General features: G+C 34.7%; 49 protein-coding genes and 2 tRNA genes (1 of these 51 running past the window's edge). 26 read left to right on the forward strand and 25 right to left on the reverse strand.

The features are described from left to right. Positions 1 to 580 precede the first annotated feature (580 nt). The 5 genes from thrS to E5D58_RS00025 all read left to right on the forward strand — a co-directional run bounded on the left by thrS (position 581) and on the right by E5D58_RS00025 (position 5,281). Positions 581 to 2,515, forward strand: coding sequence for a threonine--tRNA ligase (thrS, locus tag E5D58_RS00005; RefSeq protein WP_136479787.1), 1,935 nt, complete (start codon positions 581 to 583; stop codon positions 2,513 to 2,515). 32 nt (positions 2,516 to 2,547) lie between these two features. Then, complete coding sequence (gene infC / locus E5D58_RS00010; protein ID WP_205660293.1) at positions 2,548 to 3,102, forward strand: translation initiation factor IF-3; 555 nt, start codon at positions 2,548 to 2,550, stop codon at positions 3,100 to 3,102. A gap of 95 nt (positions 3,103 to 3,197) precedes the next feature. Continuing rightward, positions 3,198 to 3,395 (forward strand): 50S ribosomal protein L35, encoded by a 198-nt coding sequence (gene rpmI / locus E5D58_RS00015; protein WP_019388182.1) that lies wholly within the window; start codon positions 3,198 to 3,200, stop codon positions 3,393 to 3,395. 102 nt (positions 3,396 to 3,497) lie between these two features. Then, the gene (gene rplT, locus E5D58_RS00020) at positions 3,498 to 3,842 is read left to right on the forward strand and encodes a 50S ribosomal protein L20 (RefSeq protein WP_136479789.1); all 345 of its coding nucleotides are present in this window, start codon (positions 3,498 to 3,500) and stop codon (positions 3,840 to 3,842) included. Positions 3,843 to 3,964: 122 nt separating this feature from the next. Next, positions 3,965 to 5,281 (forward strand): phenylacetate--CoA ligase family protein, encoded by a 1,317-nt coding sequence (locus tag E5D58_RS00025; protein WP_136479790.1) that lies wholly within the window; start codon positions 3,965 to 3,967, stop codon positions 5,279 to 5,281. 19 nt (positions 5,282 to 5,300) lie between these two features. Here E5D58_RS00025 and E5D58_RS00030 read toward each other — a convergent pair whose 3' ends face one another. The 7 genes from E5D58_RS00030 to tgt all read right to left on the reverse strand — a co-directional run bounded on the left by E5D58_RS00030 (position 5,301) and on the right by tgt (position 12,871). Beyond that, on the reverse strand, positions 5,301 to 5,723 hold the full coding sequence (locus tag E5D58_RS00030; RefSeq protein WP_136479791.1) for a secondary thiamine-phosphate synthase enzyme YjbQ: 423 nt from the start codon (positions 5,721 to 5,723) through the stop codon (positions 5,301 to 5,303). Beyond that, on the reverse strand, positions 5,723 to 6,979 hold the full coding sequence (locus E5D58_RS00035) for an asparagine synthetase B (RefSeq protein ID WP_235835799.1): 1,257 nt from the start codon (positions 6,977 to 6,979) through the stop codon (positions 5,723 to 5,725). The genes E5D58_RS00030 and E5D58_RS00035 overlap by 1 nt, the downstream gene beginning before the upstream one ends. Before the next feature lie 67 nt (positions 6,980 to 7,046). Next, positions 7,047 to 8,585, reverse strand: coding sequence for a replicative DNA helicase (dnaB, locus tag E5D58_RS00040; protein WP_136479792.1), 1,539 nt, complete (start codon positions 8,583 to 8,585; stop codon positions 7,047 to 7,049). A 168-nt stretch (positions 8,586 to 8,753) separates the two neighbouring features. Next, entirely contained in the window at positions 8,754 to 9,707 is a 954-nt protein-coding gene (locus E5D58_RS00045) for an acetyl-CoA carboxylase carboxyltransferase subunit alpha (protein ID WP_136479793.1), read from the reverse strand. 69 nt (positions 9,708 to 9,776) lie between these two features. After that, positions 9,777 to 10,673, reverse strand: coding sequence for a DMT family transporter (locus E5D58_RS00050; protein ID WP_136479794.1), 897 nt, complete (start codon positions 10,671 to 10,673; stop codon positions 9,777 to 9,779). After that, positions 10,660 to 11,736 (reverse strand): LptF/LptG family permease, encoded by a 1,077-nt coding sequence (locus tag E5D58_RS00055; RefSeq protein WP_136479795.1) that lies wholly within the window; start codon positions 11,734 to 11,736, stop codon positions 10,660 to 10,662. Before E5D58_RS00055 ends, E5D58_RS00050 begins: the two co-directional genes overlap by 14 nt. A gap of 4 nt (positions 11,737 to 11,740) precedes the next feature. Further along, a complete protein-coding gene (gene tgt / locus E5D58_RS00060; protein WP_136479796.1) occupies positions 11,741 to 12,871 on the reverse strand; it encodes a tRNA guanosine(34) transglycosylase Tgt in 1,131 nt (376 codons plus the stop codon). A gap of 118 nt (positions 12,872 to 12,989) precedes the next feature. Between tgt and E5D58_RS00065 the strand changes: the two genes are divergently transcribed. Beyond that, complete coding sequence (locus tag E5D58_RS00065) at positions 12,990 to 13,628, forward strand: porin family protein (RefSeq protein ID WP_136479797.1); 639 nt, start codon at positions 12,990 to 12,992, stop codon at positions 13,626 to 13,628. Positions 13,629 to 13,662: 34 nt separating this feature from the next. Here the strand turns inward: E5D58_RS00065 and E5D58_RS00070 are convergent, their stop codons facing one another. Further along, complete coding sequence (locus tag E5D58_RS00070) at positions 13,663 to 14,622, reverse strand: FKBP-type peptidyl-prolyl cis-trans isomerase (RefSeq protein WP_136479798.1); 960 nt, start codon at positions 14,620 to 14,622, stop codon at positions 13,663 to 13,665. A gap of 153 nt (positions 14,623 to 14,775) precedes the next feature. On the opposite strand from E5D58_RS00070, the gene E5D58_RS00075 reads away from it, so the two are divergent. Together E5D58_RS00075 and E5D58_RS00080 are read left to right on the forward strand one after the other, a co-directional pair. Then, positions 14,776 to 15,147, forward strand: a complete 372-nt coding sequence (locus tag E5D58_RS00075) for an RNA-binding S4 domain-containing protein (RefSeq protein ID WP_136479799.1) — start codon at positions 14,776 to 14,778, stop codon at positions 15,145 to 15,147. Between the two features lie 29 nt (positions 15,148 to 15,176). After that, entirely contained in the window at positions 15,177 to 15,680 is a 504-nt protein-coding gene (locus E5D58_RS00080; protein ID WP_136479800.1) for a phosphoribosyltransferase family protein, read from the forward strand. On the opposite strand, the gene E5D58_RS00085 is transcribed toward E5D58_RS00080, so the two are convergent. After that, positions 15,672 to 16,196: a shikimate kinase gene (locus tag E5D58_RS00085; protein ID WP_136479801.1), complete on the reverse strand. Its 525-nt coding sequence runs from the start codon at positions 16,194 to 16,196 to the stop codon at positions 15,672 to 15,674. The two genes, E5D58_RS00080 and E5D58_RS00085, sit on opposite strands and share 9 nt — an antisense overlap. Positions 16,197 to 16,337: 141 nt before the next feature. Between E5D58_RS00085 and E5D58_RS00090 the strand changes: the two genes are divergently transcribed. Further along, positions 16,338 to 16,410, forward strand: a tRNA-Lys gene (locus E5D58_RS00090). A 62-nt stretch (positions 16,411 to 16,472) separates the two neighbouring features. Here E5D58_RS00090 and E5D58_RS00095 read toward each other — a convergent pair. From E5D58_RS00095 to E5D58_RS00130, 8 genes are all read right to left on the reverse strand, one after another. Next, positions 16,473 to 17,411, reverse strand: coding sequence for a cation transporter (locus E5D58_RS00095; protein WP_136479802.1), 939 nt, complete (start codon positions 17,409 to 17,411; stop codon positions 16,473 to 16,475). Between the two features lie 16 nt (positions 17,412 to 17,427). Beyond that, the gene (locus E5D58_RS00100; protein WP_168796599.1) at positions 17,428 to 18,474 is read right to left on the reverse strand and encodes a BamA/TamA family outer membrane protein; all 1,047 of its coding nucleotides are present in this window, start codon (positions 18,472 to 18,474) and stop codon (positions 17,428 to 17,430) included. A 162-nt stretch (positions 18,475 to 18,636) separates the two neighbouring features. Beyond that, on the reverse strand, positions 18,637 to 19,527 hold the full coding sequence (locus E5D58_RS00105; RefSeq protein WP_136479804.1) for a SphA family protein: 891 nt from the start codon (positions 19,525 to 19,527) through the stop codon (positions 18,637 to 18,639). An 85-nt stretch (positions 19,528 to 19,612) separates the two neighbouring features. Further along, positions 19,613 to 20,371: a transporter gene (locus E5D58_RS00110; protein WP_136479805.1), complete on the reverse strand. Its 759-nt coding sequence runs from the start codon at positions 20,369 to 20,371 to the stop codon at positions 19,613 to 19,615. A gap of 212 nt (positions 20,372 to 20,583) precedes the next feature. Beyond that, a complete protein-coding gene (locus tag E5D58_RS00115) occupies positions 20,584 to 22,434 on the reverse strand; it encodes an amidohydrolase (protein ID WP_168796600.1) in 1,851 nt (616 codons plus the stop codon). A gap of 133 nt (positions 22,435 to 22,567) precedes the next feature. Beyond that, entirely contained in the window at positions 22,568 to 24,283 is a 1,716-nt protein-coding gene (locus E5D58_RS00120) for an amidohydrolase (protein WP_136479807.1), read from the reverse strand. A gap of 44 nt (positions 24,284 to 24,327) precedes the next feature. After that, the gene (locus E5D58_RS00125; protein ID WP_136479808.1) at positions 24,328 to 25,518 is read right to left on the reverse strand and encodes a carbohydrate porin; all 1,191 of its coding nucleotides are present in this window, start codon (positions 25,516 to 25,518) and stop codon (positions 24,328 to 24,330) included. 139 nt (positions 25,519 to 25,657) lie between these two features. Continuing rightward, the gene (locus E5D58_RS00130) at positions 25,658 to 26,491 is read right to left on the reverse strand and encodes a hypothetical protein (RefSeq protein ID WP_136479809.1); all 834 of its coding nucleotides are present in this window, start codon (positions 26,489 to 26,491) and stop codon (positions 25,658 to 25,660) included. 207 nt (positions 26,492 to 26,698) lie between these two features. On the opposite strand from E5D58_RS00130, the gene E5D58_RS00135 reads away from it, so the two are divergent. The 6 genes from E5D58_RS00135 to E5D58_RS00160 all read left to right on the forward strand — a co-directional run bounded on the left by E5D58_RS00135 (position 26,699) and on the right by E5D58_RS00160 (position 31,962). Then, positions 26,699 to 26,784, forward strand: a tRNA-Leu gene (locus E5D58_RS00135). A 258-nt stretch (positions 26,785 to 27,042) separates the two neighbouring features. Next, positions 27,043 to 27,942: a MerR family transcriptional regulator gene (locus tag E5D58_RS00140; protein WP_136479810.1), complete on the forward strand. Its 900-nt coding sequence runs from the start codon at positions 27,043 to 27,045 to the stop codon at positions 27,940 to 27,942. Positions 27,943 to 27,985: 43 nt separating this feature from the next. Continuing rightward, complete coding sequence (locus tag E5D58_RS00145) at positions 27,986 to 29,458, forward strand: phytoene desaturase family protein (protein WP_136479811.1); 1,473 nt, start codon at positions 27,986 to 27,988, stop codon at positions 29,456 to 29,458. Positions 29,459 to 29,496: 38 nt separating this feature from the next. Next, entirely contained in the window at positions 29,497 to 30,336 is an 840-nt protein-coding gene (locus tag E5D58_RS00150; RefSeq protein WP_136479812.1) for a phytoene/squalene synthase family protein, read from the forward strand. A 12-nt stretch (positions 30,337 to 30,348) separates the two neighbouring features. Next, positions 30,349 to 30,798: a sterol desaturase family protein gene (locus tag E5D58_RS00155; RefSeq protein ID WP_136479813.1), complete on the forward strand. Its 450-nt coding sequence runs from the start codon at positions 30,349 to 30,351 to the stop codon at positions 30,796 to 30,798. Between the two features lie 15 nt (positions 30,799 to 30,813). Beyond that, the gene (locus E5D58_RS00160) at positions 30,814 to 31,962 is read left to right on the forward strand and encodes a lycopene cyclase family protein (RefSeq protein WP_136479814.1); all 1,149 of its coding nucleotides are present in this window, start codon (positions 30,814 to 30,816) and stop codon (positions 31,960 to 31,962) included. 104 nt (positions 31,963 to 32,066) lie between these two features. Here the strand turns inward: E5D58_RS00160 and E5D58_RS00165 are convergent, their stop codons facing one another. The 6 genes from E5D58_RS00165 to E5D58_RS00190 form a co-directional block, all read right to left on the reverse strand. Next, a complete protein-coding gene (locus tag E5D58_RS00165; RefSeq protein WP_235835800.1) occupies positions 32,067 to 33,464 on the reverse strand; it encodes a hypothetical protein in 1,398 nt (465 codons plus the stop codon). A 74-nt stretch (positions 33,465 to 33,538) separates the two neighbouring features. Beyond that, positions 33,539 to 34,210, reverse strand: a complete 672-nt coding sequence (locus tag E5D58_RS00170) for a Crp/Fnr family transcriptional regulator (RefSeq protein WP_136479815.1) — start codon at positions 34,208 to 34,210, stop codon at positions 33,539 to 33,541. A gap of 117 nt (positions 34,211 to 34,327) precedes the next feature. Further along, a complete protein-coding gene (locus E5D58_RS00175; RefSeq protein ID WP_136479816.1) occupies positions 34,328 to 34,753 on the reverse strand; it encodes a DUF5606 family protein in 426 nt (141 codons plus the stop codon). 55 nt (positions 34,754 to 34,808) lie between these two features. Beyond that, entirely contained in the window at positions 34,809 to 35,399 is a 591-nt protein-coding gene (gene def / locus E5D58_RS00180; protein WP_136479817.1) for a peptide deformylase, read from the reverse strand. Positions 35,400 to 35,481: 82 nt separating this feature from the next. Next, positions 35,482 to 35,892: a Holliday junction resolvase RuvX gene (gene ruvX, locus E5D58_RS00185; RefSeq protein WP_136479818.1), complete on the reverse strand. Its 411-nt coding sequence runs from the start codon at positions 35,890 to 35,892 to the stop codon at positions 35,482 to 35,484. Between the two features lie 101 nt (positions 35,893 to 35,993). Further along, positions 35,994 to 36,278, reverse strand: coding sequence for a hypothetical protein (locus tag E5D58_RS00190; protein ID WP_136479819.1), 285 nt, complete (start codon positions 36,276 to 36,278; stop codon positions 35,994 to 35,996). 329 nt (positions 36,279 to 36,607) lie between these two features. On the opposite strand from E5D58_RS00190, the gene E5D58_RS00195 reads away from it, so the two are divergent. Together E5D58_RS00195 and E5D58_RS14895 are read left to right on the forward strand one after the other, a co-directional pair. Continuing rightward, entirely contained in the window at positions 36,608 to 37,423 is an 816-nt protein-coding gene (locus E5D58_RS00195) for a 2,3,4,5-tetrahydropyridine-2,6-dicarboxylate N-succinyltransferase (protein WP_136479820.1), read from the forward strand. Next, on the forward strand, positions 37,424 to 39,286 hold the full coding sequence (locus E5D58_RS14895; protein ID WP_168796601.1) for a glycosyltransferase: 1,863 nt from the start codon (positions 37,424 to 37,426) through the stop codon (positions 39,284 to 39,286). It abuts the gene before it with no gap. Positions 39,287 to 39,296: 10 nt separating this feature from the next. Here E5D58_RS14895 and E5D58_RS00205 read toward each other — a convergent pair whose 3' ends face one another. Continuing rightward, a complete protein-coding gene (locus E5D58_RS00205) occupies positions 39,297 to 40,061 on the reverse strand; it encodes a lipopolysaccharide kinase InaA family protein (RefSeq protein WP_235835801.1) in 765 nt (254 codons plus the stop codon). 367 nt (positions 40,062 to 40,428) lie between these two features. On the opposite strand from E5D58_RS00205, the gene E5D58_RS00210 reads away from it, so the two are divergent. From E5D58_RS00210 to E5D58_RS00225, 4 genes are read left to right on the forward strand one after another with little or no spacing between them, the layout of a single operon-like run. Further along, the gene (locus tag E5D58_RS00210) at positions 40,429 to 41,853 is read left to right on the forward strand and encodes a CCA tRNA nucleotidyltransferase (protein WP_136479821.1); all 1,425 of its coding nucleotides are present in this window, start codon (positions 40,429 to 40,431) and stop codon (positions 41,851 to 41,853) included. Beyond that, complete coding sequence (locus E5D58_RS00215) at positions 41,850 to 42,299, forward strand: GNAT family N-acetyltransferase (RefSeq protein ID WP_136479822.1); 450 nt, start codon at positions 41,850 to 41,852, stop codon at positions 42,297 to 42,299. Before E5D58_RS00210 ends, E5D58_RS00215 begins: the two co-directional genes overlap by 4 nt. 4 nt (positions 42,300 to 42,303) lie before the next feature. Continuing rightward, a complete protein-coding gene (locus E5D58_RS00220; protein WP_136479823.1) occupies positions 42,304 to 43,320 on the forward strand; it encodes a COX15/CtaA family protein in 1,017 nt (338 codons plus the stop codon). Positions 43,321 to 43,359: 39 nt separating this feature from the next. Then, positions 43,360 to 43,875 (forward strand): plasmid pRiA4b ORF-3 family protein, encoded by a 516-nt coding sequence (locus E5D58_RS00225; RefSeq protein ID WP_136479824.1) that lies wholly within the window; start codon positions 43,360 to 43,362, stop codon positions 43,873 to 43,875. A 5-nt stretch (positions 43,876 to 43,880) separates the two neighbouring features. On the opposite strand, the gene E5D58_RS00230 is transcribed toward E5D58_RS00225, so the two are convergent. Beyond that, positions 43,881 to 44,945: a hypothetical protein gene (locus tag E5D58_RS00230; protein ID WP_136480491.1), complete on the reverse strand. Its 1,065-nt coding sequence runs from the start codon at positions 44,943 to 44,945 to the stop codon at positions 43,881 to 43,883. A gap of 118 nt (positions 44,946 to 45,063) precedes the next feature. Between E5D58_RS00230 and E5D58_RS00235 the strand changes: the two genes are divergently transcribed. The 5 genes from E5D58_RS00235 to E5D58_RS00255 all read left to right on the forward strand — a co-directional run. After that, on the forward strand, positions 45,064 to 45,957 hold the full coding sequence (locus tag E5D58_RS00235) for an ABC transporter ATP-binding protein (RefSeq protein ID WP_136479825.1): 894 nt from the start codon (positions 45,064 to 45,066) through the stop codon (positions 45,955 to 45,957). A gap of 22 nt (positions 45,958 to 45,979) precedes the next feature. Further along, positions 45,980 to 46,804, forward strand: a complete 825-nt coding sequence (locus tag E5D58_RS00240; protein WP_136479826.1) for an ABC transporter permease — start codon at positions 45,980 to 45,982, stop codon at positions 46,802 to 46,804. A gap of 27 nt (positions 46,805 to 46,831) precedes the next feature. After that, on the forward strand, positions 46,832 to 49,537 hold the full coding sequence (locus E5D58_RS00245; protein WP_136479827.1) for a T9SS type B sorting domain-containing protein: 2,706 nt from the start codon (positions 46,832 to 46,834) through the stop codon (positions 49,535 to 49,537). A 125-nt stretch (positions 49,538 to 49,662) separates the two neighbouring features. Continuing rightward, positions 49,663 to 54,600 carry a T9SS type B sorting domain-containing protein gene (locus E5D58_RS00250; RefSeq protein ID WP_136479828.1) on the forward strand — a complete coding sequence of 1,646 codons (4,938 nt, stop codon included), beginning with the start codon at positions 49,663 to 49,665 and terminating at the stop codon, positions 54,598 to 54,600. A gap of 92 nt (positions 54,601 to 54,692) precedes the next feature. After that, positions 54,693 to 57,671, forward strand: partial view of a T9SS type B sorting domain-containing protein gene (locus tag E5D58_RS00255; RefSeq protein ID WP_136479829.1) — the 5' portion only. 2,175 nt of this gene lie beyond the right edge of the window; the window shows 2,979 of its 5,154 coding nt (coding positions 1–2,979); it begins with the start codon at positions 54,693 to 54,695; its stop codon lies off the right edge, out of view.

Below are 57,671 nucleotides of genomic sequence, written 5' to 3' on the forward strand. Positions count from 1 at the left end.
GCGGCTGCAAATATACCACCTTTTATTCCTTAGCAACAAACTTTTTTATGCCTTTTTTTTATGTTTTTTTAGTTCAAACCTTAACTCTTTTGTTTCAAGATAGTTACAATACAACTTTTTTTAATCTGAACGAACAAATCGCAATAATTCCTTTTTATTCAATCCTATACTCTATCTTTTTGTACCCATGATGCCAAATCAACCCTTAATAACTATATTCTATACACCATTTCGTTACAAACGAATAGCTTTTTATTTCTCTCCAATACGTAATCTACTTGCCTTAATTACTTTTAACTTATTAAAACTCATGATCCGATCCTTTTTTACCAACAAACAGCATCTCTATCAATAACATCCCGACCCTATCCTTTATATGTACACAATTGGCAAAACTAACTAAACTGCGTTAGGGATAGTAATGGAAAGCCCACAGCGAGGCACGAGCGCGGACTTATAATGAATAGCCCGACCCAGAGGGAACGCAATGAAAAAATTAGTAATACATATATATGTATATATATATATTGCATGGATTTGTTTATACTGTTATCTTTGCAGCCGAATTTCAATTAATTTTATGATACATATTACTTTACCTGATGGTAGTGTGAAAACGTTTGATGAAGGCGTTACACCAATGGATGTTGCTAAAAACATTAGTGAAGGGTTTGCTAGAAACGTTATTTCTGCAAATTTTAATGGTACAACTATTGAAACTGTCACTCCATTAACCACCGATGGTTCTTTAGTTTTATATACTTGGCGAGATGATGCTGGCAAGACCGCTTTCTGGCATAGTAGTGCCCATGTTTTAGCCCAAGCTATTGAGGAATTGTATCCAGGCTCTAAACTAACCATTGGCCCTGCTATTGAAAACGGGTTTTACTATGATGTTGATTTTGGCGACCAAACGGTTTCTGAGAAAGACTTTAAAGCTATTGAAAATAAAATGTTAGAAATAGCTCGTGGTAAGCATGATTTTAAAATGCGTTCTGCCACTAAAGCAGAAGCTTTAGAACTCTATAAAGACAATGTGTTTAAAACTGAATTGATTGAAAACCTTGAGGATGGCACTATTACGTTTTGTGATCACTCTACTTTTACCGATTTATGTAGAGGTGGCCATATCCCTAATACAGGTTTAATAAAAGCTGTTAAGGTTTTAAGTGTAGCCGGAGCCTACTGGCGAGGTGATGAAAACAAGCCACAATTAACACGTGTTTATGGTATTTCGTTCCCCAAACAAAAAGAGCTTAAGGAGTACTTACAAATGCTTGAGGAAGCTAAAAAGCGTGACCATAGAAAATTAGGTAAAGAGTTAGAGTTATTTACCTTCTCTCAAAAAGTTGGTCAGGGGCTACCTTTATGGCTACCTAAAGGTGCTGCTTTACGTGAACGATTAGAAAATTTCCTGAAAGCCGCACAAAAGAAAGCAGGTTATGAAATGGTAGTTACACCACATATTGGTCAAAAAGACTTATATGTTACTTCAGGGCACTATGCTAAGTACGGAGAAGATAGTTTTCAACCCATACATACACCCAAAGAAGATGAAGAGTTTTTATTAAAGCCCATGAACTGTCCGCATCACTGTGAAATTTACAAAAGCGCACAGTGGAGCTATAAAGACTTACCTAAACGTTATGCTGAATTTGGAACGGTTTACAGGTATGAACAAAGCGGTGAATTACACGGTTTAACGCGCGTTCGAGGTTTTACTCAAGATGATGCGCACCTGTTTTGTATGCCAGAGCAACTTGATGAAGAGTTTAAAAACGTTATTGACCTAGTGCTTTACGTTTTTGGGTCTTTAGGTTTTGAAAACTTTACAGCACAAGTATCTGTTAGAGATCCAGAAAATCCGGATAAATATATAGGAGATATTGGCAATTGGGAAAAAGCAGAACAAGCTATTATTAATGCTGCAAGCGACAAAGGTTTAGATTATGTTATTGAAACCGGAGAAGCTGCTTTTTATGGACCGAAGTTAGATTTTATGGTAAAAGATGCTTTAGGAAGACGTTGGCAATTAGGTACCATTCAAGTAGATTATAATTTACCTGAGCGCTTTGATTTGACCTACAAAGGAAGTGATAACGAATCGCATCGACCCATAATGATACACAGAGCGCCATTTGGAAGCATGGAACGTTTTGTTGCATTGTTACTTGAACATACAGGAGGAAATTTCCCCTTATGGCTAATACCTATTCAGGCTATCATATTGTCAATTAGTGAGAAATATGAAAAATACTCCGAAAAAGTTTTAAATTTGCTAGAAAATGACGAAATTCGCGCCCTTGTAGACCATAGAAATGAGACTATTGGGAAGAAAATTCGCGAAGCCGAAATGCAAAAGCACCCTTACATGATCATTATTGGTGAGCAAGAGGAAAAAGAAAATAAAATCACCGTGCGACAACATGGTGGAGAAGATTTGGGAATGATTTCTATAGAAACGTTCTCTAATATTATAAAAGAAAACATCAAGAAAACGTTAAAAACGTTTTAGATAAATAACGTATAACTTAAAACCTTAAAGCCATAGCAATTAGAAGAAGACAACAACCTAGAAGGGTTACACAAGAGGATAAGCACAAGATAAACTCTAAAATTACAGCTCAAAAACTACGTCTTGTTGGAGACAATGTAGAAATTGGTATATACACCAAAGGGGATGCTATGAGAATAGCCAATGAGCAAGAATTAGACCTTGTGGAAATATCTCCGAACGCTGATCCGCCTGTTTGTAAAGTTATGGATTATAAAAAGTTTCTTTACGAGCAAAAGAAACGAGATAAAGCTTTAAAGGCAAAAGCCACAAAGGTTATTATAAAGGAGATACGATTTGGTCCGCAAACAGACGATCATGATTATGAGTTTAAAAAGAAACATGCGGAAAAATTCTTGAAAGAAGGTGCCAAATTAAAAGCCTTTGTGTTTTTCAAGGGAAGATCAATTATTTTTAAGGAGCAGGGTCAGATTTTATTATTAAGACTTGCCCAAGATCTTGAGGAATATGGAAAGGTTGAACAAATGCCTAAATTAGAAGGTAAACGTATGACCATGTTTATTGCTCCAAAAAAGGAAAAAAAATAAATTATTACAGAAACAATTCTGTTTGAAATAATAAGATGCTGAACTAAATTCAGCACACGGTAATTAAGCGAGATAATTAAAACTAGGAGAAGAAAATGCCTAAAATGAAAACAAAATCTAGTGCCAAAAAACGTTTTAAGTTAACAGGTACTGGTAAGATTAAAAGAAAGCACGCTTTTAAGAGTCATATCTTAACAAAGAAATCTAAAAAGCGTAAGCTAGCGTTAACCCATGACACATTAGTGCATAAGGCTGACGAAGATAATATTAAAACTATGTTACGTTTAAAGTAACCTTGTTTTAATTGGTTAAAACAATTTATAAACCCTGGAGTGTGGCCAATATAAAGATTTTGAACCAAGTTCAGAACGCCCGCTACAAAAACAATTAAAATTATGCCAAGATCAGTAAATTCTGTAGCAAAAAGAGCCAGAAGAAAAAAGGTTCTTAAACAAGCAAAAGGTTACTTTGGAAGACGTAAAAACGTTTGGACAGTAGCAAAAAACGCGGTTGATAAAGCGATGCAATATTCGTACAGAGACCGTAGAAATAAAAAAAGAACATTTCGTGCACTTTGGATAACGCGTATTAATGCGGGTGCTAGAGAACACGGTTTGTCTTATTCTCAATTTATGGGTAAACTAAAAGCTAATGACATTGAGTTAAACCGTAAGGTATTAGCAGATTTAGCTATGAATAACCCTGAAGCTTTTAAAGCTGTAATTGATAAAGTAAAATAAGGCGCTTAGCCTATTGTAAAACATATTACTCGCTTAGTTTAAAGTCCGGTACTATATAGAACCGGACTTTTTTTATCCATAAATAAAATTTTCATTAAATTTATTGCCCCTAAGACTATTTAATGAGCACTTTAAACAAATTAAGAAATTACTCTTTTTGGTTTTTAGATTTCTTGAAAGGAGGTGGTGCTATAAAAGAGCATTACAAAGAAATTGAATCTATTTTATTAAAACCCAACTCGCCTGATTCTTTAAGAAAACGTGAGCAAAACTTGAATGCTTTGCTCAAGCATGCTACTACTACTACTAAATTTTATTATGATTTTTCTGGATATAACAGTATACAGGACTTTCCAATAATTAAAAAAACAGTAATACAAGATAATTTTGATACGTTTAAATCAAAGACCTATTTGAGCACAAAATCCTACAAAGTTTCCACAAGTGGTTCAACTGGCGTTCCTTTTTTTCTTTATCAAAACATCAATAAAAGAAATCGAAATACTGCTGATGTCATTTACTTTTCTAAATCTGCAGATTATATTATAGGCAATCAACTTTTTGAATTAGAAGTTTGGAGAAAACACAATAAAAAAGGCAAACTAAAATCCCTTCTTCAAAACGTTAGTCAGTTTGATGTTACCAGGCTTTCAAACTTTAGGGTAAAACAATTTTTACATTTATTAAAACAATCCAATCAAGAGAAATCTATCTTAGGATTTTCATCAGCGCTTGAAAGTATTTGTTTGTATTTAGATAAACATAAAGCATCAGTATCCAATTTCAATATTAAATCTATAATTGCTAATTCTGAATATTTAAATTCTTATACTAAAAACAGCTTAAAGAAACACTTTAAAGCTCCTGTATTTTCAAGATATTCGAGTGAAGAAATTGGAATTATAGCACAACAAACTTTAGATTCTCCAGACCATTTTAAAGTCAATCATGCCAGCTATTACGTTGAACTCTTAAAAATAGATAGAGACGAACCTGCTACACCTGGAGAGTACGGTAGACTGGTAGTAACAGATTTATTCAACTATAACATGCCTGTAATTAGATATGACACTGGAGATGTTGCCAAATCTTTAGTTACAACCGATAATGTTTTAGTCTTTGAGAGCATTGAAGGTCGAAAAATGGATTTAATTTATGATACTGAAGGACAATTAGTTTCTTCATTTTTAGTCTATACCAAGTTTTATCCATTCTACACGTTACTAAAACAATATCAATTTATTCAAAAGGGTAAAAAGGATTACCTAATTAAACTGAATATTCATGATGAATTCCCCTTTGAACCAGAACTCATAAAGTCCATTAAAATAGATTTTGGAGATGATGCCAATGTTGAAATTGAATATGTTGATGAAATACCACCACTCGCTTCTGGAAAACGAAAGAAAGTTATTAATCTACATCAACAAGCTAAATAGTTTTGCCACACAAATTAATCTAAACGCCGTTTACTGTAATCACCACATGCCTAGATCCTGCATGGTTTCTATGTTCACAAAGATAAACTCCCTGCCAAACTCCAAGGTTTAACTTACCGTTTGTAATTGGTATTAATACCGAGGCTCCTAATATTGAAGACTTAATATGTGCGGGCATATCATCTGATCCTTCATAGATATGCTTATAATAAGATGCATTCTCAGGAACAATGACATTAAAATGACTTTCAAAATCATCCCTTACCGTGTAATCAGCATTTTCATTAATCGTTAAGCTTGCTGACGTGTGTTTGATAAATACCTGAAGTTGTCCAATTTTAATATTTTCAATTTCAGGTGCCTCGCTTAATATATGGTTCGTTATTAAATGAAAACCCCTAGAGTAAGGTTTTAGTCGGATTTCTTTTTGAAAAAATTGCATTAGGTTTTTTGTTTTTTCTTTCTGGCTGCAGGAAATAAAATATTATTTAAAATTAACCTATAACCAGGAGAAGTAGGATGTAAATCTAATTCTGTTTTAGCATCTCCCACTCTATGCTGGTAATCTTCAGGGTCATGACCTCCATAAAAAGTAAAGAACCCTTTTCCTTTAATTCCATGAATGTATTTAGCTTCTCCATTGGTTTTAGTTTCTCCTAAAACCAAAACATTAGACTTTATCTGGTCACGATTAAACGACGTTGTTTGCCCCATAAACCCCTTCACTAAGGCTGTGTGGTTCTGGCATAACATAGTCGGTATAGGATCCCATTTAGCAGAGAATTCCATAAGTGAAAAATAATCAGCTGTTTTAGGGATCACGCGTTTTCTTGTCATATCAATAGATGAAAACTCATAAACTTTTGGGTTTCTTTCAAGTAAAAACTCTTTAAAAGCAAAGGTTTTATGGTAATCTATTTTATTTTGATAACCAGGGTCGCTTCCATCACCATCAAACATTGGCTCACAAATATCGATACCCTCTGCCGACAGTGCAATATCAAAACTATCTGTAGCACTACACATGGCAAACATAAACCCGCCTCCTATTACATAATCTCGAATCTTTAATGCTACGGCTAATTTTTCTTCAGACACTTTATTATAACCAAGCTCCTGAGCCAGAAGTTCGGCATTCTTTTTTTCTTCAATATACCATGAAGTTGCCCTATATTGGGCGTAAAATTTGCCATACTGTCCTGTAAAATCTTCGTGATGCAAATGCAACCAATCAAATGCAAGTAACGCATCATTTAAAACCTCCTCGTCATAAACTGTTTCATAAGGAATTTCAGCATATTGCAACACCATAGTTACAGCGTCATCCCATGGTTGTTTTCCTTTCGGTGTATATACAGCTATCTTAGGAGCTTTTTCTAAAACAACGGCTTCCATATTCTGACTGGGACTACTAATTTCTTCTAAAATACTTTCGGTCTTAGCATTAGAAATTACCTCGAAAGACACCCCTCTAATTTGACATTCTCGTTTAATCGCCTCTGTATCTGGGAGTAAAAAGGAACCTCCTCTATAATTAAGTAACCATTTTACCTTAAGCTCTTTATTAAGTGTCCAATAGGTAATACCATAAGCTTTAAGGTGATTTTTTTGCCCATCAACATCCATTGGTAATAAAATGTATGACGCATTTGTTTGTGTAATAATAAAAAGAAATAATATAAGCAGAGCTTTCTTCATGGCAGAAAGATACTTAAAAATTGAATTTTCAGGAATAAATTATAAAAACATTAGGCTTTACGTTTTTCTAAAACGGTACTTCGTCTTCATCATCATTGAATGAACTTCCAAAAGCTTGATCTGGACTTGCTTTAAAATTATCTGTTTTAAAGGTATCATCATTAGCTGCAGCATTCATTTTTGAGTGAAACTCGAAAGGCGAATCAAAATCATCCAAATTATCAAACTTTCCTAAATGTCCTAAGAATTTTAAACGAATATTTTCCAAGCCTCCGTTACGGTGCTTAGCCACAATAAACTCGGCCTGTCCTTCTGTAGGAGAACGCTCTTCATCGTCCCATTCGTCAATTTTATAATACTCTGGTCTATAAATAAATGATACTATATCGGCATCTTGCTCTATAGCTCCAGATTCACGTAAATCTGATAATAGCGGGCGCTTACTTCCTCCGCGCGTTTCAACGGCACGAGATAACTGAGATAAGGCTATTACAGGAACCATAAGTTCTTTTGCTAAGGCCTTTAGGTTTCTTGAAATCATAGAAATCTCTTGCTCACGATTTCCTCCATGGCTTGTACCTCCAGTCATTAATTGCAAATAATCAATCATAATCATTTTAATACCATGTTGAGAGGCTAAACGTCTTGCTTTTGCTCTAAGATCAAATATGGATAATGAAGGCGTATCATCGATAAAAAGCGGTGCCTTTTCTAAACCTTTAACTTTTACGTTAAGTTGCTCCCACTCATGCTTTTCCAATTTTCCTGTACGTAACTTTTCTGAGGATAATCCTGTTTCACTAGAAATTAAACGCGTAATTAATTGCACGGATGCCATCTCTAAAGAGAAAAAAGCCACTGGTATATTTTGGTCTACAGCAATGTTTCTGGCCATAGATAATGTTAGCGCTGTTTTACCCATACCAGGACGCGCAGCCACAATAATTAAATCCGAAGGTTGCCATCCCGAAGTTAGTTTGTCTAGCTTATGAAACCCTGTTGGTATCCCACTAAGTCCTTCTTTATTCGATATCTCTTCAATTTTCTTCTTGGCTTGAATAACCAAATCCTGAGCTGTTTCACTCGACTTCTTTATATTTCCTTGTGTAACTTCGTATAATTTCGCCTCGGCATTATCTAATAGGTCGAAAACATCTTTAGTTTCATCATAAGAATCCTCAATAATCTCACTGGAAATTTTAATTAAGCTACGTTGAATAAATTTCTGCAAAATAATACGCGCATGGAACTCTATATGTGCTGAAGATGATACTTTTTGGGTAAGAGAAATTAAATAAAAATCGCCACCAACCAATTCTAGCTTGGCATTTTTTTTAAGTTGTGTTGAAACGGTTAATAAATCAACAGGCTCGCTATTTTCAAACAACTGAAAAATAGCCTCAAAAATATGCTGATGCGCTTCTTTGTAGAAAGCTTCTGGGTTTAAAATATCAATAACCTCATCAACACCTTTCTTATCAATCATCATAGCACCCAACACAACTTCTTCTAAATCAAGTGCTTGAGGAGGTATTTTCCCTTTTTCAAGGTTTATTAGAGTACTTTTATCTACTTTATATCCAGTTAGTTGATTTGGTTGTTTCATAACTACGAAAGTAATTAAAAAGATAAGTTTTTATGAATTTAGACGCTTAGGTTTGTTCACTACCCATTAACAATTTAACTGTTAATAAGTTAAAAATATTGTCAATAAGCATAAAAAAAACCTGAAGTATTTAGCTTCAGATTTTAATATGATTTGGTTTTAAAAGACTTAGCCTTTGAACACGCCCATATTCGCATATTTATCCATACGCTGAGAAACTAAATCTTCTGGTGATAAGTTTTTTAATGCCTCATAAGTCTTCACAATCGTATCACTTACCGTTTTAAATGTTTTATTTCTGTCTCTATGCGCGCCTCCTAATGGTTCTTTTATGATTTCATCAACCAATTTAAGCTTTTTCATATCTGCCGCTGTTAGCTTTAAAGATTCGGCCGCCTGCTCTTTATACTCCCAACTACGCCATAAAATTGAAGAACAAGACTCCGGTGAAATTACCGAGTACCAAGTATTCTCAAGCATAAGAACTTTATCTCCAACACCAATACCTAAAGCACCACCAGAGGCTCCTTCTCCAATAACTATGGTTATTACAGGTACTTTAAGACGTGTCATTTCTAAAATGTTTCTGGCAATAGCCTCTCCTTGGCCTCTTTCTTCGGCCTCTAATCCTGGATAAGCCCCAGGCGTATCTAAGAGTGTTACCACAGGAATTCCAAATTTTTCAGCAGATTTCATAAGCCTCAAGGCCTTTCTGTAACCTTCAGGATTTGCCATTCCAAAATTCCTATATTGTCTTGTCTTTGTATTGAAGCCCTTCTGCTGCCCTATAAACATAAAACTTTGATCTCCAATCTTACCAAGACCACCAATCATGGCTTTGTCATCCTTAAAACTTCTATCGCCATGTAACTCTAAAAAAGAATCTCCACATATAGCCCTAATATAATCCAAAGTATATGGTCTATCTGGATGACGTGATAATTGCACACGTTGCCATGGAGTTAACTTTTTATATAGTTCTTTTTGAGTTTCCTTTAATTTCTTCTCTATCTGAGCACAAGTTTCTGTAACATCTACGTCACTCTCCTCCCCAATTACTTTACACTTTTGTAATTGATCTTCAAGCTCTTTTATGGGTAGTTCAAATTCTAAATATTCCATGAGAATTTAGTTTTGCTATTTTAGTATTGGTTAGTCTGCAAATATAAAAACTTTAAAATTGATATAGTATTAAGAACTTTGTCTTTTTAAAGTCCGGCCTCTTTTAAGGATAGCATTTATAATCACAACTACAATAATTATAAGGGCTCCGTAGTAAAAGGTTATTCCCATTTTTTCTTTTTCAGGAAATAAAACCATAGCCATAATAATGCCATAAATAGGCTCTAGATTATAAGTTAAAACAACGGTGTACGGGCTTATAACCTTCATTATATGAACAGATGCTATAAATGCATAAGCCGTACAAACAGATCCTAAAATAAGTAAGTACTTAAAATCGACCATACTTATTTTAAAAAAATCTAAGGAAACATCCTTTTCAAATAAAACTATATATATAGTTATAAAAAAAACACCACTTAAAAACTCATAAAATGATATGACGATAGCCGAATGTTTTTTTAAGAAACTACCGTTTAAAACAGAAAAAAGTGAAGAAAAAAAAGCAGAAGACACACCTAATAATACGCCCATTAAATACCTAATCTCACTTTGGGTTATTATAAATACAGCTATAATAACAACAACTCCAAATAAAATTTCATACCAAATAATGGTTCGCTTATAAATTATAGGTTCAATAAATGAAGCGAAAAAAGCCCCTGTTGAAAACATGGCCAGAGTAATGGATATATTAGACACCTCAATAGCGCCAAAAAAAGTTATCCAATGTAGCGCAATTATAATACCAGCTATTGAAAACCTGACAACAGATTTAAAATCTATATTGATTTTTACCCCAACTATTTTAATGTATAACAACATTAAAATTGAAGCAATAACCATTCTATACCAAACTAAATGAACCGCAGCAATACTTATTAATTCACCTAAAACAGCGGTAAAACCGGCTATAAACACTAAAATATGTAAATGTATATGATTTTTGACTTTAGCGCTTGGCATTTTGCAGAAGATAAATAGCTAAAATACCAAAAATGACATTAGGAAACCACACTGCTATCAAAGGCGGGAAATCCGATTGCTCTGCCATTACCCCAAAAACCTTATCAAAAAACACAAAAACCATAGCAATACAAATCCCAACGGCTAAATTAACTCCCATACCACCTCTTCGTTTTATAGAGGATACCGCCACAGCAATTATAGTAAGAATAAATACTGAAACAGGTAAACTCCATTTTCTGTATAAAACAAGTTTAAAACGCCCAACGTTTGACGATCCTCTAGCCTCTTCCTTAGCAATAAAGTCTTTTAAATCGCCATACGTTTTTGTTTCGGCAGCGTAAATTACAGGGATTAAATCGTCAACTTCAAAATCAAATAAGGTATCTTTAGTAGTTAAGATTTCAAGCGAGTCTTTATCCTTACCTATCTCCCTCTTTACATAACCTGAAAGCTTATACAAAGTGTCTTTTTCAAGATATTTAATTGTTTTAGCCGATATTTTATACTTGAGTTGGTTTTCTTCAAAATGCTCAAGTGTAAAGTTATGTCCTAGTTTGTTTTTCACATCAAAACTGCTCACATAAATAATATCGTTGTCATTTATTTGACGAAATACATTGATATTATCAACTGCACTCCTATGACCACTTAAGTACTTATATTTAAAATTATTAAACCCTTCACTAGCTTTAGGGGCTAAATAAAGCCCTAATATTATAGCTAAAAAACCAACTATCGTTGCTCCAATTAAATACGGTCTTAAAAACCTGGTAAAAGAAACACCTGAGCTTAAAAAAGCAACAATCTCGGTATTATTGGCCAGTTTAGAAGTAAACCAAATAACTGATAAAAACAAAAACAACGGAAACAATAAATGGGCAAAATAAATGGTAAAATCAAGTAAATATAAAAGTACTGCATTAAGAGGTACTTCATTATCAAGAATTTTACCAATTTTTTCCGCTAAATGAACGGTTATAGCTATGGGAATAAATAGCAATAACATCATAAAAAACGTAAATAAATACCGTTTTAATATGTACCAATCTAGGATTTTCATTTATCTATAAACGATTATTCATTTGCTTAACCATCTTATCTTTCCATATTCTAAAATCTCCTGCTAATATATGTTTTCTGGCTTCTCGAACCAACCATAAATAAAACCCGAGGTTATGGATTGTTGCTATTTGTTTTCCTAAGAGTTCATTTACGGTAAACAAGTGCCTTAAATAGGCTTTGGAATATTCTGTATCCACAAAAGTTATTCCCATCTCATCAATCGGCGAAAAATCTTCCGCCCATTTTAGGTTTTTAATGTTTATCGTACCATAAGCAGTAAATAGCATCCCATTTCTGGCATTTCTTGTTGGCATAACGCAATCAAACATATCCACTCCTAAAGCAATATTTTCCAGAATATTTATAGGTGTACCAACCCCCATTAAGTAACGAGGTTTATCTTCTGGTAAAATCGAGCAGACCACATCTGTCATGGCATACATTTCTTCGGCTGGCTCACCAACCGATAAACCTCCAATAGCGTTTCCAACAGCACCTGAGTTTGCAATATACTCCGCAGACTGTTTTCTTAAATCTTTATAAGTACTTCCTTGAACAATTGGAAAAAACGCTTGACTATAATTATACTTAAACGGTGTCTTTTCCAAATGGTTTATACATCTATCAAGCCATCTATGCGTCATATGCATGGAACGTTTTGCATAATTATAATCACACGGGTATGGCGTACACTCATCGAATGCCATAATAATATCAGCCCCGATAGACCGTTGAATTTCCATAACATTCTCTGGTGTGAAAATATGGTAGCTACCATCAATATGAGATTTAAATTTCACCCCTTCTTCCTTTATTTTCCTATTGGCCGAGAGCGAATAAACCTGATACCCTCCAGAATCTGTTAGAATATTCCTGTCCCAGTTCATAAACTTATGAAGACCTCCTGCTTTTCCAATAATATTTGTCTGTGGTCTAAGATATAAATGGTAGGTGTTTCCTAATATAATATCGGGGTTTATGTCATCTTTTAGTTCTCGTTGATGTACGCCTTTTACGGTAGCCACTGTACCAACTGGCATAAAGATTGGAGTTTCTATATTGCCATGATCTGTAGTAATTTTACCAGCTCGAGCCTTACTTTGAGCATCTTGGGCTTTTAATTCAAACTTCATTTTTGCGGGATAAGTGGACAAAGATAATTAACTCAACCAGTATTTTGATTGTCCTTTAAAAAAATAATAAGGCTTTGGCAACGTTTTTGATTTAGTAAAACAACTTAAATCAAATCTTATGAAACTATTTAAAAATATCCTGACCTACGCCTTAAAAATTAAATGTTCCAAAAAGCGAAACCTATTTTTTTGTTTAGCAGTCTTTTCTTTTTTTAATAGTACTTACAGCCAAACCTCTAATGGTTTTGGAATAAAAGGAGGCTTAAATTACAACTCAAATGGCGATTACTTTGAATCCGTTACGAATACCTATAAAAATCCAAGTAGCAATGCTGGTTTTCATTTAGGGGTATTTGGCAAAATTGGAAATAGCATCTATTTTAAACCTGAATTGGTTTATACCAATACAAAAAGTGATTACGATCAAGATCGTTTTAAAATGCAAAAACTAGACGCTCCGTTGCTTGTTGGAGTGCGCATTATTGGTCCGCTAAGTATATTTGCGGGTCCATCGTTTCAATACATTTTAGACTCGGAGTTTTCTGGAATTAATATAAACGACATTGAAAAAGAATTTTCTGCCGGTCTGAATTTTGGGGTAGGTTTTAATCTTAAAAAACTTGGTGTGGATTTAAGATATGAACGAGGATTTAGCAAGAATGAAGCTACATTTATAGATGACAACATTATTAATACCCAAAACCGAATTGACACAAGGCCAAGTCAACTAATTTTAAGTTTATCTATTATCTTATAATAAAGAAAGCCTCGCAAATGCGAGGCTTCTATTTTTACAATCCATTTGATTCTGTTTCTTCGGGATCTAAATATTTAGGAATACCATTTTTACCAATATCATTGGTTGGGTCTCCATCTTTATCAATATCTTCATTAATAGTAGGCACCCCATCGCCATCATCATCGTTATCGGCGAAATCCGGTGTTCTATCATTATCAGTATCATCGCCATCCATGACGTCTGGACTTGAATTTAAGGTGAATTCGCCATCACCATTTAAATCTTCTTTATATGACGGTACATTATCGTTGTCATGATCATTTTCATATTTTTGAAGTAAATCGAACTTGAAGTTAATTGGCTCATAGGCATCAATAATACCCTGTCCGGAAGAAAAATATGCCAATCCCGAAGGAATGAACATAACCCCAACACCATGATTTTGATAACTTACTGTCCCATCTTCATTCTCGACATAACCTTCTGCTACTTTAAAATTTGGCAATACCTTTCTCCAACCCGGAATTAACTCAAGCAAATCGAAATTAACCGGATTTATAGTGCTATCAAATACTTCGCCATCAAACTTAAAACCTTCATATGTTACCAATACATTATCTGCAAATGTTGGTGATGGCTCTGGATCATTCTTTTTATCATTTAAATCTATGTACCAAATCTCATAACTCGTGTCTGCAAAAGTCGCCTTGCGTATAATGGTATCTGAGGCCAATAACCTATGCCCCTCTGGTACGTCCTCGCCTTCCATCAATTCTGTAATCACCAAATCTTTTGAACTGGCATCCGGATTAGACCCATCAAAATAACTAGAATTATAATAATGGCTATCTAAATATGCAATTATAGAATCTTTATCGGCTTTTTGCTGTTCATCTCTATCCCTAGCTGGAATAGGTGCTATTCCTCCATTATCATCATTTTTACAAGATACCAATCCTAATAATAGGCTTATTACTAATAATCCAGTTCTGGTAAAATTTATCAACTTCATCTCTTATTTGGGTTATATTAAGATTGTACGATACTAAAATTCAAATTTGATTTCTATCATGCAATCCCTTTTATTGCTTATTTTTGATCGCGCAAGATACAATTTTAAAATAATCTTGTACCATAACATTAACGTTGTTTTAGCAATAATTATATGCGAATAGATAAGTATTTATGGTGTGTTAGATACTACAAAACAAGAACCTTAGCGACAACTGCGTGTAAAAAAGGACAGGTAAAGGTTAACCAAGACATTGCTAAGCCAAGTCGGGAAGTTTATGCCACGGACACCATTGAGCTTAGAAAAAACCAAATTAACTATAAGCTTAAAGTTAATGATATTCCGCCTAACAGAGTTGGAGCCAAATTAGTAGATATTTATAGAACCGACATAACCCCAAAAGAGCAGTTTGAAGCACAAGAACTTTTAAAATTCTCTAAGGATTATTATCGAAAAAAAGGAACTGGGCGCCCCACAAAAAAAGATAGGCGAGATATTGATGATTTTACTATAGAAAATGAGTAATTTTATCTTTTAATTTTATACAGGCTTATATGACGGCAAAGCATAATGTGATACTTAATCACAACGAAATTAACCATAAAATAAGACGTATTGCATTTCAGATTTATGAGAGTAATGTTGATGAAAATGAAGTTGTTCTCGCTGGCATAGATAAAAATGGGTATTTATTGGCAAAAAAATTAAAAACAATACTTAAAAACATCTCTAATATAGACCCCGTTTTGTGTAAAGTCACTATAGACAAATCCCATCCGTGGGAACCTATATCAACATCGCTTTCCAAAGACTCTTATGCCAACAAATCCTTAGTCTTAATTGATGATGTTCTTAACTCTGGAACCACCTTAATTTATGGTGTTAAGCATTTTCTAGATGTGCCATTAAAGCAGTTTAAAACAGCTGTTTTAGTAAACCGAAACCACAAGAAATACCCTGTAAAAGCAGACTTTAAAGGCATTTCGTTATCCACCTCGCTTCATGAACATGTAGAAGTGGTTTTAGAAGGAAAAAACTATGAGGTTGTCTTAGAATAACTGAGCTATTATTGCTTCTGCAATTTCTGGCTTCGACTTGTTATCAATAAGCACATGCTTTTCTGCCTTACTATAAAACGGGATACGCTCAAACAAGTGTTTCCCTACAAATTCTGTCATTTGCTCGACTGTTTCAATATGAGCAATTAACGGGCGCTTGATTTTTTTCTTGATTAGTTTGTTGGATAAAAAAGGGACTGAACCTTTTAAATAAACACTAGTAGCCGTACTGGAATCAAGGACCTCATTCATATTGTTTCCAAAGCAAGGAGCCCCTCCTCCCAATGATAGGACGATATTGTCGTTACTCAGAGCCAAAAGTTCATTTAAATACTGCGTTTCTACCTTTCTAAAGTAGATTTCTCCTTTGTTTTTAAAAATATCTTTTACGGTCGCATGTTCCTTTTCCTCAATAAAATCGTCTAAGTCTATAAACTTATAGTTTAATTTTTGAGCTAAAATTTTTCCAACAGACGTCTTTCCAGAAGCCATATATCCAATTAATACAATGGTCATTTTTACGTTATAAATTGATTATTAAAAACATAGGTTTTAGTGCTGCAAAAAAACGAAAAAATCTTTAAAAAAAGACTTGTTTAATTAAAAATAGGTTTTATATTTGCACCCGCTAACGGTAACAAGATAGCTTGAAATAATGACCTGGTAGCTCAGTTGGTAGAGCATCTCCCTTTTAAGGAGAGGGTCCTGGGTTCGAGCCCCAGCCCGGTCACAGAAAAGCCTGAAACAATTGTTTCAGGCTTTTTCCTTTTAAGTGTTTTTTTAAGATGTTCCTCATTCCGTAGACTCTTCTTCTTGACCCAAAATCAATTCTACCTCAATGTTATGATACTTAGGCTTTAGTTCTTCTAAAATAGTACGTCTTACCCAATCAATATCTTTAATTGATACCAAGTCCTGCTGATGAGAAAGGTAAGCCACAATAAAGTAACCACTTCCTGTTTTACTTATATAGTGAGCACGCATATTAAATGCTTCTGGTAATTTTTCTTTTAAGACATTTACAATATGTAACCTAACTTCTTCCTCTTGAATAACCCCACCTCCCATTTCTACAAAGGCTTGCCTTATAATTTTAATGGGAATCCCCACTAAATACAAAGCCAACAAAATAACAATAATAGCATCTCCAATATACAGGAAAAAGCTTAATTTTGAATTTACTGGCACTAGTGTTGTTAAAAATAAAGCGGCTCCTACAGCTATAGACAAAAAACCATCAATCATAGCTGTTTTACCCTCTACATCCAAGATAGAACTAACACCTCCAATATCTTTGTTTTTTCGCTTATAGTAGAACGCCAATGCAATGCAAATAACACCCATTAAGGCACTATAAAATAATATTGGTTTTGGATTTAACGTTTGAAATTGCTCTCCGTTAATAAAATCAATAATTTTAATACTATTTTGAAACAAAGCTCCAATGGTTATACCCAGTATTAATAAACCTTTGAAAAACACGAAAAAAGACTCGTAAAAGTACCTGCCATACGGAAAGACTTTAGTTCGCCCGTGTTTTACTTTAACAATCATTATGGCTACCCATGTGGAAATGGCAGCAATAAATGAAAAATTTCCATCTAAAAGTAAGGCCTCAGAATTTGTTATGGAATAAGTATACCAGCCCGCTATGGCCATAAATATATTCGCAAATACACCCGCTTTTAAGCCTGTTATCTCATTTTTTTCTAAGACTTCTCTTTGTAACATAGATCTTTTAAAGATATTATCTAAACCAATTACTTCCAACCGTTAAATTCCAAGCCCAAATTTCTGGACCTCGTGCCACATCGATACCTACATGTAAACCATAATCTTCTGCTAATAAATACCTAAACCCGCAGCCGCCGGCAGCCTTAATATCCTTGCCCAATTGACTATAATCCTTCATAGCTTCTCCCATACCCACAAATCCAACTACACTCCATCGCTTATATAAATTCCAACGCCATTCCGTCTCAATGGTATAACTATTGGCACCCTGATAACGCATCATTGGTATACCGCGTAGGCTAATATCTGGCAAAGCATAAAAGGGAACATCGCCTGTTTTAGAAGCTACATTCAAGCGATAGCCTGAAAACAATTTTGAGGCTATGGGAACATACGCATAGGTTCTAGAAGATATGCTCCAAAAATTTGTGTCACCTCCAAAATAGGTAGCGAATCTTCCTATTTCTAAACCACTCATAATACCTTTTGTTGGAGTAAACGAATTATCTCTACTATCCCATAAAAATGAGGCATTCATCCCTGCCAAATTCGTATCGCGTTCAAAAGTTTCAAACTCGGGAATATTAATGCCTGTATCAAATTTTACCGTATTCGTAAAGAAGGTATAGTTTGCTCCTGCAAAAAAAGGAATTTCCTTTTTTACTCTGTATAGTACTTCGTGCATGGTGGCAAAACCATTTAAATCGAAGTTAAACTTACCTTCTAAGATATCATTCGGCCCAAAATACACCGCCAATTTAGGAGCTAAATACCCGAAAAAACCCAAATATCTAATTCTATCTTTAGCATATGATCCCTGATGCGCAATAGCAGCCAGCCATGTTCCATTTTCTGTTAAGGCCCCGGCAAGAACACTAACCGTGGGCGATAAACCTTTTGCTTCTTTATCATCTCTTTTTTTATGAAAATACGCTATAGCCAACCCACCACCATAACCAACCGCAGGTTCGGTTATTAAAATGGGCACTGGTAAAAAACCTGTAGTTGAATTTAAAAAGCCACTGGCGTCAATAGCTCCGTCATTTGGAGATACAAACATGTCGCTAAACCATTGCGCGTTTGAGTTATACTGACAAAAACACATTAGGAGCAATGTGCAAAATTTTAACTTTACTCGAGTTGTCTTATTATTCATTTAAAATTTGACGTTAAGATAGATAAAAAGCAAGCTTATAATAAGGTAATAGCCAAGTTTTATTTATTAAAAATTCTTTAAGAAAATAAAACGAATGGCAGACCCCTCTGGTCTGTTAACACCATCATACTCTAAATACCATCTTGTAATAAAAGCCCATTTGCTTTTTGTTCTATAATTAAACTCCATACCTACAGCACTAACTTGATAATTATTTAAGCCTGCAGGAATGGTTCCTCCTTTCTGTTTTCCAATTTGCTTAGTGGTATATCCAATAACCCCCATATTAAAGGCTTCATCAAATGTTTTACCTATTCCATACTCTGCAACATACGATGGCGCTGGCGTAATATTAGTTCCCTTTTGTTTTCCGTTAAACTCAAAGGTATTCATTAAGCTTACATTCCAAGATTTTTTAGCGTCTAAATAAACGGTTCCTCCTAAGCCTAGATTATGAGACCAAAACCCTTTTCCTTTATTGCTTTTGGAGTTCATATCATAACTCCCCGTAGGTGCCCAAAAGGCATATCGTGTATTTACTGCAAATTGCTTAAAATTCCATGTTAGCATTAAGGGTATCACCTTAATATCTCCCAAACCTATATTGTTGGGATCTAACTCGAGAGTTTCTGGATTAGGCGCTAAATTTGTAAAAGGTAGAATAACAGCTGCATTATAATTAGCATTAATTTTATCCAATTTAGTTCCCCAAATACCGCCACTAATATTGGCAATAACGTTAATGGGCTTAGCTAAAATAGAAATCTTCCCATCATTATCTTTCATTTCGGCAGCGTAGTAAATGTGGGTTACATTCACATAAGACCAATCCGTGGGAAATCCATGAGCGGACCGTAATCCAAACAATCCTGGGCCGTAATGCCCCGTTACCACTTGCCCTTGTAGTTGAATGGCTGCAAAAATAAATAGGCTGGCAAAACATAGTTTAAGTTTCATAATAAATATGGTATTTAAAACAATGTTTCTGCGCCGCCTTAGGCATACACAGAAACTTTTTTAATTATTTAGGTTGATTTACACATTAAAAGAACACGGACAAACCGGCACTTACCGTATGGTTTTTATCTTCAAATTTACCGCTATAAAAAGCTGTTAATTGCATTTTTGGATTTAATGAATATGCTGCAAAAGCTTCTTGTTCAAATCGATCATTACGCTCATCATTGAAATTATTCATTTTAAAAACAGGTGTAAGCTGTACGAAGAATTTTTCAGAGAATACGATGGGTGTAATAACTTGAAAAGAGAGTCCGTGAGTAGCCATATCTGCAGCTGGTATAGGATTATCATACACGGGCTTACTAGCATATTGATACGAGGCAATTGGGAAGAACTGAATCCAATCTGCTGCCATAATACCAACCGTAACTCCTGGAGACACTATCCAACGCCCAGATCCCAAACCATTTTCAAAACTACCTGTTGGTGCAAACACATCAATTGAAGGTCCAAAGGCGCCAATAGTTTTATCATAATTTTTATATGGCAACCAAAAGTATCTAGCTCTTAAATCTCCTAGGCCAAATTTTTCAGTCCTATCATTATACAACAGCGGGGCTTCAAAAAGTACAAGGTGTTCTGCAGAAGGTGCCAATGTTAATTTACCCCTATACCCCATAACATTTTGATTCTCTTGACTAGAATATTCCAAAGTATTATCAACAAAAGAATAGAAATTGGTTGGTTTTGATGCGTCAATGGAGTCTTCCTCTTGAGCAAATGTTACTAAAGACATTAATAATAACAATGGTAGAACGATTAAGTTTTTTAAATTTTTCATTACTTTATATTTTATATTTCACTTATAACAGGGTGGTTACCTTTAAAAACCCCTAAAAGAAATTATAAATTTTTTATTTCAGATATTAGTTTATGACTGAATCAGAACCAACCTACTGATTTTCAAAAACTAAACCAGGTCTTAGCTTATTATTAAAACAAAAAGAATTGCATAGATGTTATGCAATTCTTTTTGTTTTCTGTCTCCATTATTTAGTGCATATGTGCTTCATGGATGCCGTGACCACAACCTTTTAATTCGGCAGGCATGGCAGGAAATTGCATATCCTTAATTGCTTCATTTAAAGCTGTTCTATTATCGGCTGTGTACGTGTATTGCCCATCCATAATAGTAGCTTCAATTTTAATGTCCTTGAGTGATTGCTTATCTACTTCAAAGGGATTCTCTGCTAAGATGACTAAATCGGCATACTTTCCTTCTTCAATAGAACCTATTTTATCATCCATTTGTAATTGCCACGCGGCATCAATAGTAATGGCTTTAATGGCCTCTTTAAGCGTCATTGGTGTTCTGTTTTCAGGAAATGCGGTAGCATCAGGGTTTGAAGCATCTTTTAAAGTTACTGCACATTGAGCAACAAACAACGGTCCTTGCATAATAGAAGGTGTACTAGGTACATCGGCAGAAATACTGACTCTAACACCGTTTCTAGCGAAATGTGGGTAACGCCCAAGCTGACTATTTACTTGCTCTAAACCTCTTATTCTGATATTATCTTTATCACCATTTCCGAAGGTATTGGTAAAGTTAGGTGTAGAGTTAACAGGTATTTTATTATCAATAATACGTTGCTGATCTTCAGGGTTCACGTAAATGGCATGATGTAAGGCACTACGGTTGTTTGGGTCTATTTTACGTGCTGCTAAAATAGCTTCTACAGCAGCATGAGATGAACGATCACCATCGGTATGAACCATAACATCTAAACCAACTTCCGCAGCTTTAGTAATAATAGCCATAGTCTCTTCTGGTTGCACATTAAATGATCCATTTTGGTCAGTTCCTTGATAATTTTCAAAATGCGGTGCAGTACCAGCAACGGTATTGCCTTCAGGGTGGATTTTTAAACTGGTTACCATTAATTTATCAGACTTATATCGGTCTTTCATTTTAGCCCCAAAATCTACAAACTTTTGAGGGTCTCCAACCGCAGTTTTATACATTGGAAGTGCCACTGTACGCATTTTTAAAGTACCTTTATCTTCCCATTCTTTTAAAATATCCATGGCCACAACAAAGTCTTTTTCCATACCTCCATGCACATCTTTTATGTTTGGCGTAACAATTCCTGGGTTTAAAAATGTTGTTGTTCCATTGGCAGCAGCAATACCATAAAGTAATTCTGCACTTTCACGAATCATATTTTCAGGATCCCAAGCAATCTGTCCATAAGCCTCAAACCATTGAATTTCAATAGCAATTCCTGTAGGGTTTCCTTCGGCATCACGTTTCCAAAAAGTCACACCTGGAACGGTATCTGGAGTATCTTTAGTAATGTTTGCAGCCGTTAAAGCAGCTGTATTTAACCATGCATCGTGAATGGTATTATCTAAAATAAATGCAGGACGATTTGGTACGGATGCATCTAAATCTTTGGCCGTGGGATAACCACCTAACATATTGGTGTCCCAACCGATACCTTGAATTACTTTTTTATCTGGATTTTCATCCGCATATTTTTTTATCATGGCTAAAGCCTCTGCTCTATCCTTTGCGTCATAAATTTGAACGCCTAAAGACACCCAAGAAGATGCTATTAAGTGATCGTGTGCACTCACAAAACCAGGCATCATGGTTTTACCTTTTAAGTCGGTGGTTTTTGTGCTTTCTCCAATATACGCCTTAGCGTCTTCTGAAGATCCTACAAAAACAATTTTGTTGTCTTTTACAGCTACGGCTTCTGCCCATTCTTGAGCATCGTTTAAGGTATATACTTTACCGTTGGTAAACACCATATCGGCTGGCCCTTTTTTTGTTTCAGTTTTGCAACTTGTTAAGATTATTGCAAACATCATTACGAATAATACAACTACTTTTTTCATTTCTATTATGTTTTTTACGGTTCTATACATAACAGGGCTGTTTTATCTTTTAAACCCTAATTATTTTTTAAATTTATTTTAAGCTATTTATTTTCTCTATAGTAGCTATTATTAAATTTTTTATCATTAATGACTATTGCATTTGATAAGTATACTTTCCATTCATCATGGTAGCAACAACTTTTGTTTTTGAAATGTCATACACATCAATATCAAATAGGTTATTTTCTAAAATGACTAAATCTGCTTTCTTACCTACCTCTAATGAACCTACTTCCTTATCCATTCCAATGGCTTTTGCTGCATTAATAGTTTGCATTTTTAAGGCCAATTCTAAAGGAATTCTTGCTGCTTCTCCGCCTAATGGTGGTTCGTTTTCACGACCTGGTAATTGCCTGGTTATACCAGATTGTATGGCTACTAAAGGCCTGTATTCGGACACATAACCAGATGCTGGCCAATCTGAACCAAAGGCCACAAGGCCTCCAGATTTATCAATCTCATTAACAGGAAAATAGTTACTCACTCTTTCTGCTCCTAATCTTTTGGTTGCAATAGTTTTATTTAAAGGGTCATAACTCATCCACGCTCCTGTAGTTTCATAGGCAATACCCAATTCTCCAAATCTTGCATAATCATCTTCATGGATTAAAACACCATGATTTATGGTATGATGTCTATCCCAAGATTTATTTTCTTTTATGGCCAGTTCATAAGCATCTAGCATTTTACGTACAGCCAAATCTCCAAAGCAATGACATGATATGTCAAAACCAAGCGCATCGGCTCTTTTTACAACATCATTAATAACCTCATAGGGTATTATTGGTTCTGGTACTAAATTTGGTTTATCTGAGTACGGTTCAACATAAAGCCCATTGTGTTTATCATCACCTCCATCCATATTTACTTTTAAACGATTGGCTTTAATTAATTCTGTATTGTATTTAGAATTAAGTTCCTGAAGTAAAGGAATAGGGTCAATATCTTTATCATTCCAGTAATACACGCCTTGTACCCGTGTTAATAAATTACCTTCTTTTTCTAGCTCCGTCAACACCTCAAACCCGGGAAGCGGTCCCATACCTAAATCTTGAATACTGGTTAATCCTGCAGCTGCAAATCTTTGAAATACTGATGTTGTATTTTTTTTAAGACCTTCTACACTTAAAATGTCATCAAGCTTTAATAACACTTCCAAATAGGCAGGTACTTCTATAATCCATCCTGTTGGGTTTCCTTGTGAGTCTCTTAGGAAAAATGAAAAACCTGGAGCTGGTTCTGGAGTATCTTTGTCAATACCGGCCATTTCTAGAGCTTTGGAATTTGCCCAACCACCATGACCATCAATTGTAATAAGTATAATTGGTTTTTCTGACTCTATATCATCTAACATGGCCGCCGTTGGCCAATTTTCATTCCAAATATTAAATCTTACGCCATATCCTCTTATCACTTCAAGTTCAGGATTATCAGCAATATACTTCTTAAGTCTTATAAATAACTCCTCCTTATCATCGGTTTGAAGGTCTATGCCTGAAGCAATCATGCCTCCTCCAACAGAGTGAATATGTGCATCCACAAAACCTGGAAGTACCATTTTTCCTTTTAAGTCTGTGACCTTTGTATTTTCTCCTGTATAGGCTTTGGCATCTTCTGAAGAACCGACAAAAACAATTTTATTCTCTTTAACGGCCACTGCCTCAGCCCAAGGTTGTGCTTCGTTTATAGTGTAAATTTTTCCATTGGTAAAAACGGTATCAGCTGCCTCTTTTTTAGGTTCAGATTTACAGCTAAATATTGCTATAGTTAATAATAGTAATACGGCATAGGTATTTGCTTTTTTCATTTGTTTTTGGATTTAAAATACGCTTGTTACATTTTATTCTCGATTTAATACGTTATCCATAATCTTAAACCAGGAATTACTGCTATGTTTTCGGACATGGTATAGTACCCTTGTAAACTTCCCGCAAAAGTTATCCAATCTTGCAAAAAGACTTCATAAAACGTATCAATGCCATATTCATACTTTCCACCTAGTTCATTCACTACAAATGCGGCTCCGGTTTGGTCACCTATACGACTAAACGGATTGTTTAAAATAAAACCTGCAGTATAAGCGCCATTGTATTTTAAAATTCTACCATGACCATTGGATAACTTTAAGGTTAAAATTAAATTGTCTGACACACCTTGATTTCCTACATACATCCAACCACTACCAGAAGCTTTATCTGCACTTTGTGGATTGGTATACACGTTAAACAAATGATAACTATAATAGTTGTTTTTTGAAGGAATGGCCCAACGCAAAAACCCTTGCCAGTTATATGTGGTTTTTCCAAAAAAATTACCCACATCTAAAATATCATTTCTTGGATTATCATCTAACACTTGTCCTCCAACTGAAAAATACTCTGAAAAATTTACCTCGGCGTACACACCAAAAGCTGCGTCCATATCGGGAACTGGATCAGAAGACGCCGTTTTACTAAACAGGGTTAACTTATCCCACGCACTATACTTAGTAAATGACATATAAAACGTAGGTTCTAATTTACCTACGGTAATATCTAAAAGCCCATCAAAAAAGAAGTTTTCTATATGCAAATACTCGAGCGATAATCCCGAACTTGTCTCGTCGTTAGCGTTGGGCACCGTAAACATATCTAGTTGTTTGGCAAAGGTTTTAGGATCACTCCCCGCAACCAGATTGGTATGCTCTACCCAAGCATGCCCTTTCATTTTATAATTTTTAGTTTCTACCAATTTACCTTGATACAAAGCCCCTAAATCATAATGCCAAGTATTTGCAGACATGTTACCTGAATAGCCTCCCTGAGCTATGGAGCCTAAATACCCCATAAACGCATGTTTTTTTTGGGTATACATCCAATGTTCAAAATTGGTTTTGCCTTTGGGTTTGTACTCTAATTTTTCAGATTGAATGGCCTCTAAGACATGTGGTTTTAAATGCGTATCTAATGAATCTAATGGTTCTTGCGCATTTATATTTCCCGATAAGAAAATATAAAAAATGAATAGCATGGTAAATTCAATGGTTCTTTTTTTCTTCTCCATGGTCTAGTTTTGAAAGGTTATTACATATGTATTGCTTGTAAAGACCTTAACAAAAACTGTTGGCAAGCTCATTGAAATTACATATTACGTAATTCAAATAAGTTGCCAACACTTAATTTTTTTCTCTAAGTTATAAAATCTATCTTAATTTTTCAACTTCCTGCAACAAGGTAGTCGTCTCTTGCTCTACTTGATTGATATCTTTCATCTCTGGATCAAGAAGCACCAACTGCTCAAAAACATGTTTTGATTCTGCCGTTGAACCTTGATCTTTTAAAACCATAGCTTTTAGCCACATAGCCGAAACTCTATGGTTGGCATCTTTTGATAAACTTGCCACATTAACATATGCTAGCGCTTTTTCGTGATTATTGTCAAGAAGCTCTTTTAGGGCATTCACATTATCATCGCCATAAGTGTTGCGCAAACTTAATTCTTCCGATTCGCTTGCGTTTTCCTCAGCAGTTGTACGCTTATCAAGTTCATTTAGCATAGCTGTTTGCGTATCCATTGTTCTATCTTGATTAATATCTCTGGCAATGCGTCCAGCCCCATTTACTGCAATACCTGCTGCTGTTAACTGTCTGTCTCCTGATAAAACCCCTATAATAGACATAACACCACCAATACCACTAGCCACATCTGCCCCATCTCTATTTCGTTTTAATTTTTCTAATCTCGCCGAATACGCATTCATATCTCCTGTAAACTCTACTTCAATATGGGAAGCCCGTCTTTGCGTTTTTCGAAAAATCTTTTCATATGTCTCATAATCTGAAGTACTAATGGCATTAATCTCTGTAAAGCTTATTATGCTACCATTGTTATTTTGAATACCTTTATTTAACAGTGTTTTATAAGAATAAGCTACTTGCTCTGTGGTGCCATCTTTTTTATTAATAATAATGTTATGTGCACTTACTGTGCATAAAAAGAAAAAGCTCATTAAAAATGTTATTAGTCTTGTTTTCATGGTTTTTGTTTTAAAAATTATACTTCTATCCTTAATAGGGCAAACTCATGCATAAACCCCTAATTGGTCATCAACTTTTTTATGACTGTGTCTAACGACCAACTTCTAAGTTTTCAATTTAGTAGCTTTGTAAAACAAGACATCTATTAAAAATTAAAGAATACGCTATGTTACATATAAAACTTCTGTATATTTACGCGCTGAAAAGCGCACGTGGCGGAATTGGTAGACGCGCTGGCTTGAGGGGCCAGTATCCGTTTTAGGATGTGGAAGTTCGAATCTTCTCGTGCGCACTTGTAATCTTCACATAAGGAATCCCTTTGTATACTAATTGCCATAAGCTGCTGTTCAAGGTTTTGCAGTTTAAATGTCATTATGAAAGCAGTTATTGAATAAACATTATAGCTAGATATTGAATGGCCTAATTTGTCAGATATTGAACATTGGGCGTCAAAATCTTATATTTTAAAGGCAAAAATTTCATAATTTGTTAAATATTGTTGTCCTTTTAATAATTATCCTTACTTTTGTTTAAGAAAAGGAAGAATTAAATGAACAATATTAAAGTAAATTTTAGTATTAAGGATCTAGAGAACTTAACTGGAATCAAGGCGCATACTATACGAATATGGGAAAAGAGATATAATTTATTAAGCCCGGAACGTTCAGAAACGAATATAAGAAACTATAGTTTACTGAGCTTTCAAAAGCTACTTAACATCTCCTATTTAAATAATAACGGGCTAAAAATCTCAAAAATTGCCAATTTAAAAGAGGAAGAAATCCCCATTAAAGTAAGAGAAATTGCATCTAGGGCGAAAGTAGAAGATCATGCCATTAATGCTTTAAAAATGGCCATGATTAACTTTGATCAGGTCTTGTTTTACAGCACTTACAACAACCTATTGGAAAATAAAACCTTTAGCGAGATTTTTTATTCTGTTTTTCTACCCTTGCTTAACGAAATTGGTTTGTTGTGGCAAACTAACACCATAACCCCTGCTCATGAGCATTTTTTATCCATTCATATTAAACAAAAAATATTACTTAATATAGAGCGATTACAACTTTTAGAGCCTAAACCTGTTTCTAAAACATTTGTACTCTTCCTTCCAGATCATGAAATACATGATATAGGTTTGCTTTTTATTAATTATGAATTGAGAAGCAAAGGATATCATACCATTTTTTTAGGAGAAAGTGTACCTACGGAAAGCTTATCAGATCTTCTAGAGTTTTTTGATGATATTACCTTTATCTCATACTTTACTGTTAATCCTCAAACAGACAAAGTCTTAGATTATATAAATAACTTTAACGAATTACTTTTAAATAAAGACAACACCAAACTTTTACTACTAGGTAAGAAACTAGAAGAGGTGGATATAAATAATTTACCAGAAAAAGTTCGTACATTTAAGTCGATAGAAAATTTAGTTAAAGAATTCTAAAATTTATTTATTGTTTAACTTTTTTGTATATTTGTTAAACAATATGAAAGCAACAGTAAATATAATAGGATCTGGGTTCTCTTCGTTAGCCGCCTCTTGCTATTTAGCTAAGGAAGGATTTGAAGTAACCATTTTTGAAAAAAACCCCACCATTGGTGGAAGAGCTAGACAATTAAAAAAAGAAGGATTTACGTTCGACATAGGCCCAACATGGTATTGGATGCCTGATGTTTTTGAGCGGTTTTTTTCGGACTTCGAAAAAAAACCTTCAGATTATTACAACTTAAATAAGCTAAATCCTGCTTATAGCGTATATTTTGGAAAGAATGACTTTATCACCATTGAAGATACTCTAGAAAAAATAGTTGCAGCTTTTGAAGCAGAAGAGCCAGGAAGTTCTATAAAGCTCAAGAAATTTATCGCAGAGGCCAAGAGCAATTACGAAATTGCCATAAAGGATTTGGTTTACAACCCGGGCTTATCTCCACTAGAGCTTATTACGCCTGCTACCATTAAAAAAATCAATCAGTTTTTTAGCACGATAAAGAAAGATGTTAGAAAGGAATTTAAGAACGAAAGACTTGTAATGATTCTTGAGTTCCCAGTACTTTTTTTAGGAGCTAAACCAAGCGATACACCATCTTTTTATAGCTTTATGAATTATGCCGATTTTGGGTTAGGAACCTTCCACCCAGAAAAGGGAATGTATCAAGTTATTTTAGCCATGGAAAGTCTAGCCAAAGAACTTGGAGTAAACATAAAAACTGGGGCAAATATAGACAAGATTATCGTAGAACAAGGGGAAGCTAAAGGATTAATATCCAGTGGCGTGAGTTATTATTCGGATATAACCCTTAGTGGAGCCGATTACCACCACACTGAAACCTTGCTAGAAAAGCCATATCGACAATATTCTGAGACCTATTGGGAAAAGAAAACGTTTGCACCTTCTTCGTTGTTGTTTTATGTAGGATTCGATAAAAAGCTAAAGCAAGTTAATCATCATACCTTATTTTTTGATGTTGACTTCGAAAAACATGCTGAAGCCATTTATGATACAGCCGAATGGCCTCAAGAACCATTGTTCTATGCAAGTTTCCCGAGCAAAACAGATGCTAGCACCGCTCCTGAAGGAAAGGAAGCTGGTATTTTTTTAATACCCCTCGCTCCTGGATTGCAAGACACCGCAGCATTAAGGGAACAATATTTCGATAAAATTATGACACGATTTGAAAACCTTACTTCACAAAAGGTTAGAGAACATATCCTGTTTAAAGAAAGCTTTTGTATTAACGATTTTATAAGAGACTACAACTCATATAAAGGCAATGCCTATGGCATGGCAAACACACTCATGCAAACAGCCTTTCTGAGACCTAAACTAAAAAGTAAAACTGTAAAAAATCTATATTTTACTGGTCAGCTCACGGTTCCAGGTCCAGGGGTACCACCTTCTTTGATTTCTGGAAAACTAGCTGCAAATCTCATTTCAAAATATAGTAAAGTCCCTGTTTAAAAAGTATTTGTTAAATTTAAAAAGAAAAAAACCAACCTATGAAGTCATTATTTGATACCGTTTCTTATAAGAGTAGTAAAATTGTTACGAAAACTTATAGCACTTCTTTTTCTTTAGCCACAAAAATGTTATCTAATTCAATAAGAGGGGACATTTACAACATTTATGGTTTTGTTCGCTTTGCAGATGAAATAGTTGATAGCTTCCATAATTACAATAAAGAAGAACTATTTAATAGGTTTTCTGATGACTTGGAACATGCGCTTAAGGACAGGATAAGTTTAAATCCTATCTTAAATTCATTCCAATATACATTTCATAAATATAATATTGACAAGGCTTTAGTAGATGCATTTATGAAAAGTATGCGATTGGATTTACACAAAAAAAATTATCTTACAGACGAAGAATACAAGGCCTATATATATGGCTCCGCTGATGTGGTAGGGCTCATGTGTTTAAAAGTTTTTGTTCAAGGTGATGAAGCAAAATATGAGAGTTTAAAAGCTACTGCTATGGCTTTAGGGTCTGCCTTTCAAAAGGTAAATTTTTTAAGAGACTTAAAAGCAGATTTTGAAGGATTAGATAGGACATATTTTCCTAATGCCGATCTTAGAAATCTTGATGAGCGTTCAAAACAAGACATTATAAATGATATTGAAGCAGATTTTGAAAAAGGATTAACTGGTATAAAAAAACTTCCAATTGAGGCCAAATTTGGGGTTTTTATGGCATATCGTTATTACAGACAATTGCTCAAAAAACTTAAGCGCACCCCTGCCCTAAAAATTAAGGAATCTAGAATACGAGTATCTAACCCTAAAAAAATTGAGCTTTTAATGCGTAGTTATGTAAAATATCAATTAAATTTATTGTAAAATATATCACTAATGCACATATTTTTTTGGATACTTATCTTTATAGGCACCTATTGTTTTATGGAATTTATGGCGTGGTTTACGCATAAGTATATTATGCATGGCTTTTTATGGAGCCTTCATAAAGATCATCACCACAAAGACCACGATAGCTGGTTTGAGCGTAATGATGCCTTCTTTATCTTCTACGCGGTTGTTAGTATTGGTTTTTTCCTACTGTGGAAATATACTTGGTTTTGGCCAGGGTTACCCATAGGTCTTGGTATTTTCGCCTATGGTTTATCTTATTTTTTAGTGCACGATATCTTTATTCATCAACGTTTCAAGTTGTTCAGAAATGCCAATAACTGGTATGCAAAAGGTGTAAGACGTGCTCATAAAATTCATCATAAGCATCTGGGCAAAAATGATGGAGAATGTTTTGGGATGCTTTTTGTACCTTTTAAGTACTTCAAAAAATAGTTTTCAAGCTCTTTTATGACTAAAACGCCTCATTTCGATTATTTAATTATTGGAAGCGGCTTAGCAGGACTTCAGCTAGCGCTAAAAATGGCTGAAGATGCTTTCTTTAGAAACAAAGTAGTTGCTTTAATAGACCCTCAATTAAAGACCAGCAATGATAAAACTTGGAGTTTTTGGGAAAAGCCTAGTTCTCAATGGAATTCTATAGTTTATAAATCTTGGGACCATGCTCGTGTGCTTACAAAAAACAAACAAACAGAGTTAAACCTGTTTCCATACAAATACAAGACCATAAGAGCACTTGACTTTTATAATACCTCGAAAAAGACATTACATGCTTTGCCTAACTTTGAATTTATTAATGAAACGGCAACCGATATATCGGTAATCGATAACACGCCGATATTAAACACTGAAAATAATGCGTATAGGGCTTCTCATATTTTTGATAGTAGATTACCAACTTCTTTCTCCTATAACGCCCCTAAAAGCATTTCCATAATCCAACACTTTAAAGGATGGGTTATCCAAACGCCATCACCTTGCTTTGAGGATAACTGTATTACCATGATGGATTATAGACTAAAAGATGGGGCTCAAACGACCTTTACGTATGTTTTACCTTTCTCGAAAACTAAAGCTTTAGTTGAATTCACTTACTTTACAAGTAATCTTGTACAAGAAGAAACCTATGATGAATTTATACAAACTTATATAAAAAAATACCTTAATATTGAAAACTTTGAGACCATTGAAACTGAGATGGGACAAATCCCTATGACTACCTTTCCTTTTGAAAACTTTAACTCCAAACATATAACTAAAATCGGAACCGGTGGTGGGTGGGTTAAAGGCTCTACAGGGTATTCCTTTAAGCATACAGAAAAAAAAGTGGCCAAAATTATTGAAAACCTAAAAGGTAATAAACAACCATCGGATCAAATTTATAGTAGAAAACATAAATTCTATGACAAAGTTTTCCTAAAAGTATTGCAAGACAACAACGCTAAAGGCGAATGGATTTTTCAACAGTTTTATAGTAAGAATTCACCCCAAACCATGCTACGTTTTTTAGATGAAGAATCAAGTTTTTATGAGGAGCTAAAAATTATGTGGTCTCTTTTTTCATGGAGCTTTATTAAAGCATTTTTTAAAACCTTATAAAAGGTAAAGGTATTTAAAAAAACAAACGCACTACCAATACTTATAATTGGTAATGCGTTATATGCATATGCTTAACAATAAGTATTAACCCCTACTAATAACTATTAATTTCTGGTTACTTTTATTGAGTTAGACAAATGAAACGTTCCTGTCAAGTCGGCAGCATTGGTAACCGTTGCAATATTGGTATCATTTTCATAACGTAAATACCAGATAAAACAAACACCAACACCGGCTCCATCAAAATTTACATTTTCGACATCTGCCAAAGTTTTTGGCGTCCCAAGTATTTTTAAATCTTCATCTGTTATAACCCAGGTCGCATTGGTTCCAACCCGGTTATTTGCATTTTCAAACCCAATTCCACTGACCATATCTGGTGTACCATCTACTTTAAAATTGAATGGCCCTCCGGTTAAAACATCCGCATTGGGCCCTCTTTCAACCCTAATAGCATTCGACAAACTAAACGTTCCTGTTAAATCTTCTGCGTTAGTTACTGTTTCTAAGTTGGTATCATCTTCATAACGCAAGTACCAGATTAAACAAACTCCGCGTCCGGCATTATCAAAATTTACGCCCTCCAACATCTCCAACGTTTTAGGTGTTCCTAGTATATTTAAATCAATGTCTGTAATCACAAATGTACTATTTGACCCTACGGCATTCGAGTCGGTTGAAACACCTGAAATCATATCTGGTGTCCCATCTACAACAAACTTAAATGGCCCTCCTGATAACTTTCCTGCATTGGGCTTACCAATTCTGTTAACTGTAATTGCATTTGACAAATTAAAACTCCCTTGAAGGTTATTAGCATTTTCGCCTTCAGCAAGTCCTACGAGTACGTCTTCGTACCTTATATACCAAATTAAACACTTGCCTATTCCTGCTCCATCAAAATTAACACCTTGAAGCGCTTCAATTGTTGGTGGCAGTCCTAAAATTTTACCTTGGTCATCAGTAACAATAAAAGATCTGTTTGTCCCCACTGCATTTGGATCTGTACTTATGCCACTTACAAAATCGGGCGTCCCATCAACAATAAAAGTAAATGGGCCTCCGGATAAAACCCCTGCATCTGGTGCTCCCAGCCTATTAACTGTAATCGAATTGGACAGATCAAAACTACCTTCTAGGTTATTGGCATTCTCTCCTACAGCTAAGCCATTTAAGCCATTCTCATATCGGATATACCAAATAAGGCATATCCCTACTCCTGCCTCATCAAAATTAACACCTTCAAGTGCTTGGTTTGTTGGAGGTAAACCTAGAATCTTACCCTGATTGTCTGTTACTATAAAAGATCTATTGGTACCAACGGCATCAGGGTCTGTAGAAATACCAGTTACAAAATCTGCAGTCCCATCTACTATAAATGTAAACGGACCTCCTGTTATGGTACCGGCTTCTGGAATCAATACCACGATATCATCGTCATCACTGCAAGAATAGGCTAAAAAGCCCAAGGCCAAAACGGCAAAAAACATTTTTCTAATCATAATCATAAGTTTTTAATTTTGTTATACCACAAAATTAAATCGATGCTAGATTATAAAATGTTAGCTACCTAACACTAAGCAATTTCTTTGTAAATTCTTATCTCCCGTCGGTTAAATTCAATAAATTTATCGTCTTTCAGTTCATTCAAGAGAATATTTAGAGTGGGTCTAGAGGTTCCTATGAGCGATGCGATATCTTTTTGTGTATAAGGATGCTGAATAATTTTATCTCCTGTTTTTTCACAGTCGTAGCCATATTCGTTACATAATTCGTTAAGAAACTCAATCAGTCTAGTTTTAGCATCCTTAAATAATAACAATTGTAAACGTCTTTCTAATTTTCTTAATCTAAAACCAATTACTTTATATATTTTTAAACTAAATGTTTGATTATCCCTCATTAAATTATGCATGGTATCGACACCAACCGGACAAATACTAGTACTATTATCTATGGATTGCGCAAATTCAGCTCTTTTAGCTTCTCCCAGTATAGCCGTTTCGCCAAAAAGCTCTCCTCGGCTGAGAATAGCTTTAACAACCTCGCTACCATTTTCATTATAATAACCAATTTTTACTTTCCCTTTTTCAATAAGATAGACCTTATTTGCAGCATCTTGTTCAAAATAAATATAGTCTTGTTTTTTATAGGCATCAAAATTATGATTGGACTTATAAGATTTAAACTTATGAGGGCACAATAACTTAAAGAGATTGACATCATCAAAAAACCAAATAGACTTCATGTTTAATTTGTTTTGTTCCTTATTATTGTCGAAAAACAATAAAAACACTTACTATAAAGCACAAAAAAACCTCCTTAAAAAGGAGGTTATATGCTTTACATAAAACTTACGCTTTAGTTACTCCTCTTCTTGAGATTGCTTCTTACTTTCTTCCGCTAAGGACTCAAGCATATCATGCTTTTGTAATAAGTTATACCACTGAATTACTTTTTTAATGTCACTAGCATATACTCTATCCTCATCATAATCAGGCAGAACCTCAAAGAAATATTCTTCCAGCTTATCTTTGCTGTCCTTTGGATTTACAGAGGTTACACCTCCATTTTCTTTATCTTTTATTTTCTGAAAAACACTACTTAAAGGAACTTCTTCGGTTAATGTATAGATCGCAATCTCGCTTAATATACTCACGTTATTTTGAACACTAACGGAGAGTCGTTTATTGTCGATTAATGACTCTGCAACAAACCCACCGCGCGTTTGCGTAATTAGCTTGAATAAACCTGGTTTTCCTGAAATCGCTATTACTTTGTCTAAGCTCATATATTATCGTATTGAAAGGCGCAAATATCAAATGATTATTGATGTTCTGCAAATATTATCGTTTCTTTTTTTGATTGGGAAAACGCATTCTATAATCCACATTTATCTTGCCTTTGGAAATATTATTAAGTCTCCCTTTTATTAATCGTTTTTTTAAGCTTGAAAGCTTATCGGTAAATAAAACTCCCTCAATATGGTCATATTCATGTTGAATAACCCGAGCAATCAAACCATTAAATGTTTCCTTTCGAGCTTCAAAATTCTCATCTAAATACTCAATAGTAATATTAGGTTTCCTAAAAACATCTTCTCTAACGTCTGGTATACTCAAACACCCCTCGTTAAAAGCCCATTCATCCCCCTGTTCTTCAATAATTTTGGCATTTACGAAAACGCGTTTAAAGTCTGCCAACTCTCGTTTTTCGTCTTCACTCAAATCGTCGTCCTCTGCAAAAGGAGAGGTATCCACCAAAAATAATCTTATTGGCAAACCTATCTGAGGAGCCGCCAAGCCCACACCATAGGCATTATACATGGTTTCGAACATGTTTTCTAACAAAATATCAAACTCATGGTAATCCTTAGAAATATCTTTAGCTTTCTTTTTTAAAACTGGATCTCCGTAGGCTACTATTGGTAAAATCATATCTGGTGTAAAAATTAGTTTTGCAAAAGTACAATTCTTATAATTTATGATTATACTTTATTGGGCAATATTGTTATGTTATTTATTTAGCATATAAATAGCTCTGTAAAATCAAAGTAGCGCTTATCTCATCTATCAATGCTTTATTTTTACGTTGCTTTTTTTTCAACCCACTATCTATCATAGTTTGAAATGCCATTTTTGAAGTGAATCTTTCATCAATGCGAACCACCGGAATATTTGGAAAGGTCTTTTCCAGTTTTTCAATAAATGGTTTTATATGAGTCTCACTCTCGGATGCCGTATTATCCATCTGCTTCGGTTCTCCCACAAGAAATAGTTCTACGCGCTCTTTCTGGATATAGTCCACTAAAAACTTTAATAAATCCTTTGTAAGAACAGTGGTTAATCCAGATGCGATTATTTGCAGCTCATCGGTTACAGCCAAACCTGTTCTTTTCGTTCCAAAATCGATTGCCAGAATACGTCCCATCTATTTTTTTCGCTAAAATATAATTAAAAAAAAGAAAGGCTATCTTTCAGATAACCTTTCAATCAATTTAACCTTAATTATTAATATTTGAACAGAGTTCTTTAAGCTCTTATGGCTTTATTTATTTTTGGAAAAATAAAACTAATATTTCCAACTTTTCTTTTACGATTTAAGTAAATTCTAATATCACTAGTAGTTCTGGAAATAGTGGATTTTAATTGACTTGCGTCAATTAATAAGGTGTCTTTACTGATAGCAGCACCAACGTTAGTGTCAACAGAAATAGTCTTAGCACTTTCTACGCCATTAACTTCTTCGGCCTTTTGAGCGTTTGCCAATGAGAATGCTAGCATTAAAACTATTAATAAGGGAAAATTTGTTTTCATCTAAATTGCTATTATTTGCTGGAACAAATATAGAACTAGACACACCTTAAGGTGCAAAAAACTAGTTATAAACCTGTAATTTTCGATAACTAGTGGACCAATAAAATTTCATCGACGAATAGTTTAAGTGCATTTTTTTAACGATTAAAGACATTATTTGCCTCTTTAATCTGATAATAGTTTATTGATTTGGAGACCAAATATGAGTTCTGCTCCATAAAAACCTAAATTTTGATTTATAAATTCTTACATAGATCTATTCATTATTGTCACTATTTTTCCTTCATTTTAAATGATAGCTAGTATATTTGCTCAAAATTTTAAAATCGATGACTGAATTACAACAAATCATAGAAAAGGCTTGGAATGACAGAGCACTTTTAGCAGAAGAGCGCACTATTAGTGCCATTATTAATGTGGTGGATTTACTTGATAAGGGTGAATTAAGAGTGGCTGAACCTATTGAAGGTGGATGGCAAGTCAATGAATGGGTAAAAAAGGCTGTTGTTTTATATTTCCCAACTCAAAAAATGGAAACTATTGAAGCTGGTCCTTTAGAATTTCATGATAAAATACCATTAAAAAAGGGCTATGCAGAAAAAGGGATTCGAGTTGTACCTCATGCTGTAGCCAGACATGGTGCTTACATTTCTAGTGGAACTATTTTAATGCCTAGTTATGTAAACATTGGTGCCTACGTTGATGAAGGGACCATGGTTGACACCTGGGCTACCGTTGGTAGTTGTGCCCAAATAGGAAAAAATGTTCACCTATCTGGTGGCGTTGGTATTGGTGGCGTTCTGGAACCCTTACAAGCAGCTCCAGTAGTTATTGAGGATAATGCCTTTATAGGAAGCAGATGTATCGTAGTTGAAGGTGTGCGTGTTGAAACTGAAGCCGTTCTTGGTGCTGGTGTTGTGTTAACCATGAGTACCAAAATAATTGATGTAACTGGAGATGAGCCGGTAGAATACAAGGGAGTCGTTCCAGCACGTTCGGTAGTTATTCCTGGAAGTTATGCCAAAGAATTCCCGTCAGGAACTTACAATGTACCCTGTGCTTTAATTATTGGTAAACGTAAAGAAAGTACGAACAAAAAGACATCTTTAAATGATGCTTTAAGAGAGCATGATGTTGCTGTGTAAATGAAAATCCTTGTTATACAACAAAAAATGATTGGCGACGTGCTTACAAGCAGTGTACTGTTTGAAGCACTTCGCCAAAAATACCCAAATGCCCAATTAGACTACCTAATCAATGAGCATACCCTACCTGTTGTAGAAAACAACCCCTTTATTGACAATTTTGTGCTATTCACCCAAAAAGAGGAAGAGAGTAAAATTGCTTTATTAAAATTTGCTTGGAATACAAGAAAAGAACATTATGATGTACTTATCGACGTATATTCTAAGTTAACGAGCTTTCTCATATGTTTCATATCAGGTGCAAAAACGAAAATCTCTTACTATAAATCTTATTCAAAATCATTATATCATCACAATGTAATTAGAAAAGAAAAAACTAGTAGTACAGATAATTTAGCCATTATACATAGATTAGACTTGCTCAAGCCTTTAGGAATAGAGAAAAAAAATATAATTCCTAAAATTTATTTGAGCGAGAAAGAGTTGGTAAATGCCAAAGCTTACTTAGAGTCTAATAATATAAGTCTGGCTGGCCCCATTTATATGGTAAGCGCATTGGGGAGCAGCGCAAATAAAACCTACCCTTTTCAATTTATGGCCGAGGTAATCGATAAGATTGCACAGGAAAAACCTAAAAGCCAAATTCTTTTTAACTATTTACCTCATCAAAAAGAAGAGGCTATAAGTATTTTTAACTTATGTAAACCAGAAACCCAGGCTTTAATTCATTTGAATGTTTTTGGCAAGAGCTTAAGAAGCTTTTTAGGCATTCTAAAGTATTGTTCGGCACTTATAGGAAACGAAGGTGGTGCCGCTAATATGGCTAAAGCTCTGCATGTAAGAACCTTTTCCATTTTCTCCCCATGGATAGATAAAGCTACATGGAATCTTTATGAAAATGAAGATAACATGAGTGTCCACTTAAAAGACTACAAACCGAACCTTTACACGCAACCAGAAAAATTATATAAAGGAGAGTCCCTGAATTTTTATGAAAAATTCACTCCAGATCTCTTTATAGATAAATTGCATTTGTTTTTAAACACAAACCATGCTTCACCGATAATTAAAGAACCCAAAGAATTACAACATCCTAAAAGGATAAAGCAACCAAAGGTTTCTGCACTACTTATTACTTATAATGAATCAAAACATATAGATGAGGTCATTGAGAACTTGAGCTTTGCCGACGAAATTATTGTTGTAGACTCTTACAGTAATGACGGTACTTTAGATAAATTATCGAAATACAAGCATGTAAAAACCATTTGCAGACCGTTTATAAACTTTGCAGACCAAAGGAATTTTGCGCTTCAACAAGCTACCCATGACTGGATTATTTTTATAGATGCCGATGAGCGTATTTCTAGAAATTTGCAAAAGGAATTGATTAAGGAAATAAATAAGCCATCTAACTATGTGGCCTTTCAAGTAAAGCGTATCTACTACTTCAAAAATAAAAGAATACGTTTTAGTGGCTTTCAAACCGATGCTACATACAGAATATTTAAGAAAGACTCTGTTAAATATATCGAGGAAAAAATTGTTCACGAAATGCCCGAGATAAATGGCATGAGCAAACTATTAAAAAATACGATGCCTCATTATTGCTTTGAAAGTGCCGAACAATACAAATCTAAAATGGAGCATTATGCAACGCTCAAAGCAATCGAACTGTCAAAAGAAGGTATTAAGCCTAATTTTTTTCATTTTTATTTAAGACCCGCCTATAAATTCATTTTTAACTACATACTTAGACTTGGAATATTGGATGGTAAAGAAGGTTATTCCATTTGTGTTTTAAGTGCCTATGGCGTCTATTTCAGATATCAAGAACTAAAAAAGCTAAACAAAAAACGCTAGGTAGTCGCTCCTATCGTTTCCAAAATTTTAGTTTCTTTTTAATTCTTTCTTTACGATGATACTTCTGCTGAAAAGTGCGTGTAGAATCCCACATAAGATTAAAAATTTCATTATAATCCTTACCAGAACTTTTGGCATATTCGTCGCTCATTATCTCAACCATCCATTCATATATGGTCAGGCGTGAAAAATTCTTAATTCTAGTTTCGAAATCAAGCGATTTAAATACCATTCTATTTAAATCTACCAAATAAAACTTGTAATCACCGTCATTAATCTGTATTAACGTATTGCCAGGAGAGTGGTCTAAAAACAATATGCCTTTTTCATGTAGCTGAAACGTAAACCTAGTAAATGCCCTTAAAATAGACTCATGGTCTGGATAATTTAAATCCGTTAACAACTCTCTGAATGTTAAATCACATTCCAATTGCTCGCTAATATAGTAACTGTTTTTAAACACAAACAAAGACGTAAATTCATAATAACCGATTGGTTGAGGCGTTCCAACCCCTAAACGCGTAAGTTTATTTGCATATTCATAAGACCGCTGAGCCTTGCTTTTTCTAAAGAATCTATAGGCTAGACGATTAACCATATTTGGAATCTTGAATGACTTAACATTTATAGTCAAATCATCAAGTTGAAATAGTTTTAAAGCATTTCTGTCTTGGTTTCCAAACGCTTCTCCTTTTGAGTCAAAATGATTTATAATATCATCAAAAAACGGTGTATTTGATTCAAAATCTTTATGGATTTTTTTGTTTCTTTTCACTAAAATTGAAGTCTTATATAGCTGCGCAATTCAGCAGTACCACTAAATAATAGTGGTCGATTAGTTTTTAAAATGTTTACTGGTTGTGCAATAATAGGAAAATATAGAAAACTTATCATTTTATACCTAATTATTTTAACGAAATTCAGTTGCAACTAAGTTTAAGGGTTCAGTCCAGATTTCAATACTTACTTTAATTTGTCAAAATCCGCATCATTAGCATATAAATAAATCAGTACTTAAGTTAAAATTAGTAGAGTATATCGTAAATTTGCAAAACAAAAAACATCATAAGAACCAGTAAAAATTGGGACTATGACATGTTTAAAAACATTGCTGTTTAGGTTTGTTACCTCTAATTTTACAAATGAATTACAAAGAAGCTTTAACGCACCCTATATTTAATATCATATCAGAATCGGCAGATCAACTGCAGTTAGATAGTTATGTTATTGGTGGCTATGTCCGGGATTTTGTTTTAAAAAGAGAAAATGCAAAAGATATCGATATTGTAGCCATTGGAGACGGTATTAAGCTAGCGCAGCAAGTTGCCAAAAACCTACCTTTCAAAACCAAAGTACAAGTATTTAAAACATATGGTACTGCCATGCTAAGATATGATGGTATCGAAGTGGAGTTTGTAGGTGCACGAAAAGAATCCTATACTGAAGATAGCCGCAACCCAGCTATAGAAAATGGAACTCTAGAAGACGATCAAAACCGACGAGATTTTACCATTAATGCCCTAGCACTTAACCTAAATAAGAAATATTTTGGTGATTTACTAGATCCCTTTAATGGTCTTGAAGATTTAAAGAGTAAGATAATAAAAACGCCGTTAAACCCCGATATTACATATAGCGACGACCCCCTACGTATGCTTCGTGCTATTAGGTTTGCGACGCAATTAAACTTTACCATAGAGGCAGAATCGCTTAAGTCTATTACAAAAAACAGTGATCGTATTAAAATAATTTCTAAAGAGCGTATCATTACAGAAATCAATAAAATACTAGAAAGTAAAACCCCTTCTTTGGGTTTTTTACTTCTAGAAAAAACTGGATTACTAAAGTTTATTCTCCCTGAATTGACAGCTCTTAAAGGTGTTGATGATATAGAAGGGCAACGCCACAAAGACAACTTTTACCATACGCTAGAAGTTGTTGATAATATCTCTGAACATACCGATAATTTGTGGCTAAGATGGGCTGCGTTATTGCATGACATAGGCAAGGCTCCCACAAAAAAGTTTAACAAAAAAATAGGATGGACGTTTCATGGACATGAGTTTGAAGGTTCCAAAATGGTATACCGCCTGTTTAAAAGGTTAAAAATGCCTTTGAATGATAAAATGAAGTTCGTTCAAAAAATGGTTTTGATGAGCTCAAGACCTATAGTACTGGCACAAGATTTAGTTACAGACTCGGCAGTAAGACGCTTGGTTTTTGATGCTGGCGAGCATGTCGATGATTTAATGACCTTATGCGAAGCCGACATTACCACAAAAAACCCTAAAAAGTTTAAGAAGTACCATAACAACTTTAAAATTGTAAGGGATAAGATTATTGAGGTTGAAGAACGAGATCATATCAAGAATTTTCAACCACCAATTTCAGGAGAAGAAATTATGCAAACCTTTAATTTGAAACCATCCCGAGAAATTGGTCAAATAAAGGAATATATAAAAGAATCTATTTTAGAAGGGTTAATTCCGAACAGTTATGACGATGCTTTTAAACTTATGATTAAAAAAGGAAAAGAACTTGGACTAAGTCCTAATTCAGAGTTATGATTAAGGCTTTAAGAACCAACTCTCAAAATCAAGATTTTGTTAATCTTGTCTCCCAATTAAATGCTTATTTAAAAACGGTTGACGGGGAAGAACATGAGTTTTATAACCAATACAATAACATTGATATTTTAAAACATGTTGTTGTTGTATACTATCAAAACAAAGCTGTAGGGTGCGGCGCCTTCAAACCATTTAATGATGAAACTGTTGAAATTAAGAGAATGTACACTGACCCAGAGTATAGAAAGCTTGGGGTGGCTGCTAGTGTCTTGGTTCACTTAGAAACTTGGGCAAAAGAAGAAGGCTTTAAGGCATGTGTTTTAGAGACTGGAAAAAGACAAACTGAAGCTGTTTCTTTTTACAAAAAAATGAATTATCAATGTATACCAAATTATGGGCAGTATATAGGTATATCCAATAGCATTTGTTTTAAAAAGATTTTGTAATAACATGAGAAAAGATAGTAAAAAAGTAATTTATTGGTTGTTAACAGGATGTTTATTGATATTTATAATGGTGGTAGTTGGAGGTATTACAAGGCTGACGCACTCTGGTTTATCAATTTCAAACTACAAACTCATTTCTGGAACCATTCCGCCAATGAACGATACCGAGTGGAATGCAGCTTTCGATTTGTACAAACAGTATCCCGAATATCAAAAACTTAACAATCAATTTACATTACAAGACTTTAAAGACATCTATTTTTGGGAATGGCTCCATCGTGTTATTGGTAGGTTCATAGGATTGGTTTTTTTACTGCCATTTTTATATTTTTTATTTACGAAACAAATTTCTAAAACAACCACAAAAAAGGCTATTGTACTTTTATGTATGGGCGCCTTTCAAGGTTTTTTAGGTTGGTACATGGTAAAAAGTGGACTAGTCGATAATCCAGACGTTAGTCATTACAGGTTGGCTGCCCACTTAACTACGGCATTTTTAACATTTGCCTACACACTTTGGGTGGCTTTAGATATTATATTTCCGGAAAAGAAGAAGATAAGCGTCCCTTTAAGAAACTTTATTAGAGTTGGTTTCATTGTATTGATAATCCAAATAGTTTATGGTGCCTTTGTTGCAGGATTAGATGCAGGTTTCATTCATAATCATTGGCCTATGATGAGTGAGGGAAAGTTCATGCACCAAACGGTTTACATTGAACAGACGCCTCTTTATAGAAACTTTATTGAAGGCAAAAGTGGCGTTCAATTTATTCATAGAATAATGGCTTTCTTTGTGGTAGGTTTTATTATCGCTATCTATATAAAAGCAAAAAACACAGACCTGTCCTCGTATCAAAACAAAGGCATACTATGGCTATTGTATTTAGTTGGTTTTCAATTTATTTTAGGAGTATTTACCATATTGTTGCAAGTACCTGTTTGGTTAGGAGTTGCGCACCAAGTAGGGGCTTTTTTCCTTCTAAGCGCCATGACATTCACCCTACATCGTTTTACGAAATAAGATAAAAAAGTTACCTTTGCCAATATATTTATTTCATAAATGATCTACAGATTTAGAGTTATTTTAGATAATGACACCGAGGAAGATATTTTTCGAGATTTAGAAATTCGAGAAACAGACTCTCTTGAAGACTTACATAATATCATCACACAATCCTTTGGGTTTGATGGCACTGAAATGGCTTCTTTTTACGTTAGTAATGACCAATGGGAACAAGGGGAAGAAATTTCGTTATTTGATTTGAGTGAAGATGCCTCTGCTCGTTTAATGAACGAAACCTCTCTAGATAGTATTGTTCATGAGGCTCAAACCAAGCTCATTTACATTTACGATTTTTTAAGTATGTGGACCTTCTATGTTGAGCTAGCTGAAATAGCCGAAGAAACAGAGGGTCATGATTATCCTAATCTTATGTTTGTTCAAGGTCAGGTGCCCGATAATGCTCCAGAGAAGTTATTTAAGTCGGATACAGATGATGACTTCAGTAGCGAATTTGAAGACGATTTAGACACCAACGACTATGATCATTTAGACTTTGATGAAAACTGGAATTAAGCACTTTAATGCCTTAAATTAACGGGATTTACATTTTCATAGTTACGTGTTAAGAATTCCAAGGAGTGTTTTAAAATATCACCCATATTATGACTCTTTTTAAAATTAACATCGTGCGTGTAATCAAAAATGGTCATTTTTAAAAGATCAACGTTTTCTTGGGTAGAAATTTCATCAGTAGTCATACACTCAATTAATCTGCCAAATCTGTTGTAAAAACTCTTTAAGCGTTTCACCAATATAGATCGTTCTTCTGTTTTATATTGCTCAATGGATAATTTTTGAATACTATTAGACACCAACTGAACCATTTCATTGTTTTCTTTAAAATATTGAGGCCTGTAAATATTAAATTTTCCTTCATAAGATTGTTGATCGAAATCGATAGCTCTAATTTTATAAACCACCTTATCAAAATCATGTGTTGGAACAATAACATAGTTATAAGATCTCATATCCCCTAAAAGTCTAATCATACAACGCTCATTAAACTTAACGAACTCTTTAGCGATTTGAGACTTTTCAGATTTACTACAACTGGGTAGCATCTTTTTAATAAACTCATCTCCTGGAATACCTGCAATATGCTCCTCAATTAAGGTATTTTGATGTACTAAAAAGTTCAAATTATAAGGAGATAGCATATGCTCTAGTTCCAATCCGTAAATACGTGACGCATCTGCAACTTTCACATAAAAGTAGGTGGAGTTGTCGTTTAAAACATTCCGAATTTTAATTCTAAACGGTTTTGAATTACCAAAGGTACAGTAGTCTATGGCATCAACACTTAAAAATGGTAGCATATTCTCATTACCATCAGAGTGAAAAATAGTGTAGACTTTTTTTAATGCCGAGTCTATTTCATCCCGCTCAAATTCATTATAATAAACACGAATCCAAAGTGTATCATTTTCATCTTTATCATAAACCACTATCGATCCTTGGAATCGTAACAAATCTTCGTAAAATATAGGGATTTTTACATTTCTGTTATACTTTGTTAAGTACTTGTCTAATTTCGAACCTATAGGAAAAGAAGGTTTCCGTTTGGATATTTTTAAGTCTTGCATAATCTTATTCTTCCTCAAATTTAAGGCTTTTACTAATACGTTTGTAACAAAAACTAATCACATTCGTCATACTTTAAAACTAACCTTTACTTTTCGTAATCCATAAAACGCCAAACCTTTGGAATCTATTCTAACAATTAACCACCTAACAAAAAAATTCGGTCACTTAACTGCTGTAAAAGACTTATCCTTTAGTATTCAAAAAGGTAATGTTTATGGCATTTTAGGACCTAATGGTAGTGGAAAATCTACTACTTTGGGTATTATTCTAAATGTGGTAAATAAAACAGCAGGAAACTTCCAATGGTTCAGTGGTAATATAAGTACGCATAATGCTCTAAAAAAGGTGGGAGCTATAATTGAACGCCCTAACTTTTATCCGTACATGACTGCCAATCAAAACCTACGACTAGTATGCAAAATTAAGGGATTGGATTATAGTAAAATTGATGAAAAGCTTGAGATTGTAGGGTTGGTAGAGCGAAAGCATAGTAAGTTTAGAACATATTCTTTAGGAATGAAACAACGCTTAGCCATCGCATCTGCTCTTTTAAACGACCCGGAGATTTTAATTTTAGACGAACCGACCAATGGTTTAGACCCCCAGGGAATTCATCAAATTAGAGAAATTATAAAACAAATAGCAGCCAATGGCACCACCATTTTATTGGCTTCACATTTACTGGATGAAGTAGAGAAAGTATGTTCGCATGTCGTGGTACTTAGTAAAGGTGTTAAACTTTATTCTGGACGAGTTGATGAAATGATATCCAGTCATGGTTTTTTTGAATTGAAATCAACAGACAACACTAAACTCATTACCCTATTAAAATCTCATGAATCCATTAGCAGTTATGGTTCTAAAAATGGATTAATAACTGCCTTTTTAAGTAAACCTGTTAAGTCCGAAGATCTTAACGAATTTGTTTTTAAACATGGTATTACACTTACCCATCTTGTGCAGCGTAAAGAAAGTTTAGAAGAGCAATTTTTAAAGCTAACTGACAAATAATAAATCCATCAAAGCCTAACAAATGTTAAGACTATTAAACCTAGAATTGCAAAAACTATTGCTTAACAGAACAAGTAAGATTCTCATATTAATTTCATTCGTTCTACCGTTTTTTGTAATCCTACTCTCGTCATTAAAAATTAATGTATTTGGTTTTTTCACCTTAGAGTTAGGTGAGCTGGGAATATTTAATTTTCCTGTTATTTGGCATTTAACGACCTTCTTTGCTTCTCAATTTAAGTTTTTCTTTGCAATTGTTGTGGTAAGTATGATTGGCAACGAGTACAGTAACAAAACCATTAAACAAAATCTTATTGACGGACTTAGTAAAAAAGAATTCATTCTCTCGAAATTTTATGCCATTGTTTTCTTTTCCCTAATTTCCACTGTCCTTATTGGTCTTATCTCATTATGCATCGGTTTATATTATTCTAGCTACACAGAGGTTTCAATAATCTTCATGGAGACAGAATTTCTTTTAGCCTATTTTGTAAAACTTCTTGGCTTCTTTAGCTTATGCTTATTTTTTGGTATGCTCATAAAACGTTCTGCATTCGCTTTGGCATTCCTCTTCATTCTTTATATTTTAGAATGGATTATTTTTGGACTTATTACCTGGAAATTTAATTCTAATCTGGCCGAAAAAATTCAAAACCTTTTTCCTTTAAAGTCCATGTACAAACTCATTGATCAACCGTTTCAACGCATATCTATGTCTAAATTTCCAGACAAAGCGAATTTGGCTTACGATTATGGTGTGCACTTTTTTGAAATTGTTATTGTATTGGTTTGGACCTCCATATTTATATTTTTGTCGTACCGTTTATTAAAAAAGCGAGATTTATAATATCTTTGATAGCGTTGCTATTGAAAGATGAAAAAAATACTTTTCTTACTTATTAGTCTAATATGCCTAAGTAGCTATACTCAAAACGAAGCTGCCAATTGGTATTTTGGATTTAAATCGGGAATTCGTTTTGACCTAGCTACTAATAGCGTTTCGGCTTTAAATGATGGAGAATTAAGTACCATTGAAGGGTGCACTTCTATATCAGATAGTTCAGGAAATCTGCTCTTCTACACTGACGGCATTTCTGTTTGGAATAAAGAGCATAAAAAAATGCCTAACGGTACTGGTTTAAATGGCGACCCCTCTAGTACGCAGTCCGCCATTATAGTACCAAAACCAAATGATGATAACATTTATTACATTTTTACTGTAGATGACTATAGTTTTAATCAGCCTCATTTAGGACTTAACTATTCAACAGTGGATTTAAGACTTCTTGGTGGGTTGGGCGATGTAACTACAAAAAACATGAATCTCCTTAGATCGTGTTCCGAGAAAATTACTGCAGTTGTAAAAGACTGTATTACCGGATCTATTTGGGTTTTAGCATTTGCTTCGGAATTTGGAAACGAGCCAGAGTTTAATACGTTTCATGCTTTTGAAGTAAATAGTGCTGGGGTTGAAACTGTTTCTGTAAAATCGACAATGCCAATTACCATTTTGGACCAAAGAGGATATTTAAAACTTTCTCCAGATGGTGAAAAAATTGCCAGTGCCAATGTTACAGATGGTCTGTTTTTGTATGACTTCAATTCTCTAACAGGTGAGGTGAGTAACCCGCTAGCTCTTAGAATTAATGGAGAGAATGGAAAACCCTACGGTGTCGAATTCTCCCCAAACAGCAATATACTCTACGTACATACATCTAATGATTTTTTTGATCGTGAAAATTCTGCAAACGATGCCATTCCAGAAAACCATAGCTCGATGTTGGTACAATTTAATCTTTCTGCGTCTAATATCAATTCTTCAATGATTGTTATTGATAACAGGCAATTATACAGAGGGGCATTACAGTTGGGACCAGATGGTAAAATTTATAGAGCTCTTAGTCAAACCTATGAGGTTGGTATAAATTATCTAGGCGTCATTAATGCACCTAATAATCTTGGACCCAGTTGTAATTATGTTCACAGGGCTATTCCGCTTTCACCGGGTCGTTCGTCTCAAGGCCTACCACCTTTCATAGCTTCTTTTTTTAACACTAAAATCGACATTATCAACAATGGAAGTAGTTCCACTAGCCTACCTCTTTGCGAAGGAGATTCTTATACATTGACCGCAGAAAAATTAATTGGCGCCACGTATCTCTGGACAAGAGACGGTAATGATTTGGGTGAAACAAGTCATAAATTAGAGGTTTCTAAAGGTGGGCATTACGAGGTTTACATAGACCCAAATACGGGAGAATGCGCCATTGAAGGAGAAGCTTTTGTGTCCTTCAATGAAAACCCAACCTTGAATGATACCGCCCTAAGTCAATGTGATGAAGATGGAACGCCAGACGGTATGACGCTTTTTAATTTAACTCAAGCTTATGATAAAATAACCTACACCCCAAAAGACCATACGTTTAAATTTTATTCGGATTTAGATAGGCTAAAAAGAATAGATGCAAACGCTTATTTAAATGCAAGCAGCCCTCAAACAGTTTACGTTGAAGTTACTAATATGTTTGGTTGTACCAGCTACTCCGAGCTCATATTAACCGTGAGTACAACAACCTTGAAGGACACTGAACTAATTGCCTGCGATGATGAAGATATTGAGGATGGTAAAACTGTTTTCAATTTGAATGAGGCTAGAACAACCCTTTTAACAGGATTACCTCCAGACCTAACAGTTTCATTCTTTGAAACTTATAATGATGCCTTGCTCGAGGATAATACTTTGGAAGACATCTACACAAACCAAGAAGCTTATAATCAAACTATATTTGCAAGAGTTGAAAACAATAACGATTGCTATGGCATTAGTCAAGTAAACCTCATTGTAAACCCACTTCCTGAGATAGATAAGGAACAGAAAAGTTTCTATTGTGTGAATAGATCCCCAGAAATGATTACTCTGGATGCTACGATTTCTGGACTATCTTCAACAAACTACAAGTACTTTTGGTCTACTGGTGAGACAACCCCTAGTATCCAAGTTAATTCGCCTGGCACCTATTCTGTTTCGGTAGTAAATACAAAAGGATGCTCTAAAACGAAAACTTTTATTGTAGAACCATCTAATACGGCTGTTATTGAATATATCGACATCGATGACAGTTCTGAGAACAATACCGTTTCGGTATTGGCCTCTGGAGAAGGTAATTATCAATATAAGTTAGTCAATACCAAAACAAATACCATTTACCCATACCAAGACGAGAATGAATTTTTAAACATTTTTCCTGGCATTTATGAGGTTTATGTTAAGGACGTAAAAAACGATTGCGGTATTTCTAATACACTTATTTCTGTAATTGGCTTTCCCAAATTTTTAACGCCCAATAATGACGGATTTCATGATACCTGGCAAGTTTATGGCATATCAGAAATGTTTCAACCCGAAACAAAAATCCAGATCTTTGATAGATATGGCAAGTTAGTTAAAGAGCTTTTTCCGCTGGGTCCTGGATGGGATGGCACCTTTAACGGCTTAAAACTTCCTAGCGACGACTACTGGTTTTCTGTTAAACTACAAGATGGACGGGTCTTTAAGAGCCATTTTGCTTTAATAAATTAGATAAAAAACCTTATAAATTGGATTTTAACCAATATATTTTAAATTCAATCAAAATTAGGCTAATTTGCCATCGACAAGGGCTGTTTTACACCTAGTTATAGCACCAAATAAAAACCCTACAGAACTTGAAATATGTTTACTACATAATATGTATTCTTTTTTGTTGCGGGAATTATCTTTATTCCCAGCAAATATCTATTGACGATACTGTTGATGTACAATCTCTAATTGAAGATAATTTAGTCGATGGTTGTGTAAATATTAGCAATATCACCTCATCAATAAATGGTAACTCTTATGGGTTTCCAAGCTATGGTTTTTTTGAAAAGGCCAGTTCAAACTTCCCCTTCGAAAAAGGTATTGTTATTTCCACTGGAGGAGCTGCTTCTGGAGGTAACCCTCAAAAAACGCCGATTTTAAGTGAAGGGTCGAGTAGTTGGGGTTCTGATCCTGATCTAGAAGCTGCTCTTGGCACGACCGATAACTACGTTAATGCTACTTCTATAGAATTTGACTTCGTATCAATATCTAATCTGTTTCAATTCAACTACCTATTGGCCTCAGAAGAATATTTTGAAATTAACCCATGTCAATTTTCTGATGGCTTTGTGTTCCTTATTAAAAGAGCAGGAACTACGGACCCCTACCAAAATATAGCTTTAATACCTGGGACAAATATCCCAGTAAACACCAACACAATTCATAATGAAATTTTTGGAGTTTGTGAGGCCCAAAATGAAGAATACTTTGAAGGATACGGTTTAGGAGACACGAATTATAATGGAAGAACAACAGTATTAACTGCCTCTGGGAGCATTGAACCCAATGTAACATACCACATAAAGATTATAATTGCCGACCAAAAAGATTCGTTATCGGGAGGTTACGATTCTGCAGTATTTATTGAAGGAGATAGTTTTAGAACGTTAGACCTAGGTAAAGATATTTCTACCTGTGCAGGAAGTGCCCTGTTGAATGCCGATATTGACAATAATTTGGCTTCTTATGCATGGTTCAGAAACAACACTATTATTCCCGGAGCAACAGGCGCATCCTTTAACGCCACTCAAAACGGTGTCTATAAAGTAGAAGTCTCTGTGCCTGTTAATGGTACAAATTGTGTTGAGGAAGACGAGATTAATGTTGAATTAAGTACAGAAGAATCTATGGGCTCTGTTACCGATTTCTTGCTGTGCGATGACCCATCTGGTAATGTTTTTAACTTATCTTCTAAAGATGATGAAATATCAAACGCAGATATCCCATTCACAAACTTTAGCATTAGTTACCATAATTCCATTGAAGATGCTAAAGCCGATTTGGCTCCTATTAGCTCTCCAGTTGAAAACCCAACAAGCCCAAAGGAAATATTTGTAAGGGTACAGGACAATGATAGCGCCTGCTTTGCCTTAACCAGTTTTAATTTAATTGTTAATACACAACCAAATATTACAAATCCTACGCCGCTCAATATATGTGACAGTGACGATACACCAGATGGTATAACCGTTGTAGACCCAACTCAAAGAAATGAGCAGATAACTAATGGAAATCCTGAACTATTCGTAACATATCATCAAAACAGTGTGGACGTTTCTACAGGAGATAATCCTGTTACCGCTTATATTAACACTTCTAGAAATGAACTATTGTATGTTAGGGTTATAAATACCGTGACAGGTTGTGTGGCAACCACAACACTTAATGTTAGTACAGAAATTAGCCCAATAGTTAATAGAGACACCCAGTTTATAAATGCCTGCGATAATGACATGGATGGCAATGCTTTTTTTGATCTAACTGAAGTTATAACCCCAATACTTAATGGACTAACAGGCGTATCAACATCATTTCATATAAGCTATGAGGATGCCCTATCTGATATTAACGCGATAGTAGACCCTTCAAATTATGAATACACCAATGCAGTTACCGAACCTGGATCGGCGACCCTTTTTCTAAGGATAAAAGACGATTTATCGGATTGTAGTTCTATTATTCCTTTCGAAATACATACAAACTTGTTATTAACGGCCACAGACACTGGAGATTTTGCTTTATGTGATGATGATGAAGACAGTACTAATAGTATAGATTTCGACTTGTTTGCTATTGAAAAATCTATAGCCAATGAATTAAGTACTGCTAACGGCCTTCCTAATAATATTGAAGTTACTTTTTACAGGACGGAAGAAAACAGAGATGCTGGGACAAGTCCATTAAATAAAAATTTACCCTTTTCGGCCTTAGACAACCAGGTTGTTTATATTTCCATTGACGATGGTGAATGTACTGACAATACTCAGATTACCCTAATCATAAATCCAATATTGCAATTCCCGGAAGTTACCATACCCTATTGCGATGATAATGATGATGGACTAGCAAGTATTGATTTACAATCTTTAGATTCTCAAATTACCTCTGGAGATCCAAATTTTGAAGTCACTTATTTTGAGAATGCAATAGATGCCGACAATAATGTAAAGCAATTACCGCAATTCTATGCCAACACCTTACCCGAAGAAACTCTTTATGCCAGAATAACAAGTCCCGGAACCCCTTGCTATACTGTTAACCCTTTTAAAATTAAAATATTAACAGCCCCTACAGCATCAATGCCCTCAGATATTGCCATTTGCGATAATTATGACGGTACAGTCGACGGATTTGCAGAAGTTAATTTGAATGCCAAGATTAGTGAAATGGTGACCAGCACCACAGGACTCGATATTGACTTTTTCACATCTTTAGAAGATGCCAATAATAAAACTAATGAAATTCCTGAAACTCAAAGAGCCAATTATAATACCGATACGAAAACAATTTATACGCGTATTGAAGATATAGTAAGTGGAACTGGCTGTTACGCTATTGTGCCTTTTGAAATTTTTATCAATATACAACCCGTTATACCATCTGGAATTAGATATCAAATTTGCAAAAATGACGGAACGGATGTTGCTTATTTTATTTTATCAGAAAAAGATGAAGAGATTTTAGATGGACAATCAGGGAAAGAGGTGCTATATTTTGAGGATTCAGGTTTTACCATACCTATCGACAAATCTGATCTTTATCAAAATAAATTAAGGGAACAAACTATATATATTCGTGTTCAAAATATAACGGATTCCAGCTGTTTTGAAACAGGAACTATAGAACTTCGTGTATCGCCTTCTCCTATTTATAATCCTGTCGTGGATTTTTTAATCTGTGATGACACAAGCAATGATGGCAAGCACGTTTTTGATTTAGAAGAAAAAGCCAATGAATTAAGAGCAGGTCTATCTGGTGATGACTTAAATATTAGTTTTCACAAAACATTTGACGATGCCGATAACAACAGAAACGCTCTTAACAATTCATATACTAATACTGCCAATCCTGAAACTATTTATATAAGAATTGAAAACGACAACTCCCTGTGCCACATTGTCGAGAGTTTAGGAATAAATATTATTTCGGCCCCTGGTATCATCGTTGGCTCTCCTTCTATAACCAGTTGTGCTAAGGACTATAGTGGCATGGCAGAATTCGATCTTACCGTCTATAATCTACTTACAAGCACCCCAGAATTTGAGATTACTGATCGAGTGATAAGTAACTTAGAAATACATTATTTTAATAATGTCTCGGATATTAATTATAATGATGGTTTAGACAATTCCAATGCAATAAGTACTCCTAGTAACTTTCTATCTGAATCAAAAACAATATATATAAAAGTAACCAATACCCTAACACGTTGCTTTTCATTGGCTCCTCTTGAACTAATATCCAACCCGCCTCCTAATTTTAATCCTATTGGAACTATTGAAATCTGTGATAATGAAAGCTCAACTTATAACTTACAACTTGTAAACGACCGCTTGGTAAATGACACCTCATTGGTAAATATATCCTTTCATGATACACCTGAAGATGCAAACAACAACACGCCTTCATTAGATAATATTTTTATCTATACAAATTCAAGTCATTTAATTTATATTAGAATTTCAAATATTAATACAGGCTGCTACATTACAACTAATTTTACCTTACAAATAAATTCAAACCCTATTGCCAATACGCCTCCAAACCTTATTACATGTGATGATGACTTTGATGGTATTTTTAATTTTGATTTAAACAACAATTCCAGCTTTGTTTTAGGAACTCAAAATGCGTCCCAGTTTACAGTTACCTATTATGAAACATTGGATGATGCCGAACAAAGCGTTAATGCCGTAACAAACTATCCAGGACGTAACAACGATGTTATTTATGCTAGAATTGAAAATAATGACACGGGGTGTTATAACACCACCTTATTTAACCTTATAGTACATCCTCTACCTATTATTCCTATTAATGATAATGTCCCTCTTTGTGATGACCAACCAATAAGTATTAACGCCTACACTGGTAATCCTAATGACACCTACCTATGGTCTACTAATGTCAATCCATCTGAAAATAATTCAACATCAAGTGAAATCTATGTCACTCCAAATGAATTAGGAGCTTATTCCGTTACCGTTACCACACCTAACAATTGCTCCTATACTAAGAATTTTACGGTAATAGAATCCGAACAGGCCGAGATCACCTTTACCTCAACGGTCGATTTTGTGGATCCTAACAGCATAACTGTAGATATTAACTTAAGTAGAATTGGAGATTATGTATATATCCTCGATGATGGTGACCCTCAAGTTTCCAACGTCTTCGAAAATGTAAGTTTTGGTAACCATGTCGTTACTGTAAGAGATTTAAATGGCTGCATGGATGTTTCAAAAGACGTTTTCGTTTTTGATATTCCAAAATTTTTAACTCCAAATGCTGATGGTTATTATGACACTTGGCATGTTATAGGTGCTAGTCAACTACCTGGAACTATCGTTTATATTTACGATAGATATGGAAAATTATTAAAAACTCTGCCCTATAATGCTTCAGGATGGAATGGCACCTACAACGGAGAAAATATGCCGTCAGATGACTATTGGTTTATCGCAAATATTGTTCAAAACGGAAATACTTCAGAAATTAAAGGTCATTTCACTTTAAAAAGATAAACAATGCGCTCAATTAAACCTTCAACCCTATAAAAAGTCTAAAACTATTTAGCGACACCATTTTACTATGACATCAAAAAAATAGGCTTCAAGTGACCTACTTCATACAAAACTCTAAACACATTAGATTTCTTCTTATCAATTTATTTCTAATTATTGGGTGTAATGGTTTCGCTCAACTAAGTAAAATCCACTATATACCGCCATTAACAAGTGCAGAATTTGGCAATGCCAATCCTGAAGACCAATATATATACATCTCAACCCCTAGCTTAGGCAATGTAAACTACACGATTAAACCTATTGGACAACCTATTAGTAGTGAAATATCAGGTATAGTTTCAAATACGACTCCGCAAGTTTCAGCAATAGGTTCTGGTACGGGTCAGCTTTTTATGAACTCAAGCGAAACAAGTCGAATTACCAACAATAAAGGCTATGTTATTGAAGCAGAAGCTCCTATTTATGTATCCATAAGAATGAACGCTGGAAATGGTGCCCAAGCAGGTGCTCTAGTAAGCAAAGGGCTTTCCGCGCTAGGTAACACCTTTAGAATAGGCACTTACACTAACGAAAATCCACAAACTAATTATCTCAATTTTGTCTCTGTGATGGCTACAGAAGATGTCACTAAAATTACGTTTCGCGATATCCCTTCAAACGTTGTCATTAAAAACTACTCAGGATCAACACCTATTTCAGTAACTCTTAACAAGGGAGAAAGTTATACCATTGCAACAAATAGCTCTGAAACTCTGGCTAACCGAGATGGTTTAATTGGTGCGCTGGTAGAGTCCGACAAACCCATTGCCGTGAGCTGCGGATCTGCAAATGGTAGTTTTCATAATGGAGAAGGAAGAGACTATGGCATAGACCAAATTGCAGGACTTTCTAAAGTTGGAACTGAGTATATTTTTGTGAAAGGAGGTGGCAACAATAATTGGGAGAATGTACTTATTGTTGCGCACTCTAATAATACAGAAATAAAAATTAATGGGAACCCTGCTGTAGCAACAATAAACGCCGGGCAATACTACCTTATAGAAGGCAATGCTTTTAGTGCCGATGGCAATATGTACGTTGAAACCTCTCTACCTGTTTTTGCATATCAAGGTGTTGGTTCTACTTCTGAAGCTAATCAAGGCATGTTTTTCGTCCCCCCTTTAAGTTGCGAGACTAGGGGTAACATAGATAACATTGCAAACATAGATAATATTGGAGGAACAAATTACAGTGGTGGTGTTTCTATTGTTACAAAAAGTGGAGCACAGGTTACGATTAATAATAAACCGCTATCAGACTTTTCAACACAAGGCCCAAGTCCTGTTATAGGCAATGCTAACTACATAACCTATAAAGTTACGGGCTTAACAGGTAACGTCTCCGTTCAAGGGAATGACGAATTGTATGTAGCCTACTTTAATGTTAATGGCTCTGCAACTTCTGGAAGCTTTTATTCAGGGTTTCCATCGCCACCAGAAATTAATTTCGATGCAGAATTTGCAACCTTAGGCAATTGTATTCCTAACGTTACGTTAGAAGCTGCAAATGCCGAAAATTTTGATAGTTTTGAGTGGTGGTTTGATGATGGCAGCGGCTTTATAGACCTCAACATTAACGCCACTAGTATCACACCAACAACGCCAGGCAGGTATCAACTAAAGGGCATAATTACATGTACCTTAGCAAAACTAGAATCGGCGATTATTCCAGTTAGTATTTGTCCTGACGATATCGATAATGATGGGATTATTGATAATATTGATATTGATAACGATAACGATGGGATCCTGAATTGTACCGAATCTCGAGGTGATGTCGTCTTAGACTTATCTGAATCCAGGCCGCCTATTCTTAGGTTTCAAGATGGGGCGACCAACACAACCTTAGCCTCAAATAATATTTCGATTTCCAATTCTGGAGCAACTCCAAGCACTGTAAATCTTAATTCAACAGGCCGTATCGTTAGTAATATACCTGCAGATATAGATGCTGAAAATGTTTACAGTTTAACATTTAACGAACCCGTTAACACAAAACTAGAAGAGGACACAGGTGCAGTCCAAACTCCCGTAGAGGGACAATATTTTATTGCAAGTATACAACCTGTTAATAAAAACATCACTCTAATAGATCCAGATGATAGACTACTGGTAGACAGCAATTTCGATGGTGTTTTTGAAACGGGAATAAAGCAAATTTCTGGATCGGAAATACACTACAAAATTAATCCATCTCCCCAAGGATCGACCCCATACGTTTTTTTAGCCAACCAAGTAGAGGGCTTCGCCTTTGCTCATCATCTGGAAAATGAATTTTCCGCAAGTTCACATAGTGCTATACTATCGCTAACTTGTTTTAAACAAGATAATGATGGCGATGGCACTAAGGACGAATTAGATTTAGATTCTGATAATGACGGTATCGCAGATTATTATGAAAACCAAGGTATTTTGGTAAGTTTAAGTGGAGAAGATGCAGACAGTGATGGATTAGACGACGTCTATAATAGCCTGTTAACACCTATCGACTCCGATGAAGACGGTGTTCCCGATTTTTATGATTTAGATAGTGATAATGATGGAATTTTCGACATTAGAGAAACCGGTGTTATAGGAACCTATTTTGATGACAATGACCTGAATGGCATTGTTGATGGTTCGGCCTTTGGACTTAATGGCTGGATTGATAGTGCCGAAACAATGCCTGACAACAACCTAAGTATTTACAAGCCAAATGACCTGGATGCCGATGACATTTTCTCTTATAAGGATTTAGATTCCGATGGTGATAATTGCAATGATGTCACTGAAGCTGGACTCTCCGACGGAAATCAAGATGGCCGTTTAGGAGATGCAACTCCTATAGTAAATAAAGATGGTCTCATTACAAACGCCACCGATGGTTATTCTATACCAAACGCAGATTACTTAAATGTAGCGCCCATAATTATCGAAACACAACCTACAGATGCGGCTGTTTGCGAATTAGGGAGTGTCGCAATTTCAGTAAATTCTTCGGTTGCAGAATCCTACCAATGGGAAGTTTCAACGGATGAAGGAATAAACTGG

The organism is Cognatitamlana onchidii, from assembly GCF_004804355.1.
In the GTDB taxonomy this organism is placed as follows: domain Bacteria; phylum Bacteroidota; class Bacteroidia; order Flavobacteriales; family Flavobacteriaceae; genus Cognatitamlana; species Cognatitamlana onchidii.

Bases quoted from the DNA above. Each gene is read 5' to 3' on its own strand.
- E5D58_RS00085 (WP_136479801.1), bottom strand. From the start codon at position 16,196: ATGACCATTGTATTAATTGGATATATGGCTTCTGGAAAGACGTCTGTT.
- E5D58_RS00190 (WP_136479819.1), bottom strand. From the start codon at position 36,278: ATGAAAACAAATTTTCCCTTATTAATAGTTTTAATGCTAGCATTCTCA.
- E5D58_RS00035 (WP_235835799.1), bottom strand. From the start codon at position 6,979: ATGAAGAAAGCTCTGCTTATATTATTTCTTTTTATTATTACACAAACA.
- E5D58_RS00095 (WP_136479802.1), bottom strand. From the start codon at position 17,411: ATGTTACAAAGAGAAGTCTTAGAAAAAAATGAGATAACAGGCTTAAAA.
- E5D58_RS00225 (WP_136479824.1), top strand. From the start codon at position 43,360: ATGATCTACAGATTTAGAGTTATTTTAGATAATGACACCGAGGAAGAT.
- E5D58_RS00080 (WP_136479800.1), top strand. From the start codon at position 15,177: ATGACGGCAAAGCATAATGTGATACTTAATCACAACGAAATTAACCAT.
- E5D58_RS00245 (WP_136479827.1), top strand. From the start codon at position 46,832: ATGAAAAAAATACTTTTCTTACTTATTAGTCTAATATGCCTAAGTAGC.
- E5D58_RS00145 (WP_136479811.1), top strand. From the start codon at position 27,986: ATGAAAGCAACAGTAAATATAATAGGATCTGGGTTCTCTTCGTTAGCC.
- E5D58_RS00170 (WP_136479815.1), bottom strand. From the start codon at position 34,210: ATGAAGTCTATTTGGTTTTTTGATGATGTCAATCTCTTTAAGTTATTG.
- E5D58_RS00210 (WP_136479821.1), top strand. From the start codon at position 40,429: ATGAATTACAAAGAAGCTTTAACGCACCCTATATTTAATATCATATCA.
- thrS (WP_136479787.1), top strand. From the start codon at position 581: ATGATACATATTACTTTACCTGATGGTAGTGTGAAAACGTTTGATGAA.
- E5D58_RS00030 (WP_136479791.1), bottom strand. From the start codon at position 5,723: ATGCAATTTTTTCAAAAAGAAATCCGACTAAAACCTTACTCTAGGGGT.
- E5D58_RS00240 (WP_136479826.1), top strand. From the start codon at position 45,980: ATGTTAAGACTATTAAACCTAGAATTGCAAAAACTATTGCTTAACAGA.
- E5D58_RS00160 (WP_136479814.1), top strand. From the start codon at position 30,814: ATGACTAAAACGCCTCATTTCGATTATTTAATTATTGGAAGCGGCTTA.
- ruvX (WP_136479818.1), bottom strand. From the start codon at position 35,892: ATGGGACGTATTCTGGCAATCGATTTTGGAACGAAAAGAACAGGTTTG.
- E5D58_RS00220 (WP_136479823.1), top strand. From the start codon at position 42,304: ATGAGAAAAGATAGTAAAAAAGTAATTTATTGGTTGTTAACAGGATGT.
- E5D58_RS00120 (WP_136479807.1), bottom strand. From the start codon at position 24,283: ATGAAAAAAGCAAATACCTATGCCGTATTACTATTATTAACTATAGCA.
- rpmI (WP_019388182.1), top strand. From the start codon at position 3,198: ATGCCTAAAATGAAAACAAAATCTAGTGCCAAAAAACGTTTTAAGTTA.
- E5D58_RS00125 (WP_136479808.1), bottom strand. From the start codon at position 25,518: ATGGAGAAGAAAAAAAGAACCATTGAATTTACCATGCTATTCATTTTT.
- E5D58_RS00110 (WP_136479805.1), bottom strand. From the start codon at position 20,371: ATGAAAAATTTAAAAAACTTAATCGTTCTACCATTGTTATTATTAATG.
- E5D58_RS00155 (WP_136479813.1), top strand. From the start codon at position 30,349: ATGCACATATTTTTTTGGATACTTATCTTTATAGGCACCTATTGTTTT.
- E5D58_RS00115 (WP_168796600.1), bottom strand. From the start codon at position 22,434: ATGAAAAAAGTAGTTGTATTATTCGTAATGATGTTTGCAATAATCTTA.
- E5D58_RS00105 (WP_136479804.1), bottom strand. From the start codon at position 19,527: ATGAAACTTAAACTATGTTTTGCCAGCCTATTTATTTTTGCAGCCATT.
- E5D58_RS00215 (WP_136479822.1), top strand. From the start codon at position 41,850: ATGATTAAGGCTTTAAGAACCAACTCTCAAAATCAAGATTTTGTTAAT.
- dnaB (WP_136479792.1), bottom strand. From the start codon at position 8,585: ATGAAACAACCAAATCAACTAACTGGATATAAAGTAGATAAAAGTACT.
- def (WP_136479817.1), bottom strand. From the start codon at position 35,399: ATGATTTTACCAATAGTAGCCTACGGAGATCCAGTTTTAAAAAAGAAA.
- E5D58_RS14895 (WP_168796601.1), top strand. From the start codon at position 37,424: ATGAAAATCCTTGTTATACAACAAAAAATGATTGGCGACGTGCTTACA.
- E5D58_RS00065 (WP_136479797.1), top strand. From the start codon at position 12,990: ATGAAACTATTTAAAAATATCCTGACCTACGCCTTAAAAATTAAATGT.
- E5D58_RS00075 (WP_136479799.1), top strand. From the start codon at position 14,776: ATGCGAATAGATAAGTATTTATGGTGTGTTAGATACTACAAAACAAGA.
- E5D58_RS00195 (WP_136479820.1), top strand. From the start codon at position 36,608: ATGACTGAATTACAACAAATCATAGAAAAGGCTTGGAATGACAGAGCA.
- E5D58_RS00100 (WP_168796599.1), bottom strand. From the start codon at position 18,474: ATGTTTGTATCTCCAAATGACGGAGCTATTGACGCCAGTGGCTTTTTA.
- E5D58_RS00070 (WP_136479798.1), bottom strand. From the start codon at position 14,622: ATGAAGTTGATAAATTTTACCAGAACTGGATTATTAGTAATAAGCCTA.
- E5D58_RS00165 (WP_235835800.1), bottom strand. From the start codon at position 33,464: ATGATTAGAAAAATGTTTTTTGCCGTTTTGGCCTTGGGCTTTTTAGCC.
- E5D58_RS00050 (WP_136479794.1), bottom strand. From the start codon at position 10,673: ATGCCAAGCGCTAAAGTCAAAAATCATATACATTTACATATTTTAGTG.
- E5D58_RS00230 (WP_136480491.1), bottom strand. From the start codon at position 44,945: ATGCAAGACTTAAAAATATCCAAACGGAAACCTTCTTTTCCTATAGGT.
- E5D58_RS00175 (WP_136479816.1), bottom strand. From the start codon at position 34,753: ATGAGCTTAGACAAAGTAATAGCGATTTCAGGAAAACCAGGTTTATTC.
- E5D58_RS00055 (WP_136479795.1), bottom strand. From the start codon at position 11,736: ATGAAAATCCTAGATTGGTACATATTAAAACGGTATTTATTTACGTTT.
- rplT (WP_136479789.1), top strand. From the start codon at position 3,498: ATGCCAAGATCAGTAAATTCTGTAGCAAAAAGAGCCAGAAGAAAAAAG.
- E5D58_RS00140 (WP_136479810.1), top strand. From the start codon at position 27,043: ATGAACAATATTAAAGTAAATTTTAGTATTAAGGATCTAGAGAACTTA.
- tgt (WP_136479796.1), bottom strand. From the start codon at position 12,871: ATGAAGTTTGAATTAAAAGCCCAAGATGCTCAAAGTAAGGCTCGAGCT.
- E5D58_RS00025 (WP_136479790.1), top strand. From the start codon at position 3,965: ATGAGCACTTTAAACAAATTAAGAAATTACTCTTTTTGGTTTTTAGAT.
- E5D58_RS00045 (WP_136479793.1), bottom strand. From the start codon at position 9,707: ATGGAATATTTAGAATTTGAACTACCCATAAAAGAGCTTGAAGATCAA.
- E5D58_RS00150 (WP_136479812.1), top strand. From the start codon at position 29,497: ATGAAGTCATTATTTGATACCGTTTCTTATAAGAGTAGTAAAATTGTT.
- E5D58_RS00130 (WP_136479809.1), bottom strand. From the start codon at position 26,491: ATGAAAACAAGACTAATAACATTTTTAATGAGCTTTTTCTTTTTATGC.